48 protein-coding genes and 2 tRNA genes (2 of these 50 running past the window's edge) are annotated in these 57,671 nt (G+C 45.9%); 32 read left to right on the top strand and 18 right to left on the bottom strand.

All coding sequences use genetic code 11. The features are described from left to right. On the top strand, window positions 1-1,557 hold the 3' portion of the coding sequence (locus CLV42_RS15445) for a RagB/SusD family nutrient uptake outer membrane protein (RefSeq protein WP_106602815.1). Its footprint begins 159 nt before the window's first position; 1,557 of the gene's 1,716 nt are visible here — the last part of the coding sequence; the start codon falls outside the window, past its left edge; it ends in the stop codon at window positions 1,555-1,557. Window positions 1,558-1,751: 194 nt separating this feature from the next. Here CLV42_RS15445 and CLV42_RS15440 read toward each other — a convergent pair whose 3' ends face one another. After that, window positions 1,752-2,117, bottom strand: coding sequence for a SnoaL-like domain-containing protein (locus CLV42_RS15440; protein ID WP_106602814.1), 366 nt, complete (start codon window positions 2,115-2,117; stop codon window positions 1,752-1,754). A gap of 103 nt (window positions 2,118-2,220) precedes the next feature. After that, window positions 2,221-3,204 (bottom strand): hypothetical protein, encoded by a 984-nt coding sequence (locus tag CLV42_RS15435; protein ID WP_106602813.1) that lies wholly within the window; start codon window positions 3,202-3,204, stop codon window positions 2,221-2,223. A gap of 461 nt (window positions 3,205-3,665) precedes the next feature. Between CLV42_RS15435 and CLV42_RS15430 the strand changes: the two genes are divergently transcribed. Further along, window positions 3,666-5,075 (top strand): matrixin family metalloprotease, encoded by a 1,410-nt coding sequence (locus CLV42_RS15430; protein WP_106602812.1) that lies wholly within the window; start codon window positions 3,666-3,668, stop codon window positions 5,073-5,075. Window positions 5,076-5,149: 74 nt separating this feature from the next. On the opposite strand, the gene CLV42_RS15425 is transcribed toward CLV42_RS15430, so the two are convergent. From CLV42_RS15425 to CLV42_RS33935, 3 genes are all read right to left on the bottom strand, one after another. Continuing rightward, a complete protein-coding gene (locus tag CLV42_RS15425) occupies window positions 5,150-6,067 on the bottom strand; it encodes a bestrophin family protein (protein ID WP_106602811.1) in 918 nt (305 codons plus the stop codon). A gap of 15 nt (window positions 6,068-6,082) precedes the next feature. After that, window positions 6,083-6,874: a DUF72 domain-containing protein gene (locus CLV42_RS15420; protein WP_245901664.1), complete on the bottom strand. Its 792-nt coding sequence runs from the start codon at window positions 6,872-6,874 to the stop codon at window positions 6,083-6,085. 116 nt (window positions 6,875-6,990) lie between these two features. Beyond that, complete coding sequence (locus tag CLV42_RS33935; protein ID WP_170117527.1) at window positions 6,991-9,171, bottom strand: glycosyl hydrolase family 18 protein; 2,181 nt, start codon at window positions 9,169-9,171, stop codon at window positions 6,991-6,993. Window positions 9,172-9,437: 266 nt separating this feature from the next. On the opposite strand from CLV42_RS33935, the gene CLV42_RS15410 reads away from it, so the two are divergent. Further along, complete coding sequence (locus CLV42_RS15410; RefSeq protein ID WP_106602810.1) at window positions 9,438-10,610, top strand: helix-turn-helix domain-containing protein; 1,173 nt, start codon at window positions 9,438-9,440, stop codon at window positions 10,608-10,610. 22 nt (window positions 10,611-10,632) lie between these two features. Continuing rightward, window positions 10,633-12,036 carry a S41 family peptidase gene (locus CLV42_RS15405; RefSeq protein ID WP_106602809.1) on the top strand — a complete coding sequence of 468 codons (1,404 nt, stop codon included), beginning with the start codon at window positions 10,633-10,635 and terminating at the stop codon, window positions 12,034-12,036. 105 nt (window positions 12,037-12,141) lie between these two features. Here the strand turns inward: CLV42_RS15405 and CLV42_RS15400 are convergent, their stop codons facing one another. Continuing rightward, window positions 12,142-12,636 (bottom strand): helix-turn-helix domain-containing protein, encoded by a 495-nt coding sequence (locus tag CLV42_RS15400; RefSeq protein ID WP_106602808.1) that lies wholly within the window; start codon window positions 12,634-12,636, stop codon window positions 12,142-12,144. 199 nt (window positions 12,637-12,835) lie between these two features. Between CLV42_RS15400 and CLV42_RS15395 the strand changes: the two genes are divergently transcribed. Continuing rightward, the gene (locus CLV42_RS15395; protein ID WP_106602807.1) at window positions 12,836-13,483 is read left to right on the top strand and encodes an NAD(P)H-dependent oxidoreductase; all 648 of its coding nucleotides are present in this window, start codon (window positions 12,836-12,838) and stop codon (window positions 13,481-13,483) included. Window positions 13,484-13,726: 243 nt separating this feature from the next. Beyond that, a complete protein-coding gene (locus CLV42_RS15390) occupies window positions 13,727-14,725 on the top strand; it encodes a hypothetical protein (RefSeq protein ID WP_106602806.1) in 999 nt (332 codons plus the stop codon). Between the two features lie 71 nt (window positions 14,726-14,796). On the opposite strand, the gene CLV42_RS15385 is transcribed toward CLV42_RS15390, so the two are convergent. The 5 genes from CLV42_RS15385 to CLV42_RS15370 form a co-directional block, all read right to left on the bottom strand. Beyond that, window positions 14,797-15,549, bottom strand: coding sequence for a polysaccharide lyase family 7 protein (locus CLV42_RS15385; RefSeq protein ID WP_106602805.1), 753 nt, complete (start codon window positions 15,547-15,549; stop codon window positions 14,797-14,799). A 211-nt stretch (window positions 15,550-15,760) separates the two neighbouring features. Further along, entirely contained in the window at window positions 15,761-15,916 is a 156-nt protein-coding gene (locus CLV42_RS33930; protein WP_170117526.1) for a hypothetical protein, read from the bottom strand. Window positions 15,917-15,992: 76 nt separating this feature from the next. Further along, the gene (locus CLV42_RS15380) at window positions 15,993-16,337 is read right to left on the bottom strand and encodes a hypothetical protein (protein ID WP_106602804.1); all 345 of its coding nucleotides are present in this window, start codon (window positions 16,335-16,337) and stop codon (window positions 15,993-15,995) included. A gap of 222 nt (window positions 16,338-16,559) precedes the next feature. Beyond that, a complete protein-coding gene (locus tag CLV42_RS15375) occupies window positions 16,560-17,279 on the bottom strand; it encodes a hypothetical protein (protein WP_106602803.1) in 720 nt (239 codons plus the stop codon). A 299-nt stretch (window positions 17,280-17,578) separates the two neighbouring features. Continuing rightward, on the bottom strand, window positions 17,579-19,786 hold the full coding sequence (locus CLV42_RS15370; protein ID WP_106602802.1) for a hypothetical protein: 2,208 nt from the start codon (window positions 19,784-19,786) through the stop codon (window positions 17,579-17,581). Window positions 19,787-20,008: 222 nt separating this feature from the next. On the opposite strand from CLV42_RS15370, the gene CLV42_RS15365 reads away from it, so the two are divergent. From CLV42_RS15365 to CLV42_RS15300, 14 genes are all read left to right on the top strand, one after another. Continuing rightward, window positions 20,009-20,440: a CBS domain-containing protein gene (locus CLV42_RS15365; protein ID WP_106602801.1), complete on the top strand. Its 432-nt coding sequence runs from the start codon at window positions 20,009-20,011 to the stop codon at window positions 20,438-20,440. A gap of 146 nt (window positions 20,441-20,586) precedes the next feature. Further along, window positions 20,587-21,024, top strand: a complete 438-nt coding sequence (locus tag CLV42_RS15360; RefSeq protein WP_106602800.1) for an NADH-quinone oxidoreductase subunit A — start codon at window positions 20,587-20,589, stop codon at window positions 21,022-21,024. Beyond that, window positions 21,005-21,643 carry an NADH-quinone oxidoreductase subunit NuoB gene (gene nuoB, locus CLV42_RS15355; protein WP_106602799.1) on the top strand — a complete coding sequence of 213 codons (639 nt, stop codon included), beginning with the start codon at window positions 21,005-21,007 and terminating at the stop codon, window positions 21,641-21,643. Before CLV42_RS15360 ends, nuoB begins: the two co-directional genes overlap by 20 nt. Before the next feature lie 12 nt (window positions 21,644-21,655). Continuing rightward, on the top strand, window positions 21,656-23,398 hold the full coding sequence (gene nuoC / locus CLV42_RS15350; RefSeq protein WP_106602798.1) for an NADH-quinone oxidoreductase subunit C/D: 1,743 nt from the start codon (window positions 21,656-21,658) through the stop codon (window positions 23,396-23,398). A gap of 15 nt (window positions 23,399-23,413) precedes the next feature. Further along, window positions 23,414-23,878: an NADH-quinone oxidoreductase subunit NuoE gene (nuoE, locus tag CLV42_RS15345; RefSeq protein WP_106602797.1), complete on the top strand. Its 465-nt coding sequence runs from the start codon at window positions 23,414-23,416 to the stop codon at window positions 23,876-23,878. Continuing rightward, entirely contained in the window at window positions 23,871-25,160 is a 1,290-nt protein-coding gene (gene nuoF, locus CLV42_RS15340; protein WP_245901663.1) for an NADH-quinone oxidoreductase subunit NuoF, read from the top strand. Before nuoE ends, nuoF begins: the two co-directional genes overlap by 8 nt. 27 nt (window positions 25,161-25,187) lie before the next feature. Further along, a complete protein-coding gene (nuoG, locus tag CLV42_RS15335) occupies window positions 25,188-27,899 on the top strand; it encodes an NADH-quinone oxidoreductase subunit NuoG (RefSeq protein ID WP_106602796.1) in 2,712 nt (903 codons plus the stop codon). A gap of 5 nt (window positions 27,900-27,904) precedes the next feature. Continuing rightward, window positions 27,905-28,852: an NADH-quinone oxidoreductase subunit NuoH gene (gene nuoH, locus CLV42_RS15330; RefSeq protein WP_245901662.1), complete on the top strand. Its 948-nt coding sequence runs from the start codon at window positions 27,905-27,907 to the stop codon at window positions 28,850-28,852. A 26-nt stretch (window positions 28,853-28,878) separates the two neighbouring features. Beyond that, window positions 28,879-29,394, top strand: a complete 516-nt coding sequence (gene nuoI, locus CLV42_RS15325) for an NADH-quinone oxidoreductase subunit NuoI (RefSeq protein WP_106602794.1) — start codon at window positions 28,879-28,881, stop codon at window positions 29,392-29,394. A 13-nt stretch (window positions 29,395-29,407) separates the two neighbouring features. Continuing rightward, window positions 29,408-29,941, top strand: coding sequence for an NADH-quinone oxidoreductase subunit J (nuoJ, locus tag CLV42_RS15320; protein ID WP_106602793.1), 534 nt, complete (start codon window positions 29,408-29,410; stop codon window positions 29,939-29,941). Then, a complete protein-coding gene (gene nuoK, locus CLV42_RS15315) occupies window positions 29,941-30,249 on the top strand; it encodes an NADH-quinone oxidoreductase subunit NuoK (RefSeq protein WP_106602792.1) in 309 nt (102 codons plus the stop codon). The genes nuoJ and nuoK overlap by 1 nt, the downstream gene beginning before the upstream one ends. 6 nt (window positions 30,250-30,255) lie before the next feature. Beyond that, window positions 30,256-32,145 carry an NADH-quinone oxidoreductase subunit L gene (gene nuoL / locus CLV42_RS15310; RefSeq protein WP_106602791.1) on the top strand — a complete coding sequence of 630 codons (1,890 nt, stop codon included), beginning with the start codon at window positions 30,256-30,258 and terminating at the stop codon, window positions 32,143-32,145. Continuing rightward, window positions 32,142-33,611, top strand: a complete 1,470-nt coding sequence (locus tag CLV42_RS15305) for a complex I subunit 4 family protein (RefSeq protein WP_106602790.1) — start codon at window positions 32,142-32,144, stop codon at window positions 33,609-33,611. The genes nuoL and CLV42_RS15305 overlap by 4 nt, the downstream gene beginning before the upstream one ends. Continuing rightward, window positions 33,604-35,043, top strand: coding sequence for an NADH-quinone oxidoreductase subunit N (locus tag CLV42_RS15300; RefSeq protein WP_106602789.1), 1,440 nt, complete (start codon window positions 33,604-33,606; stop codon window positions 35,041-35,043). Before CLV42_RS15305 ends, CLV42_RS15300 begins: the two co-directional genes overlap by 8 nt. An 8-nt stretch (window positions 35,044-35,051) precedes the next feature. On the opposite strand, the gene CLV42_RS15295 is transcribed toward CLV42_RS15300, so the two are convergent. Next, window positions 35,052-35,684, bottom strand: a complete 633-nt coding sequence (locus tag CLV42_RS15295) for a MarR family winged helix-turn-helix transcriptional regulator (RefSeq protein ID WP_106602788.1) — start codon at window positions 35,682-35,684, stop codon at window positions 35,052-35,054. Window positions 35,685-35,815: 131 nt separating this feature from the next. Between CLV42_RS15295 and CLV42_RS15290 the strand changes: the two genes are divergently transcribed. The 4 genes from CLV42_RS15290 (at window position 35,816) to CLV42_RS15275 (ending at window position 39,378) form a co-directional block, all read left to right on the top strand. Further along, window positions 35,816-36,277 (top strand): hypothetical protein, encoded by a 462-nt coding sequence (locus CLV42_RS15290; RefSeq protein ID WP_106602787.1) that lies wholly within the window; start codon window positions 35,816-35,818, stop codon window positions 36,275-36,277. Window positions 36,278-36,296: 19 nt separating this feature from the next. Further along, window positions 36,297-36,683 (top strand): DoxX family protein, encoded by a 387-nt coding sequence (locus CLV42_RS15285; RefSeq protein WP_106602786.1) that lies wholly within the window; start codon window positions 36,297-36,299, stop codon window positions 36,681-36,683. Between the two features lie 83 nt (window positions 36,684-36,766). Continuing rightward, a complete protein-coding gene (locus tag CLV42_RS15280; protein ID WP_106602785.1) occupies window positions 36,767-38,224 on the top strand; it encodes an SDR family NAD(P)-dependent oxidoreductase in 1,458 nt (485 codons plus the stop codon). Between the two features lie 44 nt (window positions 38,225-38,268). Then, complete coding sequence (locus tag CLV42_RS15275) at window positions 38,269-39,378, top strand: leucine-rich repeat domain-containing protein (RefSeq protein ID WP_106602784.1); 1,110 nt, start codon at window positions 38,269-38,271, stop codon at window positions 39,376-39,378. Window positions 39,379-39,382: 4 nt separating this feature from the next. Here the strand turns inward: CLV42_RS15275 and CLV42_RS15270 are convergent. Both CLV42_RS15270 and CLV42_RS15265 read right to left on the bottom strand, forming a co-directional pair. Beyond that, window positions 39,383-39,455, bottom strand: a tRNA-Cys gene (locus CLV42_RS15270). An 11-nt stretch (window positions 39,456-39,466) separates the two neighbouring features. Continuing rightward, a tRNA-Asp gene (locus CLV42_RS15265) sits at window positions 39,467-39,538 on the bottom strand. A 286-nt stretch (window positions 39,539-39,824) separates the two neighbouring features. On the opposite strand from CLV42_RS15265, the gene CLV42_RS15260 reads away from it, so the two are divergent. Both CLV42_RS15260 and CLV42_RS15255 read left to right on the top strand, forming a co-directional pair. Next, complete coding sequence (locus CLV42_RS15260; RefSeq protein WP_106602783.1) at window positions 39,825-40,922, top strand: Gfo/Idh/MocA family protein; 1,098 nt, start codon at window positions 39,825-39,827, stop codon at window positions 40,920-40,922. Between the two features lie 294 nt (window positions 40,923-41,216). Continuing rightward, window positions 41,217-44,645 (top strand): PA14 domain-containing protein, encoded by a 3,429-nt coding sequence (locus CLV42_RS15255; RefSeq protein ID WP_106602782.1) that lies wholly within the window; start codon window positions 41,217-41,219, stop codon window positions 44,643-44,645. A gap of 147 nt (window positions 44,646-44,792) precedes the next feature. On the opposite strand, the gene CLV42_RS15250 is transcribed toward CLV42_RS15255, so the two are convergent. After that, a complete protein-coding gene (locus CLV42_RS15250; RefSeq protein WP_170117525.1) occupies window positions 44,793-45,398 on the bottom strand; it encodes a TetR/AcrR family transcriptional regulator in 606 nt (201 codons plus the stop codon). Window positions 45,399-45,479: 81 nt separating this feature from the next. Here CLV42_RS15250 and CLV42_RS33925 point away from each other — a divergent pair, with 81 nt between their 5' ends. The 6 genes from CLV42_RS33925 to CLV42_RS15225 all read left to right on the top strand — a co-directional run bounded on the left by CLV42_RS33925 (window position 45,480) and on the right by CLV42_RS15225 (window position 54,179). Further along, on the top strand, window positions 45,480-45,617 hold the full coding sequence (locus CLV42_RS33925) for a hypothetical protein (RefSeq protein WP_170117524.1): 138 nt from the start codon (window positions 45,480-45,482) through the stop codon (window positions 45,615-45,617). Window positions 45,618-45,662: 45 nt separating this feature from the next. After that, window positions 45,663-46,988 (top strand): APC family permease, encoded by a 1,326-nt coding sequence (locus CLV42_RS15245; protein WP_106602780.1) that lies wholly within the window; start codon window positions 45,663-45,665, stop codon window positions 46,986-46,988. Window positions 46,989-47,102: 114 nt separating this feature from the next. Beyond that, window positions 47,103-47,720, top strand: a complete 618-nt coding sequence (locus CLV42_RS15240; protein WP_106602779.1) for an RNA polymerase sigma factor — start codon at window positions 47,103-47,105, stop codon at window positions 47,718-47,720. A gap of 92 nt (window positions 47,721-47,812) precedes the next feature. Beyond that, complete coding sequence (locus CLV42_RS15235; protein WP_106602778.1) at window positions 47,813-48,859, top strand: FecR family protein; 1,047 nt, start codon at window positions 47,813-47,815, stop codon at window positions 48,857-48,859. Window positions 48,860-48,894: 35 nt separating this feature from the next. Next, window positions 48,895-52,413, top strand: a complete 3,519-nt coding sequence (locus CLV42_RS15230; RefSeq protein ID WP_106602777.1) for a SusC/RagA family TonB-linked outer membrane protein — start codon at window positions 48,895-48,897, stop codon at window positions 52,411-52,413. A gap of 17 nt (window positions 52,414-52,430) precedes the next feature. Continuing rightward, window positions 52,431-54,179, top strand: coding sequence for a RagB/SusD family nutrient uptake outer membrane protein (locus CLV42_RS15225; RefSeq protein WP_245901661.1), 1,749 nt, complete (start codon window positions 52,431-52,433; stop codon window positions 54,177-54,179). A 317-nt stretch (window positions 54,180-54,496) separates the two neighbouring features. On the opposite strand, the gene CLV42_RS15220 is transcribed toward CLV42_RS15225, so the two are convergent. From CLV42_RS15220 to CLV42_RS15210, 3 genes are all read right to left on the bottom strand, one after another. Next, on the bottom strand, window positions 54,497-54,694 hold the full coding sequence (locus tag CLV42_RS15220; RefSeq protein ID WP_106602775.1) for a hypothetical protein: 198 nt from the start codon (window positions 54,692-54,694) through the stop codon (window positions 54,497-54,499). A gap of 1 nt (window position 54,695) precedes the next feature. Then, window positions 54,696-56,222, bottom strand: coding sequence for a hypothetical protein (locus tag CLV42_RS15215; RefSeq protein WP_106602774.1), 1,527 nt, complete (start codon window positions 56,220-56,222; stop codon window positions 54,696-54,698). A gap of 229 nt (window positions 56,223-56,451) precedes the next feature. Beyond that, on the bottom strand, window positions 56,452-57,671 hold the 3' portion of the coding sequence (locus tag CLV42_RS15210; RefSeq protein WP_106602773.1) for a RagB/SusD family nutrient uptake outer membrane protein. Its footprint extends 292 nt past the window's final position; only the last 1,220 of its 1,512 coding nucleotides appear in the window; the start codon falls outside the window, past its right edge — the gene reads right to left on this strand; it ends in the stop codon at window positions 56,452-56,454.

Here is a 57,671-nt window from a genome sequence, read left to right as displayed (position 1 = left end):
CATTCCTACTGGAGCATACAGGGCGGCTCTACCTTCATGCTGCAGGAGAACAGTACTGACGAGCTGATGACGCTCAACAGGCAGGGCGACTGGTATGATGGCGCGCAATACCAGCGGGTGCACTACCACACCTGGACTCCCAACGACAATTACACCAGTGACGCATGGAATGCCCTCTATCAGGGTATTAACCTGGCCACTAACTCCCTGGAAGATCTGCAAGGCATTCAGGATCCTGGCAAATTCAACCTCACCCAGGCAGAACTGGATGATTACATTGCAGAACTGAAAACACTGCGGGCATGGCTTAATATCCGCGTGCTTGATCTTTACAGGAATATGGTGATTGTTACCAAGGTAAAAGGAGAAACACAATCCGGACCACAGGTAACACCGCAGGAAGCTTTTGATTTCATTGAAAAGGAACTGAAAGATGCTATTCCCGCCCTGCCTACCCGACAGGATCTGGGGACAAACGCTATAGGCCGATGGACAAAAGGTGGTGCAGCCGCACTGCTGGTACGTCTTTATCTGAATGCAAAAGTATATACAGGTAAGGATCGGTTCTCTGATTGTGCCACCGTATGCCAGGACATTATTGATGGTAAGTATGGTACTTATGCGCTGGAAAGCAGGTGGGACGCTCCATTTGATTATAACAACAGCCAATCTTCAGAAACCATTTTTGGCTTTCCCGGAAGTTTCGGACTCACGCACTGGCAGTATTCAAGTGATATGTACTTCTGGATGATGCCTTATCAGGCTACCCGCTATCTTGGTTTTACAGATTTTGGCGAAGCAAATCCGAAGTATGCGCTGCAGCCGGGCCGGGATGTAGATAGTGTAGAGTATTCTTTCACAATGGGGAAACCGTTTATAAAGTTCCAGCGTTATCCGGATGACTTCCGCCTCAAAAAATACAAGAACCTGGGCAACAGCAAGCGCGAAGGCATGTTCCTGTATGGTTACCTGCCTTATGTAAATGCAGATGGGCGTACCGATACCGTAAGAGGCAATAAGGGGCCCTATGCACTGTTCCTGCGCGATCAGGTAGGTATGTTCCTGAATACGCCACCGGGTACTAAGATCAGCGACAAAGAGTCAAATATGAACCATGGCGACCATAACTCAGGCGTGTTTCCTCTGAAATATCCTTATTATCCCAGTAACGACGACAACAAAATATCCTCCGCCTATGCAGAAATAAGGCTGGCAGAGATCTATTATGCCTATGCCGAATGCAAATACAGGGCGGAAGACAGACCAGGCGCAGCGTCCTTATTAAACGCAGTACGCACACGTAACTATCCTGCCGGCTCACCTAGTCTGTATAAGGCTGATGGTAGTCAGCTAACGGATCAGGAGATGCTGGATGAATGGGGTCGTGAATTCCTTGTCGAAGGCAGAAGGAGAACTGATATGGTACGCTGGGGTGTTTTTCATTCCGGTACCTGGTGGGACAAAAAACCAGACGCGGATGATCATACAACAATATTTCCTCTAGGTCAGAATGTGCTGAACGCATCGAGAATATTAAAACAGAATCCTGGTTATTAAATATCAGGTATCAGGTTCAATAACTTTTTTCAACAGATTTCATATCTGGCAGGTTTCAACCCACGTTACCAGGTACACTGGTGCAAGGTCGGAGTTCTCTCCGGCCTTTTTTATGTTCCATCCGAAATCGTCATTAAACGGGGAGCCGTCAAAAGTACTTTTGACGGCTCCCCTGTTTATAATCGAATATACGGTTAATAAAAGAACTGTTCCAATATGATCTTGCCTTCTTTAACCTGGAATATACCTATCTCTTCCAGCTGTACGCGGCCTTTATTCTTAAAAGTAATGTCTCTTTTTAGTATAACGCTGAAGAAATCTTCTGTGATCAGGGGCTCACTGCAGGATTGACTATGAAGCTCTTCCCGTAATTCACGAAAAGCTACTCCTTTGGCTACGACAGCTGGTTTCCCTTTTGTAACGATCTGCATTCCCTTCGCGGCTGCATGTTCCGGTTCTACGGATATCACATTCTCGTCATAGTAGTCATCCTGAATTTCCACGTATTTATTCTGACAAGCCAGCTCATAATATTTGTTTGCAATTTCCTGTGTAGTCATATCTGTCGGTTTTTATTATTTAGGACAAAATTGAATGACAGGAGTGACAACCCTATGTCAGTAGGACTGACGTCACAGGAAAAATTTATTTAAATATTCCGCATTATTCCCCATAAAGGTTGATTGTCGCCGTTTTTTGCAAATCAGCGATCCATTCCTCTGTATATTTCACTAAGTCCTCCTTTTTCGGACTTGCTTTCCGTTCTCCTTGCGCCCCAAATACAATGAGACCGAGCGCGATACAATGCGCCATGCTAAGCTGCAGGGCCAATCCGGTACTAAAGCCAACTATATAATTTAAACGTGCATCCGGAGCCGCCTCTATCTCATGATCCACTATTTTACGGGTGATCACAAACTGCTCCTTCGCTGTGAATACCAATGCATTGGAAGCTGAGTAAATCAGTACCCGGGCAATATCCATGGTTCGGAAAATGGAAAAATACTTTTTCCGGAGATCTACGTAGGTCTGCTCTCCTAATGAAACGTCCTTGCCAACACCATTCAGCATTTTCCATAGATTGATGGCCTCCCCTTCATCAAGGGCAAAGGTCACCTGTCCTTGTAGTGAAAAGTCGCTTACAATATCCAAGGCTTCGCCGACCTGGAAAGATAGTTTTTCTACCGGATCCCCCAGGTAGAACAGGAACTCGAGGTCGTTCCGTTCAAGGGGCTTAATTACATCGCTTAACAAACCGTCCCATACACTTGAAGCGCTTGAAATAGCAGACCAGTTATCAAAACCTACCATACGGCAATTCCTGAATACCGACTGCAATTCCCTGATTATTTCATCCTTTCTCAGGTGGGGCCATAAATATTCTTCTGTTGTATTTTCCGGGATGTCAACATGTAATGTCTTTAGTGGCGTGTAATCATAACTACTGTTCACCATCAGGCTCCGAATACCTAACAACTGTAATATCTTAGGCAATGTATCTTCCATTATGCCCAACGCATTTCTATGAAGTGCAGTAGCGGCTTGGTTCAGATAGATATATTCCGGAATCGCTTCCTTTTTTATTGTCGTAAGCAGGTCCTCCAGTACTGGGCCTACGTTCACTATATTCATGTTGTTCGTTTCCATCAGGTGAGTTTTGAATGGGAGTGTTTATATTCCATTTTATCCTAACTATTTCTTGCAACAGATATGCCACCGAATATAACACATGATTATCAATATATTAAGGGAGATATTCCTCGACTCAACACTCTAAATATCGTGTCATGGCGATGAGATTCACGAAATATAGTGAGCTGGCTATTACTCAATAAAACAACGGCGATTACTATTTTTTAGGGATATTACACAAGATAATTTTCAATTCTTAGATGATTTTTGCTATATTTAAATAGCCTGGATAGTTAACCATGAAGAAAGCGCCAAGTACTCAATTGCCCGGTTAGACCTTAGCCAAAATTCAGGGTAGATACCATTTTAGCAGAAGATACGTTCGCATACAGATTCCCGACCTGTTTTCCCGTTTGTGACACAGATCTTCCTACTACACTTAGCATTCTTTCTTTTTTAACATAAACCCTAATTACATGAAGAAAATTCTATTCTTTGCATTGTTGTTGTTATCCGGAAAAATGTACGCCCAGATCAGGTATGATAATGGCGGTATTTCTGTATCCAATCCCCAGTTAGGAGAATTTACCATCCAGGGAAATAGCTGGGATCACCGGATCATCACTTACTCTTTTCAGAACGGAACAGACGATATCCCGGGCGACCAGGAAAGACAGGCTATCCGGGATGCATTTGCCCTCTGGGCAGCACAGACAAATCTCGTTTTCGTAGAGAGTTGCGCTGCGAATGCTGACATCGTCATCAGCTGGCAGGTGGGAGATCATGGTGATGGTGCTCCTTTTGACGGAGCGGGTGGTGTATTGGCCCATACTTTCTATCCCCCTCCATCCGGCCCTAATGGTCTGCCGGGAGATATGCACATTGATGATGCGGAAACCTGGACACTTAACACCAGAGGTGATGGTACACAACCTATTGATCTCATGTCTGTAGCTGCGCATGAAATAGGTCACGCATTAGGACTAGCTCATTCAACAGTTAATGGAGCCTTAATGGCCCCCTTTTACACTGGAAGCCACAGGTATCTGGCACAGGATGACATCGACGGAATAAGAACAATTTACGGTGCACCAACCGGCAGTCTGTTGACGATCAATGGCAGCAACAATGTTTGTGGGCCTACCGTCTACTCTTTACCCAATGCTCACGCTGCCCTGGATATTACCTGGACGGCGTCATCAGGTATCGTTACATTAGCGCCTGCGGGTAACCAGGTGACTTTAACAAGGGATCCATCTCTGTTTAATGGCACAATCACCCTGAATGCATTCATTTGCAACGGCACCGTATTATTAGCCTCCAGGACTATCACTGTAGGCCCCGACAGACCTTCAGTAAGCGGGGATTATGATCCGTTACACAACCGTGTTATGGCTAGTGCAAATTCAGCAGGCCCGGGCGTTACTTCCTACGAATGGCATCTGGATGGCCACGAAGTTACGACAACGACTTTCGGCAGCGCAAGACTTAATATCACGAACAACGATATCTGTAGCCATGAAGTGGCAGTAAGGGTAAATACATCTGGTTGCGGAACTTCCGAATTCGGATATGCATTCTTCAATTCCTGCGTAGAGCTGGCAGCAGATAATTTCAGTGTTTATCCTAACCCTGCAAGAGGTAACATCGCTATTTCAACTGAGGCGTCACCAACGGCTAAAACAGCCAAACTGGCGGGTACCGGAAAAGATATACGGGAAGTGCAAATCATTGGACAGAAGGGAGACGTTATAAAAGTTCAGCGATTCGGAGCGGGCACCCGGAAAACAACTGTGAATCTGTCAGGAATTGTGCCGGGTACTTATATCATTCGGATTTTCGATGGCAAACAGTGGATAGCTAAACAGATCGTTATTGTGGAATAAATACTGCAAGCCAACATCTTATTAAATACAAAGGCAGGGACTGGTCTGGTCTCTGCCTTTGTCGATTATTTACATTAGTCAATTACCCTTCCTCTCATAACATCTCCGTCACTCCATACCTCCCCTGTCATCTCCAGCAAACTTCCTTCAATTACGCGGCACATCTCATTCAGGGCAAGATCATTCGCTTCTGTTCCAAACGGTTCTTCAATTTCGTCTGCTATTGCTTCCAGGGCAACAAACGTATATGCTATAAATGCCACAATAAAAGGTGTAAACCAACTAAGGCTATCCACCAGTCCAAATGGCAACAGGAAACAATATATATACACTGTCCGGTGCAGCAGCACGCGATAGCTATAAGGTATAGGCGTAGACGCTATTCGTTCACAACCACCCACTATATCAGATAGCTTATCCAGGTTTTGATCAATAGCCACCTGCTGAATAGTGTCTATCCGCCCCTGCAGTTTCAGGTGTTGCACCCATTCGGCCATCAACCGCATGATAATAACAGGTTTGAAATGTGCATTCGCAACAATTGCAAACTGCGATTCCGACAATCTTTTCTTCAGATCATCCTGTGCGTCTGTCCCTCTCAGTTGGTGCTTCAGTGCATAAGTAAGAGCTATTGACAGCTGCACAAAACTAAGCGCAGTCTTGTCGCCATCTGCGAAGTTGGTAAAAGACAATGCCTGTCTGGTAAGGGAACGTGTATCATTCAATAATGCCCCCCAAAGCTTACGACTCTCCCAAAACCGGTCATAGCTTGCATTATTGCGGAAACCCAGAAACAAGGCCAACGCTATCCCAAACAGTGTAAACGGCGCTGGGTTCAACGGGATTTTGTATGTCAGGAGCCTTCCGTGAAAATAGACTACGGCAACAGCAATGCTGAATAGCAGTATTAATCGTGGTAATAGCTTGGGTAGTACTGACCCATGCCATACAAATAACATTCTGAACCAATGTTCTCTTTTGCGGATGATCATACTACAAATGTGCGCTTATTTTACAATAGATCCGTTGAGCTTTATCAAGTTTTTAAGTGCATCGCCAATGGTATTATTGAAATAAACATACACCGTTTTCCCCTCTTTCAACCAGGCATTGATCCTGTCTGCATATTCCTGTAACACTTCGTCTGTATATCCGCCCTTATAATCACCCGCAGGCCCATGAAATCTCATGTATGCAAAGTCAAGCCGGGAGCTTACCTGCGGAGGAATAGATTTGGGCATATCGTGAATAACCATTGCCGCATAATACCTTTCTAACAGTTTATATGTCTCCGTTCGGTACCATGATACATGCCTGAACTCAATACTTAATTGCCATGTTTTCTTCGGATCGTATTCCCGAATGATAGTCAACAGGTGTTCTAACTGTGAGAAACTGTCAAAGTGTATACTGGCTGGGAACTGTACCAACAAGGCACCTTTCTTGTCACCTACCTGGTCTACTACATGCATGAACTTTTCTACAAGGGCTTCTTCAAAGACAAGCGCTTTATTATGGGTGATCCCTCTGAATAACTTAAATGTAAACTTAAACCCATCTGGCACTTCTGTGGTCCATCGGCGTGTGGTTGTCGCCATGGGAATTTTATAAAATGAGCTGTTTACTTCAAGACTGTTGAACATAGAGGCATAATATGAAAGCCTGCTTTTGTCCTTATAAGCCGGCGGGAAAGCCAGTTTATTGGCGACGGGCAGCACCAGTCCGCTTGTACCGGTGTAGAATTTACCTTCTGGGTTCATATCGATCTGGTCATATTTGGTCACCTGTAAGGGGTTCAAATATTACGCCAGGGGCATTGGGTGTTTGCCAGATGAGAACAGGCATCCCAAAAATTTACTCAAGAAAAAAAGGCCGCCTCACCCGAGACGGCCTTCATCATTTCACCTATTTAAAACTACATGCGAACTATTTTCGCACTTTCTTTACGCGTACCAGCTGCATTAACTGTCTTTATAATCCACGTACCCTGTGGTACATTGCTAATATCAACATTGATCAACTGCTGACCTTTACCACTACCCACATACTCCTTACGCAGCACAGGTTTTCCACCTTTAATTCCCCATATCTCTACATAGATCTTTTCAGCAGCCGCTGCATTCACCTGAATCTGTACTGTTGAACCAGTCACAGGGTTCGGATAAACCACCAGTGATTTAGCTACCGGTGCAGGGCTAACGGATTGCACATTAGCCACCGCCACTCTTGCACTGCTGGAGCAAGCACCCAATGGCTTCCACCAATAATCAGCAGTTCCTGGCGTAACATTATACAGCCCATTAGAGAGTGATTCATACAGATTGCCATTATACACAACCTTATCACCCATATTATACACCGCAGGATATGGCGCATAAGCAGGCACACCTGCACAGTTTCCTGTTCCTCCTCCTGATCCAACAGAGATGGCTACACCTGCACTGGTAGTAGTAGCGCCACCATTATCTGTAGCAATCGCAGTCAGTGTATAACTTCCTGCAGCTACATTAGTCCATGTATAAGAATAAGGCGCACTGCTCACTTCACCCAATTTAGTACTGCCACTATAGAATGCCACTTTTGCGATGCTACCATCTGCATCAGATGCTGAAGCAGTGATCGTAACTGAAGCAGGAGCTGTAAATGAAGCACCACCCGCAGGAGAAGTAATATTTACTACCGGAGAAGTGTTACCTGGATTGGTACCACCACCGCAATCTCTTTCATATTTCCATACCTGTCCATCGCCGGTATGTGTGTCAGGCTGTTCATTCTGTGTCCACCATTTCGCTGTATATATTTTGCTGTTGTAAACAACCTGCATGTTTGCTGTATACACCGCACTAGCTGACCATGCAGCGATGCCGTCACAGGAATTACCACCGGTGCCATTTACCACAATAGCCACTGTTGCAGAAGTAGTAACCGCTCCGGCGTTGTCAGTAGCTTTAGCACTCAGCGTATAATTGCCAGCGCCTACATTTGTCCATGTATAACTATAAGGGCTGGATGTAGCTTCTCCCAGCTTAACACCGCCATTATAAAATTCTACTTTAGTAACTGAACCATCAGGATCAGAAGCTGAAGCAGTAATAGTAACAGAAGCAGGTGCATTAAATGAAGCACCTCCTGCAGGAGAAGTGATATTCACTACTGGTGCTTTGTTACCTCCATTGCCACCACCTTTTACCACCACTTCATCGTGGATAGCAGAAAGCAGTGAATAAGTACCAACAGCATCCTGAGAAAGCTCCCACATCATAATACCACCACCCTGATCCCAGGCCAGGTCAGTTTTACTCTTGATGGTAGTGATACCGTTATAGCCAACACCGCTGTAAGTGTCTGCATACGGACTGGCACCTCTTGCTATCAATGCTGCATAACTCTCCCAGCTCGGACGACCATAAAAAGGAACACCCAGTACTGTTTTGTTAGCAGGTAAGCCCCTACCCTTCCAGTAAGAAATAGATTGAGAGGCATATGCATAGGTAGAGTGATCATAGTTGTTATAGTCATAAGCCATCAGGTTCAGGAAATCCACCTGAGAAAATACTGAGCTGGATACACCTTCACCACCAGTACCTACTACAGCGGCAGTCAAGAGTTTGCCCTGTGCATGCAAAGCACTGGCCAGCTGCGTCATTAATGCGAGATAGTTGTTGGCAGAAGCTCCCGGATCCGGATACTCCCAGTCAATATCAGCACCATCCAGGTTATACTGATTTACAAAATTCATCACGCTCGTGGTGAAATTGGTGCGATAGCTACTGTTTCCAGCCAATGATTCAAACCCACTGTCATCACCATTATTCCAGCCACCAATAGAGATCAGCACTTTAACACCATTGGCATGCGCCAATGAAACGAGGCTTTGCAGTTTGGATGGGTTATCAACACCCTGTAGTCCACCTGTAGCTGTAGGTAATACAAACGCATAGTTAATGTGAGTAAGTTTACTGTATTGCACAGCATTTACATCCCCAGACCAGGAAGGCATGTAACCGATCACTTTAAACTGTGCAAAGGACAATAAAGACATCATCAGAAGAGCACAGGACATCACGCCTGCTCTGATCCATTGTTGTGTTCTCATTGATTTGATTTTAAGAATTGAGGCTCAATAGGCTACGCAAGGGTAGCTTAAGCAATTTTCAAGGATAGCTAATGGTTATTAATAGGATATCTATAAGAAGTCGTACAGGCAAGGGGATAGTACTATTTATATATAAAATAACTACTATCCCGGATAATGATCTTGTTGCACCCCTCTCGCCAAACCGGAAAAGCCTCAACCAGACAAAAGCAACGCTTCAATGATAATCACGTCTTTAGAACAACTATTGACCAATTGATATAAAAATGACAGTTACCTCTCTCTTTCGCTACTTTGTAACCGCCGGCCTGATTAACGCTGCACTCTTTGCATTCCTGCTGTTTACCCGTAAAAGAAACAATGCGACCAGCATCCTGCTGATCTGCTTCATGCTGTTAGTTTCTTTCCAGGCCCTGTTAAATGCTTTTGATACCCGGGAGTTTTTCCTGACCTTCCCCCATCTGAGCCGTATATCCTGGTTGCAGCTTAGCCTGTTTGGCCCGCTCATTTACCTGTTTACAAAAAAGGTCACCGACGGAGGCCAGCGCCTGACGTGGAAGGATACCCTGCATATCCTCCCTTTCCTCTTTTATCTGCTTATCCTGTCGCCCTGGTTACTGCAAAGTGCAGCTGCGAAAAGGAAGCTACTGATGGACTTTGACGGATTAAGCCGTCTGGATTTCGGTTGGCTGAACCAGTTAAGCCTTTGTATGATCACAGGATACCTTTTGCTGTCGCTGTCCCTGTTAAGAAAATTCAGGAAGACGGTAGAAAATGCACTGTCAGACACCAGTAATTACCGGCTGGTATGGCTGCGGCAGTTCATATATGGCCTGCTGGGCATACTCATAGTATCCGGATTAGGATTCTACGGAAGGAAATGGCAGATACCAGTCATCACTCATTTTTATCACTATAATTATTGCCTGGTGGTGGGAATGGTGTATTGGCTGGCAGGTAAATATCTCCTACAGCCTGAAATATTCGGCACCGACAAAATAGCACCGGCAACCAGTAAAAAATATCAGAAGTCGGGCCTCCAGGCATCAGCAGAAAAGACGATATATGAAAAGCTACTTGATCACATGACATCAGAACGCCCCTTCCTGGATCCCGATCTGACCATTTTCACATTGGCAGAGCAACTAAAGGTATCCCGTCACCATCTTTCCCAGGTTATCAACGAACAGGCGGGAAAAAGTTTCCATGATTTCGTGAATACCTACCGGGTAGAAGCTGTCAAACTTCGTCTTGAAGAACCCGCCTCGGCAGATTACAGTATACTGGGCATCGCCATGGATTGTGGGTTCAATTCCAAGGCAACCTTCAATACCACCTTCAAAAAACTGACAGGTACGACCCCGTCGGCATACCAGAAAGCCAGTAAAAAGACGTTCAATCCTGTCGGCCCGGTCGACACAACCCTAAGCCCCATCTAGCTTTACAGAAAAACTGAACTGTATGAAAAAAATGGCCATTGGGTTGTTGCTATTGCTGACGGGCATGTTGGGAAGGGCACAACGGGTATTCACACCCCAGGAATTACGAACTGATTTTACCATTATCCGCCAGGCACTGGAAGAAGCGCATCCGGGATTATATCGCTTCCAGACAAAGGCGCAGGCAGACCAAGAATTTGCCACTATTGAGAAGCTACTCAAAAAAGGAATGACAGAGTATGAGTTTTACCGACTGGTGAATCCCTTGATCGCTGCTATCGGCGACGGACATGTAAAATTCCATCGTGCCGGAAGGCCGGACGACCTCCACGCCTTCTTTGAAAATGGCTATCTGCCTCTCCGCCTCTATTTTAAAGAGGGTAATGCCTTTGTGCTGGGAAGCTACGGCGGAGAAGAGAAACTATCTCCCGGCACCCGGATATTGAGTATCAATGGCGAGGACATGGCGCATATTGTCGCCCGGCTTTTCAGGAACATTTATGCTGACGGGACGATACAAAGTGCCAGGTATGCTGCTCTTAACAGCGATTTTGCAAGCTATTATGGCCTCTTTACCGGCCCTTCAGCACAGTTCTCTATAGCGTATAAAGAAGCGGCAGGAAAAAAAGGAAAGATTGTACTGAAAGCAATAAGTGCAAAAGATATACAGCTGGCAGCACCTCCTGAACCGCCATACAGTGTATCTTTCCCCACAAAAGATGTAGCCCTGCTACGCATCGCAGTATTCATGGAGAATGAGGGTATGCCACCGTTCAGGGATTTCCTGGACAGCATCTTCCGCCAGATCCGGGAAAAGCAGATCCATTCCCTGATCATAGACCTCCGTAATAATGAAGGTGGAACAGACCGACTGGGGATGCAGCTGAATGCCTTTATTGCCCGCGCACCATTCCGGTATTACGACAAACTCACTGTCACAGGCGTAGGCCCTTATTCCTTTGCTGCGTATGCTACTTTCCCTCCCGAGATGGAATATCTCAAACAGTTTGTGGAGAAAGTCGGGGATGAATATCACTTCACTTATTCGGAAGGACTAAAGATGATGAACCCCGAAGCAAATGCCTTTACGGGTAATGTATACATCCTGCAAAATGGTCGTAGTTTCTCGGTAACAGCAGAATTTACAGCCATTGTAAAAGACAATCGCAATGCAGTCTTTATTGGAGAGGAAAGCGGAGGCACGATGCAGGGTAATTCCAGCGGAGGCTTTGCCATGGTAACGCTGCCCAATACACATCTCGGACTGGATGTTCCATTACTAGGATATTATATGCACCTGCAAAATCCTTACGCGATAGATAAAGGCGTTCCGACAGATCATATTGTTATCCCTTCAGTCACCGATATATTACAACAGCGCGATCCTGTGCTGGAGCTGGCCCTTCATCTTGCCGGCGGTAAATAGGCCGTCTGTCATTGTTCGATTCCCCAAAAATCTACCCCAAATAAGTTTAACAGCCGGAATACTAGTAAGATTGGTGTTCCGGCTGATCCGTTTAACAGTGTGCCCCTATCCCTTCTTTATCAGATCTTCCACATCCTGCGCACCCGGCTTTGTCTTATTATCAGCATACTCTTTTGGCGTTACCTTAAACTGTTGTAAAAAACACTTCGAAAAATAAGAGGGCGAACTAAAACCCGTCATATAAGCCACTTCTGTTACCGTATGCCCACCTGCCTGCAGCAACCTTGCCGCGTGCTTTAGTCGCACCAGCTTTATCAACTCATTGGGTACATACCCTGACAATGACTTCAGCTTTTTATGCAGATTGGAACGGCTCATCGCCATGTCCCGGCTCAACTCTTCCACCGAAAGTTGCGGGTCAATGATCCGTTCCTCTATAATACTCACTACTTTTTCCATGAAAGCCTTATCCCTGCTGTTTGTAGCCAGTACACTGACATCACTGTTAGGCTGCTCGGAGAATTTCAGGCGCAGCTTCTCCCTGGAGGCGATCAGGTTCTTTACTACCGCCGCAATATGTTTCCATTTGAACGGCTTCATGATATAGGCATCAGCGACAGAAAGAGAGCCACAAATACAACTAATTGATTTACAAATCAATTCACCCAAAACAATAATTCCCCGGATATCGCATCTTACTTTCCATCCTTGTTATATCTTTGAGCGCCTTCCTGGCGATATAACTTAAAACCAGCAGAAAGAGCACTGACAAAAATTGCTCAATTGAGTGCCGGATCATATGACACATACAGTAAAAAAAATACTAATCATCAATGGCTCCCTCCGGGGAACAACTGGTAATTCAGGAGCAGTAGCGAAGCAGGCGGTACAGGTACTGGTGAATGAACTGCAGCAAGAAACGTCTCTACTGACGCTTACTGGTCCCCTGCCTGACATCCGGGAGGTGTATGACCTGCTGGCAGGTTGCGATGGTTTCCTGGTGATAACTGGTGTATATTGGAATAACTGGAGTTCTCCTCTCCAGCAGTTTATCGAAGTCACTACCGCTTTTGAAAATACCCCTGCCTTCTTCGGCAAGCCGGTCGCCTGTGCGGTGACCATGGATTCCGTAGGAGGCATTGAAGTAGCAGCGAGACTGCAGGCTGTATTTGGAGGTCTGGGCTGTTGGAGCCCACCTTGTTCTGTAATTGTACTGTCCCGCACAGGCCAGGAAGCTATAGCTGCCTCCGCCGGTCAGGAGGATGATCCCAACGAAGATGTATGGCGAATGTCAGATCTTTCTGTCGTGCTGCAAAACCTGGTTACGGCTGCCGGTATGCCCCGTCATAACTGGAAGGCCTGGCCTCATAGTGAACTAACTACTCCCGATGGTCCCTGGCCAGGTAAGGGGCCACTTGATATGGGCTCTCCAAAATTCCTGCTATAATCAGGCGGCAGCCTGGTTCAGGATTCAGTGACATGGTACTCCTTCACTGCAGTAACCACAGACTTTTCCGTGCAATTAAACGTTAATTGCACAATTCATCAAAATAGAAAAAAGTATAAACATTCGTCAGGAACTAACTACTATTTTCAAAAAATTTCTGCTGTAAACGATGTCGCTTACATTACTAAGAAATATTATCTATTTTGCAACCTGACGTCCCAACCTGAAATTAAAAACCAAAGAATGTTCAATACCCTTAAAGATCTCGTCGGACTGCGGATTGACGATGAAAAGATCATATCCTTTATTGAGAACAATGGATTCAAATACCCTAAGAAACCTTTTATTTCGAATCGCGGGACCGACACCTCCTATTGGGTCGAGAATAAAAAGCTGGGGGTTGATCTACTATTTGAGGCACGGATCTACCTTGATAATTTTTCCCTGATCCAGGGAGACAAAAAGGGAATTTTCGTACCTGCTCTGAGCATTGTGAGGTGGTACAATAATAAATCGAAAACCGAATTCCCCCTGGGCCTGGATTTCAACGCTGATTTTGAATCTCTCAAAATGAAACTGGGTGAGCCTACTTTAAAGAGCAGCGAGATCTCTCCTATATGGTTGAACGATGATGGAAGTGAAAGCTTTTACAGGTGGAAAAAACCTTTAGACGATAAAAAAGATATTGTCTGGGGACTCGAGTTTAATGACAGTCAAATCATCAAGTATTTTTCTCTCGAACTTGATACCGCAAAACCACTCTTCCATTTTTATTACGAATGGCTGTACGAGAGTTTTGAAACATTCCTGTCGTCAAAGAATTTTTATAGAACGGCTGATTTGATGTTCCTTCAGTGGGCTATCGAAAAAGATTTCGTAAAAACCAACGAGCAGCAATCAGCCATATCAAAAGATATTAAAGAAGGGAAACTGCCTGCTACGGAATGGGTACGCATTCTTAAAAGAGGTTATGTAACGGAAGAGGACTTTTCTGCTGAAGTACCGTTCATACATGCTTATATCATGAATCTAAGTGGACACGATATACTTTTTACCCGGGATGTTGCATATTCATTTTTAGAAAACGCTGAGCTAAAAGACAACTATTTCGGGAAGGCTGCAGAGGAGCAATTAAATAAGATTGTTTATAATGAAGGTAATTACGCAAAAGTAAAATCGATTATCGACAAACGGCTGGCTGAATATAAAGAGCACAAGTTCAGTAAGAGTAAACAAATGTAGCGAAGCCGATATAACTGCAAAACCCGGGGTAGTTCCCGGGTTTTGTTCTTTTGTAATAGAACGTTTCCTAGTCACTGTCCCACAGGACCATTCTTCCAGTACTTTACATTTTTCCACCGGGTTTCAGACCTGGACCCGGATATATTATATACACCACATTTGAAATAATGTGTGGCATCTCCACGATCTGCATAGGTACCTTTAAGTACTCCATTCAGGTAAACGTATATTTTTCCGTTGTCAGCATCATGCTGTACGTTGACATGGATCCATTTGTCATAAGCGTCCGTCATCAATGTTTCGTTGTCATAACGTTTGATAGTACCGTTACTGCCTGCATGAATTTTGAGCATAATAGCAGTTGCATTTGTTGCTCCGCCAAACACCTGCATGATATCCGTTCCTTCAGAACCGGAAACAATGTATACGTCTCCTTCAAACTGATGTTTTCCAGAAGTATAATTATTATTCATACGCAGTTCTGAACGTGGGCCGGTGGTACAGCCTTCAAACTGACAGGCATCCCCGGTATAGATCCAGAAGTGGTGTTCTCCTCCTGAATAGCTATAACGACTACTCTGAGAAAGGTTCCATGGGGTCTGTATGCTGTAGGTATAGGAAGTCTGCGTCCAACCTCCTGTGGGATCGGCAGCGGCAATGCTTATCTGCGCTGTCCTGCTGTCAGAAACAGTCGGTCTCTCCGCTCGTATTTCTATTGCCACCTTCCTGCATGCAATTAATAAGAATGTGGAGAGGATAAAAGTGCATAAGATTCCTTGGGTGCGGAAAGGGATTAATCCGCCCCCGGGCTTTAATAGGTTCATCTGGGCATGTTTTTAATGATTAACAATGATTACCCTAAATGCCGGAACAACTAACGTGGAGGGAACAATTAAACCATGCGATGCGACTATATATTCAGGCATCTGAGGTGTGTATAACGGTGTCAAAATTTAGGAACTTCAGCGCAGATGACTTCGCAGTTTGGCGATTTCTTTTGTCCTGATTATCCGGTACAGGATTTTTCTTTTGCCCTTATTCCTTCATAAACGCGGCTATGGCACCCGCCACTTTCCGGGTCTGTTCTTCCAGTGCAAAATGCCCCTGCCTGTTTCCCGCTTCGACCACATGCACGGAGGTGCCGTTTACTTTTACCAATTGATGGCTGAAGTCTACCCTTTTCATATCCATAACGATACATTTTGCTACCAGGAAACAGCATACAAGAAAGGGGCCAGAAGCATAACCTCAGTGATCTAAAGGGGGACTAAAAAGCAAATGTGGTAACTGTGGGATAAGAAGGTCCCAGCCACACGGGAATCGTAATAGTTTCTGAACCACCCAGCCGGGTCAACGTTCTCACAACACCGGGTTCAACACCTGTTGTATAAACAGCATAAGTATCCGGAATACCTACATTCGTTACGTAGAAGAAAGGATGCGGGGCCACAAATGGTACAGGATGGTAGTATATAGTAGAGTGTGTTGAATAATAATATGTCAGGGTATAAAAAGGATTACCGGTAAAACGTTTACTCACGAAAGCACTTAATACCATTCCCATCACTGCCAGCAACACAATAGTGGATAAAATGATCTTTGCCTTTTTCATAAAAGTGTCTTTTAATGTCAGGTAAATAGTAACCTCATGCAATATGACATTGCAAAATTATCGCTGTGATCAAAAATAATCCCGTACCGGCATGCCTACTTGGTACATCGGTAAATTATATAGGAGATAGGGAAAACCACCGGCAGCTATGCTGCCGGTGAAGGATGGTTTAGATAAAAGCAGGTACAATCAGCATAGCGATAGCCCGCTATAAGTCAGTACTTATTTCGAACTCAGATTGGGATTAAAGAAAATCAACTCAGTCCAGCGAACCTTCACTGCATCAGCATAATCTTTCAGCCATGCATCAAATGAGCCTGTACCATTTACCTCATCGAACCGTGCTGCCAATGGTTTGCGGTAATCGGCAGACAATTCCTTGAGTCCATCTTTCAATCGTGTTACAATAATATAACCAGGCTCTCCGGAAGAGTTAAGCATATACACTGCGACAGATTCTTTACCAGCTTCCCATACTTTCTTCATTTTTTTGATGAGTTCCTGTACATTGGCAATCTTACCTGGATTTGCTGTTATATGGTTGATAGTAGCCTTTGCAGCATAGTCCGTAAGTTGAACAGTGCTCAAATCGGGCTGGTAAACATAATAACCACCTTCACCACGCCCTTCAATAAGCGGCATTACATTATTGTTCCAATCTGCCGTATGCGCAGTGCTGATATCGCCACGGCCATCCAGGGCATCCCAGGTATTGGGGCCTTCAACAAGCAGATAGCCGCCGAAGTTGGGACCCGATTCTATAGTCCATACCCGCCAGCTCAGATCTCCGGTATGATACTTCTGCACATGGCTGGCAAGTGCTTTCTCAAACAGAGCCGCCTTGTCATTTTTTGCAAATACCAGGTTAGTTGTAAGTACTGTTTTCGTTTGTGCTGTTCCCAGTAAAGGAATGAGTAAGAGAACGAGGAAAACCTTTTTCATGGTGTATGAATTTTGGTGATAAAAGATGGGAATACTATCAGTAGTAGACAAAAGTTGAGTTACCCCGCTACAGTTCGGAGCATAATAGTTCACTGCCATGCTTTGCATCACTGCGCATCGCATTGCTGATACGTGGATTTGCTCAATAGTAACAAATTGGTTATTTAATTCAAGTGTTCGTTTGACAATGCCTGTGTACTATCCCTTGTTTCTCAAATAGAAGCCTACCGCTGTTTTGGAGTTGTTTATTAAGGAGAATCTTATATGCAAGATAAGTTATTTTTCGTTTAGCTTCGTTATTAAAGGTTAGCATCCGGATAGTATTGCGCCACTTCCTGCGAAATAATCGTTTTTAGTTCATCCTCTCCAAGACTCAGTTCCTTATCAGCATCAAGTTCACTGGTAATGAACTGCTGTAAGTCCAAATTTGTCAGCAGAGCATCTTCAACGAATTTTTGCGGATATTCCTCCTGCCAGTTAGCTGTCATTATACTTAAGATAACTCCCTTGATTCTATGAATAAGCGCGTTTTTTCTAATGATAAGTGGCGGTCGAACCTTCCTCCGTTTATTCAACTCTTCTTCCTTTTCTATAGTCCCTTCCAATTCTTCATTATCGCTCTTTGGTTTTTCATCTCTTTCTCCTACCGTCCTTTTTAACTTTGACTTTCCAAGGTCTGATGTAACGGACCTTGTTATCTGAAAGGTTGTCTGTCTCGTTTTCAATTCCTCCAGCCGTTGCTCAACATCGTTTCCAAATAAATCAAATTCCTCCGGATGTTGTTTACGGTCTTCTCTCCTGTTCAATATGTCCTGCGTAACTTGCTCTTCATATCTATTATAATTATATGTGGGTGAACTTGGCGCAGTTGGATACTGCTGAAAACTTTGTCCAAATCGCTCATAAGTATTTTTATGCGTTTGATAAAGTGAGTTTGTAAAAGGGAGTTCTTCCTCCTTCCTTCCACTACCAAACTCAAAAAGGCCTTTCGCCAGATTACCTCCTTCAGGTAATAAAAATGGAGAAGTAAACCGGCCACCTTCGTTGGAAGGTCTAATAATGCTAAACACCGATGAAAGGATATTGTTGCTCTCCCGCTTTATTTCACGGTTTGGCGTGGATGGGCTGGTAATTTCCCCACCTACACCAAAATGTACCAGTATATGATTGATCACACCATCGATCGCAGCCTCTTTGTCATCTTTTACTTCAGCTATTAAAAGCTGCTCCGGATGAGAAGCCAGATATACCGCCAACATCTGCTCAAACCTGCTCAATGTAACATTCCAATAATAATTGCTCTTGTTATCCGAATTACCTCTTAACGCTAATTCACCTGTTTCAGCTTCAGTTTCCAGGTCATTCAAAGGTTTTTTACTTCCGGAATACGCAGGTGGATAGAGCCCTCCGGAATCAATATCATCTTTATAAGCAGGTGCGACGGAAACTATTCCCTCCAGCCCTGGCTCCTCATCGTTGACTTCATCATCTTCTACTACCTCCTCTACCTCAACCACTTTCTTTGCTTTTGTTTTTTTCTTACCACCGCCTTCTTCCTCCATCTTTTTCTTTAGTGCTGCCTTGATTTTCTTGTTCTCAGCACGTATTTTCTTCCTTTCTTTGATGACCTTATCCATTCCCTCTGCCGGTCTGAATGCCTGCTTAGCAGTCGCCATCCCATTCTTTATATTCTCAAGCATAATAAGTCCGAACGGAAATGTACCTACACTCCTTACTGACTCCGGTACTGTCATCAATGTAACCAGATAACCAAAGTTCCTGCGCTGGCCCTTTTCTTCAATTAAATCCGGAATTTGTCCGTCCTGGTAGAACTGTAAAATGCGCGCCGCAATTGTTGCATCATTCCATTCTGTGGCATTAGATATCTCTTCAAATTTAATGGCAGCCAGCTCATAAGACACTCCCTTATCCGAACCTGCTTTTTCTTCTTTTTCACCTATTTCCGGATGTTTGTAGACCATCACATCTGTATTGCCTACATTCATATTGGTTTTGCCATATTGGTTATAGATAGCAGATGAAAATCCACTTCCATCATCGGACTTGATATTTACTGCTCCCAAATCACGGTTCTTCTTAAAGTCCATTACCAGGTTCCAGAAATTATTTAATGGCGTAGCGCCAAGTACAAGCTCAGCTCCCAATGCATTCTCTTCACTCCAGTTGATCCTCGATTCATTCGATTCAGCTTCTATCCGGGGAGTAGTAGGATAGTCCTGCTTAGAAAACGTCAGGAATTTTTTATACAACGCATTCACCATCTCCATTTCCGGCACATCATAATTATTGACACCATCAGGATTAGTATCCGTTCCTGTTTTGATCTCCACCCGCTGCACCACATCATAACCGGTCTGGGGCACATTACGCGCCCTCCGCATCTGAAACGGATGAACTGCAGGATGACTTCTCAAAGGAAAGGAGGTAACAGCGGCAACAGACTTATCCATATTAGTCGCCATAGGTACTTTACTGTCAAATGCCATAAAACAATGTTGTGAGGGATTGGAAATAATACTCGCAAGATAATCATTCTCACTGAAGATATATTAAACTTAATATCCCTATAACTCTTTCCCACAAAGGGCTCCCACTCCCCATCCTGATACCGTTCATCCTTCTGACAAATTTAAAATCCACATTTAAAGTTGTTTTTATTCAAAAAAAGCCTAACTTAATAGTAAAGTCACTTCCTTAAATTCTTTGTTATGGATACTGTTAGAAATATCCTGCAAGTAAAAGGAAACATGGTCTACACGATCTGCACAACCTGCTCCGTGTACGAGGCACTGGAAGTACTCGAAGAAAAAAATTTAGGCGCACTAGTAGTAGTGGACGAAAGTGGACAACTGATAGGCATATTCACAGAACGGGATTACGCACGCAAAGTCATCCTGAAAGGACGCTCCTCCAAAGAAACACTAGTCAGGGACATTATGACCGATAGCCCGGTATTTGTTACACCTGATACAGAAGTTGAATACTGCATGCAATTGATGACGAATAAGTTCATCCGCCATCTCCCCGTTATCGAAAACAATCAACTGACCGGCCTTATCTCCATCGGTGACATTCTCAAATATGTCATCAGCAACAAAGACTTCATTATTCAGAATCTTGAACATTACATCATTAGCTAAGTACCAGGTACGTTAGACTGTCCTTACCACTTCTACGCTTTCGTTAGTCAGGTATATGGTATGTCAAATCGGATCAAGGACCATCTTTCTTTTCTATTAAAAGAAGAGCATACCCCTGTATTCCTCTTCCGGAAAAATTTTACGTTATGGGAAACGAAACACATGGTGTTCCCTTATGGCCTCTATTGCTCTATGCTGGCCTGGTAGTGATACTACTTGTTGCTATCCTTACATTGTCCTATATATTAGGACAACGTCATAACGACCGCGCCACCAACAAGCCCTATGAAGGTGGTATAGAGCAAACCGGCTCTGCCCGCATTCGTTTCTCCGTACAATTCTATCTGGTCGCCATGTTGTTCGTCATCTTCGACGTGGAGGCCGTATTCATCATGCTCTGGGCCCTTGGCTTCTATGACCTCGGATGGCCCGGTTATGTCGGCGTCGCACTCTTTATTGCGCAGCTAGTAGTCGTACTGATATACGAGTGGGGCATTGGTGCCCTGAACATCGGAGCAGATGCCGGCAAAATATTAAAAGCCCACAAACAAAAACAGAAACAAAATGAAATGGTGGCTAAGTAAAACAGGCGATCAGTCGGGCCATATCTCGGGAAACGGCAGCATGGAAGAAGCTGTCAGCAGAAGTATTATGCTGACTACCGTGCAGGACCTCCTCGCATGGGGACGCAAAAATTCCATGTGGCCATTCCACTTCGGTTTAAGTTGCTGTTTCGTTGAAATGGCTACCAGTATCACCAGTAAATATGACGTTGCAAGATTTGGTGCTGAGGTGATCCGTGGTACGCCACGCGAAGCAGACGTGATGGTCATCGCAGGCACCGTCTTTATTAAAATGGTCCCTATTATCAAACGGCTCCACGAACAAATGATGGAACCCCGCTGGGTAATTTCCATGGGAAGCTGTGCCAACAGCGGAGGTATGTATGATATATACAGCGTCGTACAGGGCGTAGATAAATTCCTGCCCGTAGACGTATACGTACCTGGTTGCCCACCCAGACCCGACGCTTTTATGCAGGGACTGACCCTACTAGCCGATGCAGTAGGTAAGGAAGCCCGTCCGCTCAGCTGGACCATCGGCGAGCAGGGAGTAATAAAACCACACATGCTTTCGATGAAAGAAAGCAGGCGTGACATACGTACTAACATGACCTCCTTCAGAGGAATCGACGAAATATAAAACCGGATAAATATGCTGGAGACGGAACATAAAATATATGGACAACTGACACAACGATTCGGCCCGGATATATTTCAGGAACAGATTACAGCCGACGGAATATTGACGCTATGGACCAGTAAGAGAGATATTCTGGCCGTTATCGGATACCTGAAATCAAATCACTTTCTGCTCCTGTACGATCTATGTGCAATAGACGAACGGGACAGGGCCGGCAAAGAGCAACTGCCTGTTGCTGATTTCACCGTTGTTTACCACCTGTTCTCGTTCAAATACAATGAGTTCATCCGCATCAAGGTAGCACTGGCTGGCGAATACCCTACCATCCCTTCCATCACTACCCTCTTTCAAAATGCCAACTGGTATGAACGGGAAGTATACGACATGTTTGGTATCCGCTTTGAAGGCCATCCTCATCTGACACGCCTCCTGATGCCGCTTACCTGGGAAGGTCATCCCCTCCGCAAAGAATATCCTGCCAGAGCAACAGAAATGGGGCCATTCCATCTCTGGGATGAAAAACAGGACCGGGAACAGGAAGCCCTGCGATTCAAACCCGAAGAATGGGGCCTGCAGGAGCACAGTGAGGACTCCGATTTTATGTTCCTGAACATCGGTCCGCAGCACCCCGGTACCCACGGTGTACTGCGCATCATCCTACAACTCGATGGAGAAGAGATCGTAAACGCTATCCCCGAAATCGGCTTCCATCATCGCGGAGCAGAAAAAATGGGCGAACGCCAGAGCTGGCACACCTACATCCCTTATACAGACCGTGTAGATTACCTCGGTGGTGTGATGAATAACCTCGCCTATCTGCTCGCAGTAGAAGAAATGGCAGGTATCAAAGTGCCCGAAAGAGTGAAAGTGATCAGGGTGATGCTCTGCGAACTATTCCGCATCAATAGCCACCTGGTATGGTTCGGAACGTTTGCGCAGGACCTCGGACAACTCTCTCCCGTTTTCTACATGTTCACCCAAAGGGAAAAGATCTTCGACATTATCGAAGCTATCTGCGGCGATCGCATGCATCCTAACTGGTTCCGCATCGGCGGTGTAGCGCAGGACCTGCCCATAGGATGGGATAAACTTGTACGTGAGTTTATCGTCAACTTCCCGAAAGAACTGAAACAATATAACGACATGGTGCTACGGAATAGCCTCATAAAAGCCCGTACTAAAGGCATCGGTGTCTATACATTGGAAGAGGCTATCGAATGGGGGGTGACAGGGCCTGGATTGAGGGCCTGCGGGTTCGAATGGGACTTCCGCAAAAAAAGGCCCTACTCAGGTTACGAAATGTTTGATTTCGATATTCCCATAGCCCAGAATGGCGACTGTTATGACCGTTCCATCGTTAGGGTGGAAGAAATGAGACAAAGCCTCCGCATCGTCGAACAATGCCTTAACAATATGCCCGAAGGAAACTATAAGGCAGATCACCCGCTCACCACTCCTCCCATTAAGAAACATACCATGCAGGATATAGAAACCCTCATCAATCACTTCCTGAACGTGAGCTGGGGCCCCGTGATACCTGCAGGAGAAGCAATGAGCTGTGTGGAAGCAACAAAAGGAGCCAACAGCTATTACCTGGTGAGTGATGGTAATACCTCCTCCTATCGTACACGTATACGCACTCCGTCATTTGCACATATGCAGATGGTGCCCTACATCAGCAGAGGTTATACAGTGGCAGACCTGCTTTCCATCCTGGGAAGCGTGGATTATGTACTGGCAGATATAGATAGATAGTGAAATAAACATTTTATGCTTACAGCAACAGAAAAACAGGAAATAGACCACGAAATAAGCCTGGTGCCCTACAAAAAGGCATCCGTGATCGAGGCATTGAAAATTGTACAGCAGCACCGCGGATGGGTTAGCGACGAAAGTGTTGAGGCGATTGCAGACTATCTGGAAATAAGTCCTGCGGAAGTAGACAGTGTCGCTACTTTCTATAATCTCATCTTCCGCAGGCCAGTAGGCAGACACGTAATCCTGCTCTGCGACAGTATCTCCTGTTATGTAATGGGATACCGCGCCCTGCATAAAGCCCTCGAAGAAAAGCTGCATATCCGCATGGGAGAAACAAGCACTGACGAACGCTTTACGTTGTTGCCCAACGTTTGCCTCGGCTGCTGCGACCATGCGCCTGCACTGATGATCGATAAAGACCTGTACAGTGATGTGGAGCCTGCAATGCTGGATGATATCTTAAATAAATATGCTTAATACAATGGAACGCCCGCTTACCAGGAACATTCATCCGGATCGCCCACCGCTTAACCTGAAAGAATATGAAATGACGGGCGGATACGCTGCCGTGCGCAAGGTATGTGGTGGTGGAATGTCCCCAGCTGCACTACAGAAGCTGGTACAGGACAGTAACCTGAAAGGACGTGGTGGCGCCGGCTTTAACACCGGTATTAAATGGAGCCTTATCCCTATGGATGATAAGGCGACTCATCCCAAATACCTTATTGCCAATGCAGACGAAATGGAGCCCGGTACTTTTAAAGACAGACTCCTGCTGGAAGGCAATCCTCATCAGCTGATAGAAGGTATGATCCTGGCGGCTTACGCCATCCAGGCAGAAGTATCTTACGTGTTCCTGCGCTGGGCATATCACAAGGCTGCAGACCTCATCCGTAAAAGCATCCAGGAGGCATATGATGCCGGTTACCTTGGCAAAGATATTCTGGGTAGTGGTTTCCACCTCGACATGCACCTGCACACTGGTGTAGGCCGCTATATGTGCGGAGAAGAAACTGCCCTGCTGAATGCACTGGAAGGGAAACGCGCCACACCAAGGGCTAAACCGCCGTTCCCACAGATCAGCGGCTTGTTTGGAAAGCCCACTATTGTCAATAACGTAGAAACATTATGCTGTGTTCCCCATATCGTCAACAACGGCGCTGATTGGTTCAAGGGCCTCAGCTACAGCGAAGACGGCGGCACCAAACTATATGGCGTAAGTGGAAAAGTAAAAAGACCCGGTACCTGGGAACTACCCATGGGTGTTACTATGCGCGAGCTGATAGAAGAGCATGCCGGCGGCATGAAAAATGGATTTGAGCTGAAAGGTGTATTACCCGGTGGCGCCTCTACCGACTTTCTCACTACACAGCATCTTGATATCAAAATGGATTATAAATCTGTTACAGCAGCAGGCAGCCGTCTAGGTACAGGTACCATGATCGTCATGGATAGTGGCACCTGCCCTGTCGGGTTTGTACACAACCTGCAGCATTTCTTCGCACAGGAAAGCTGCGGCTGGTGCACTCCCTGCCGGGAAGGCCTGCCCTGGGTAGAAAAGATCCTGCTCTCTTTTGAAAAAGGAGAAGGTACACCGGAAGATCTCGAACTGCTGCATATGCATACGCAATTCCTTGGCCCCGGCAATACCTTCTGCGCACTGGCACCCGGTGCCATGGAACCATTGCAGAGTGCATTGAAATATTTCCGTGATGACTTCGAAAAACATATTGAACATAAAAAATGTCCGTATGACTGACGAAGAATAGTATAAATACATCTTCACATGCCTACAATTTATATTGATAACAAACCCTTCGATGTAAAAGCAGGTAAGAACCTGCTGGAAGCCTGTCTGAGCCTCGGAATTGATCTGCCCTACTTCTGCTGGCATCCTGCCATGGGAAGCGTCGGCGCATGCCGTCAGTGCGCCATAAAGGTCTATAAAGATGAAGAAGACACCCGTGGTCGTCTGGTCATGAGTTGCATGGAAGGTGTAAAAGACGGGATGCGCATTTCTGTCAATGATGAAACAGCCAAAGCTTTCCGCTCCCAGGTAGTAGCATGGCTCATGACCAATCATCCGCATGATTGCCCCGTATGCGATGAAGGTGGCTGCTGCCACCTTCAGGATATGACTGTTATGTCAGGACATAACTATCGCAATTATCATTTCAAAAAACGCACCTATCCCAATCAATACCTGGGTCCCCTCATCAATCATGAAATGAACCGCTGCATTCAGTGTTACCGCTGTGTGCGTTTTTACCATGATTATGCAGGAGGGAAAGACCTCAACGTTTTTGCCGCACATAATCATGTTTATTTCGGCAGGGAAAAAGATGGTGTACTGGAAAGCCCCTTCAGTGGCAACCTGGTGGAAGTATGTCCTACAGGTGTATTTACAGATAAGACCTTAAAAGAACATTATACCCGCAAATGGGACCTCACCAATGCACCTTCCGTTTGCCAGCATTGCAGTCTTGGTTGTAATACCATTGCCGGCGAACGTTATGGGCAATTGCGCAATGTTGTAAACCGCTACAACCATGAAGTGAATGGCTATTTCCTGTGCGACAAAGGACGCTTCGGATATGAATTTGTAAACAGCGAAAACCGCATCACACAACCGCTCATCCGCAATCAGCCTATAGAAGCTGCAGGACATACTACTGTACTGCAACACATACGTACATTGCTGACCGGACACGCCCTGATCGGCATCGGCTCTCCAAGAGCGTCCCTTGAAAGCAACTATGCGCTCATGGAACTGGTAGGTAAAGAGAATTTCTACCAGGGTGTACCGGATGATCTGGTATATGTTGAACAGAAAATAGTAGACATCCTGCAATCGGGTTGTATCCATACTCCTTCTCTGAAAGAGATTGAACAGGCAGATGCCGTGCTGGTACTAGGCGAAGATATCTGGAATACAGCCCCTGTTATGGCGCTGGCCGTGCGCCAGTCAGTCATGAAGACAGCTGCCACCCATACCACCGAGCAACTGCCTATTCCTACCTGGCATGACGCAGCCATCAAAGAACTGGTACAGGAAGATAAAGGCTTCCTGGCAAACGTGACCATGCTACCCTCACCACTTGACGAGATAGCCTCCGCTACCATGAAGTCAGCGCCGGATGATATGGCAAGACTGGGTTTCGCCATTGCACATATACTCAATCCTTCACTGCCCGAAGTACGCAATGCAGGAGAAGAGCTCCTCGCCAGCGCTGCTACCATCAGTAAGGCTCTGCAAGCCGCTAAGCACCCCGTGATCATTGCCGGCACTTCCTGCTGGAACAATGCGCTGATCAGGGCTGCATTTGATATTGCTGCAGCACTGGACATGCATGAAAAGAAGGCAGGGCTGGCATTTGTGATGCAGGACTGTAACAGTATGGGCCTTGCCATGACGCGTGCGTCCTCTTTCGACAGAGCGGTCGCTCACATACAACGCGCTACCAACAGCGTTACTGCTATCATCCTGGAAAACGATCTTTACCGTTGTATTCCCGCGGCTAAGGCAGATGCCTTCTTCAGCAAGTGTAAACATATTGTTGTTCTCGATACATTACACAATCGCACAACCGAGAAGGCGCATGTACTACTCCCGGCCGCTACATTTGCCGAGGCTGACGGCACCTTCGTGAACAATGAAGCCCGTGCACAACGTGCAAGCCAGGTATTCATGCCGGCCAACAGTGAGATCAGGGAAAGCTTCAAATGGCTCTCTGACCTGAAAGTACTAATCAATACCACCTCCAACGGTCACGAAAAATATATAGAAGATCTGTTAATAGCATTGGAAAACAGGTTCCCCCAATTTGCAGGTGTATCCAGGGTAGCGCCACCACACGACTTCCGCATTCATGGTGCCCGTATTCCACGCGAATCACACCGTTACAGCGGCCGTACAGCTATGCTGGCCAACCTGAATGTAAGCGAGCCTAAACCACTGCAGGACGACGATTCATCTCTGTCATATACTATGGAAGGATACAGGGGCTTGCCGCCGTCTCCCCTTATTCCTTTCTTCTGGGCGCCCGGCTGGAACTCTGGTCAGTCCGTCACCAAGTACCAGGAAGAAGCCGGCGGCGCACTGAAAGGAGGTGATCCTGGTATCCGCTTGTTTGAGCAGACCACCACACCACCGGTATTCTCAAAAGATATTCCCGATGCATTTACTGCCCGGGCAGGCAAATGGATGCTGCTACCGCAGTATCACCTCTTCGGTTCCGGCGAACTAAGTGTATACACAAAAGGGATCGCTTCACAATGTCCTGAACCTTATGTCTCATTATCCAGACGTGATGCGGAACAGGCACAGTTAAAGAATGGGGATACTGTTAGCGTAAAGACTGATGGAAAAACATACGCATTCCCGCTCACCATCAATGAATCATTACCTGATGGCATCATGCTGGTGCCTGCAGGGCTGACCGGTATGGAAGCGCTTAGCTGGGGCGCATGGGTAAACCTCTCAACTGTAATCGTATGACTGTAATGCAACACATATGGATCGTTCTAGGTGTACTCTTCGTATTCCTGAATATCGCTGCAGGGCTCATCTGGGTAGAACGCAGGCTGTTAGCCCTCTGGCAGGACAGACTAGGCCCTAACCGCGCCGGTCCGCTGGGACTTTTCATCGTACTGGCCGATACGCTGAAGCTCTTCTTTAAAGAAGACTGGATCCCTCCCTTTGCAGATAAGTGGGTATTCATCCTTGCTCCTGCTATTGTTGTAGCCAGCGTGTTGATGGGCATTGCCATCATACCTTTTGCGCCGGGCATCGTGGTTGCCGATCTGAATGTTGGCCTGATGTTCTTCCTGGCGATGTCGTCGTTGGGTGTATACAGCATCGTGTTGGGAGGATGGGCTTCCAACAACAAATATTCCCTGCTGGGTGCATTACGTGGAGCCTCGCAGATGATCGCCTATGAAGTATTCATGGGACTTTCCCTGATGGGAGTCGTGATGCTGAGTAAATCTTTCAACCTGACAAACATTGTAGCTGCGCAACAGCACCTGTGGTTTGTTGTTACACAGCCCGTCGGGTTCGTTGTCTTCTTTATCGCCGGACTTGCAGAAACACATCGTCTGCCCTTTGACATACCGGAAGCGGAAAGTGAACTGATAGCAGGGTTCCACTCGGAATACTCCGGGATGAAGTTCGGGATGTTCTTCATCGGGGAATACCTCGGCATTTCACTGATTTCTGCCATGACGGTCACACTGTTTTTTGGTGGATGGCTGGGGCCAGCTTTCCTGCCTCCGGTGGTATGGTTCTTCCTGAAGACATTTTTCTTTATCGGCGTCTTCATCCTGATGCGTGCCTCTTTGCCACGCCCCAGGTATGATCAGCTGATGGCATATGGATGGAAACTACTGCTACCACTGGTATTACTCAATTTACTGGTTACCGGTGCTATTGCACTCTGGCTGAAATCTTAAATGACGATAACATAAAACTTATAATAATGATTAGTCACCTGCGTACAATGTGGTTGGTCTTCCGGCATCTCTTCCAGAAAAAGGTCACAGTACAATATCCGGAAGAGAAAGTGCCTTTATATCCACGATGGAGAGGACGTATCGTGCTCACAAAAGATCCTGATGGCGGTGAACGCTGTGTAGGTTGTTATCTGTGTGCTGCCGCATGTCCGGTGGATTGTATCGCACTGCAGGCTACAGAAAATGAAGAAGGCCGCAGATACCCGGAATTCTTCCGTATTAATTTTTCCCGTTGCATCTTCTGCGGATACTGTGAAGAAGCTTGTCCGACATATGCCATCCAGCTAATCCCTGATTTTGAAATGGCGGAATACAAACGCCAGGACCTGGTATATGAAAAGGAAGACCTGCTGATAAACAGTGAAGGAAAATACCCCGGTTATAACTTCTATAACGTGGCGGGGCTCGATGCAGGTGTGAAAGAAAAAGGTAAGGGGAAAGATGAAGAAACCCCTGTAGATATCAAAAGCTTATTACCCTGAAAATATAAAGGATATGTCACTGATCTTCTATATATCGTCATTCATTGCGATCCTGTCTACTATTATGGTGATCACACGTTATCAGCCTATCCACGCGCTGTTGTACCTGGTAGTGTCTTTCCTGGCGCTTTCAGTTACGTTCCTTTCGCTGGGTGCACCCTTCGCAGCAGCGTTGCAGATAATTGTTTACGCAGGCGCCATTGTCGTGCTTTTCATCTTTGTGGTGATGATGCTTAACCTGGGTAAACAGACTGCCCAACAGGAGAAAGAATGGCTGCAACTACGCGCATGGCTTGGCCCATCTATCCTCTCGCTGGTGTTACTTGCAGAGATGGCTGTATTGCTGTTACAGGATAATCCTACCGGTATGCCTGCTGCAGTGGTTACGCCGAAACAGGTATCCTTATCGCTCTACGGGGAATATGTTATTGCCGTGGAGCTGGTAGGATTCCTGCTGATGACGGGCATCGTAGGAGCAGCACATATCGGTAAACACAAGAAAAAGAACCTGCACAGGTTCCTTCAAACATATCCAAACCTGAACTGATGTCAACGTTACATGCACATACGGTTTTAATAGTCGCCGCTATCCTGTTTGTATTGGGCCTGGCAGGCGTGCTCACAAGGAAGAATATCATCTTCATGCTGCTCTCTATCGAGATCATGCTTAATGCCGCAGGATTGGCCTTTGTAGCCGCCGGTTCCAGATGGCAGCAGCCGGACGGGCAGGTGATGTACCTGTTTATACTGGCGATGGCAGCAGCAGAAGTGTCTGTTGCACTGGCGTTGGTATTACAGATCCAGCATCAGCATAAGACATTGGATGTTGAAGAACTCAGAGAACTAAAAGATTAAGTTTTTATGCAACAGTACCTGTATCTGATACCTGCCCTGCCCCTATTGGGTTTCCTGGTGTTGTCAATGGCGGGGAAACACCTGTCCCGCAACCTCATTGCAGGTGTCGGGGCCGGCAGTATTTGTGCTTCTGCACTTATTGCGCTTCTTATCAGTGCCGGTTTCCTGCAATCGCCACCTGAAACAGGTGCATATACCCAGGTGTTATGGCATTGGTTTGCCACTAGTAATTTATCTGCAAACATCAGCCTCCGTATGGATGCGCTGTCGCTTGTCTTCATCTGCATTATTACATTCATAGGAGCCCTGATCCATATTTACTCCGTTGCCTTCATGCGTGAGGACAGAGACTACGCCCGCTTCTTCGCCAGCATGAACCTCTTTGTTTGCGCGATGCTGACATTGGTGATGGCAGACAACCTGGTATTGATGTACCTGGGATGGGAGGGTGTCGGACTGTGTAGTTACCTGCTCATCGGCTTCTGGTATGAAACACCCAACAACTACCGGGCGGCGAATAAAGCATTTGTGATCACCCGTATCGGCGATACCGCTATGATCATTGGCCTCTTTCTGCTTTTCAAAGAACTGGGTACGTTATACATCCCTGATATACTGGCAAAAGCCTCTCAGCAATTCGGCAGCGGTTCCGACACCATTACACTGATCGCGTTATTGCTGCTTTCAGGCGGGATCGGTAAATCTGCACAGCTCCCACTTCAGACATGGTTGCCCGATGCAATGGCAGGTCCTTCGCCCGTGAGTGCATTGATCCATGCAGCCACCATGGTAACAGCGGGCGTTTACCTTATAGCAAGAATGCATACACTGTTTGAACTCTCCCCCATTGCGATGCAGGTCACTGCCATCATAGGAGCGGCAACACTGTTTATTGCAGGCTGCAGTGCAATGGTGCAAACGGATATCAAGAGAATACTCGCCTACTCCACCATCAGCCAGATCGGGTATATGTTCCTTGCACTGGGAGTTGGAGCCTGGAGTGCTGCGATCTTTCACTTTTTCACACATGCCTTCTTCAAAGCCCTGTTATTCCTTGCTGCAGGTGCGGTGATTGAAACATTGCACCATGAACACGACATTTTTAAAATGGGCGGACTTAGAAAGAAAATGCCTGTCATCTTTTATACGTTCACGATAGGTGCAGCAGCATTGGCCGCCTTGCCACTGGTTACTGCAGGGTTCTTTAGTAAAGATCAGATCCTCTGGTATGCATGGAGCGCCAATGGCGGTCATCCAGTGCTCTGGACCCTCGCATTGATGGGCGCTTTCATCACCGCATTTTATTCCACCAGGCTGATATTGGTAGTTTTCTGGGGAGAGATGAAAACAACGCCGGGCCATCTTCCGGGCAAGGCAATGACCATTCCACTGGTCATCCTGGCATTCTTCTCAGTAGCTGTCGGATGGATAGAATGGCCGCACAATATCCTGCACGTTTCCCTTTTCTCAGAACTGGTACAACAGGCTTTACCCGCTACAACACTGAAGAGTGGCCTGCCACCTGAAATCGTGTTCCAGTTCATCGCTGTAGTGGTATCCCTGCTCGGCATTTATACAGGTTATGTGTTGTACTACGGACAAAGCGAATTGCTCATGCGTTGGAAGCAATCTGAAGGTCTGATGAACGTGCGGCATTTCCTGTACAAAGGATGGAAATTTGACCAGCTCTATGATATGTTGCTGGTAAGGCCCTTCCTGTTCATTACCGGCATTAATAAATCTGATGTATCTGATAAACTATATACTGCCATCGCTAATGCCAACCTTTATCTCAACAGGATCTTCTCCGTCTCCCAGAATGGCTCTCTGCGATGGTATGTAACTGGTGTGCTGATAGGTATCCTGTTTATCATCACCTTACAATTACTGTTATGATACTGATATGGATGATATGCATACTACTGGCAGGAGGCATACTAAGCTGGATAGCGGCGCGAAGATCGCCCCTGCTGGCAAAATGGATTGCCCTGCTTACTGTCACTGCTGATCTGCTGATCACCTGTTGGCTCTTCAGCTTCTACCAGGCTTTCCCTGACAAGACCTCCTGGTATATCAATCACCAGGCAAACTGGATACCAGCATTAGGCATCAGCTTCCATGTAGCCATGGATGGATTCAGCCATGTATTACTGCTCCTTACTTTTTTTCTGGGCATCCTTGCAGTGCTCTGTTCATGGAAAGAGATCAAGGAAAAAACAGGCTTTTACTTCTTTAACCTGTTATGGACATTGGCAGGTATCAGTGGTGTGTTTATTGCTATGGACATGATACTGTTTTACTTCTGCTGGGAGATTATGCTGATACCGATGTATTTTCTCATCATCTTGTGGGGGGATGCCCGTCGCCGGTATGCAGGTTACAAATTCTTCATCTTTACACAGGTAGGTAGCCTGCTGATGCTCTTGTCTATACTGGCTTTATATTTCGTTCACGGCGACCAGACAGGCAAGTATACTTTCGATTATTTTAGTCTGCTGCATACCGCCATGGATGCAACCGTAGCGAAATGGATCATGCTGGGGTTTCTCATTGCATTTGCCATTAAACTACCGGTAGTGCCTTTCCATAACTGGCTGCCGGATGCACATGGAGAAGCGCCTACAGCAGGTAGTCTTGTGCTGGCAGGTTTATTATTGAAAACAGGCGCTTATGGTATCATTCGTTTCGTACTACCACTCTTCCCGGAAAGTGCTGTCGCCATTGCACCCGTGATGATCCTGTTCGGTGTAGCAGGTATTATCTACGGCGCCCTGCTGGCCTTTTCACAAACCGATCTGAAACGCCTGATCGCATATACCTCTGTGAGCCATATGGGTTTTGTGCTGGTGGGCATCTTCTCTTTCAATAACATCGCCATGCAGGGGGTAGTGATGCAGATCCTGACACATGGTCTCAGTACAGGCGCGCTCTTCGTAATGGCAGGCATGCTGAAAGAAAGACTGCATACAAGAGATATCGACCGTATGGGAGGCATGTGGACTTCCATGCCCGCCATGGGAGGTATCGCGATACTGTTTACCATGGCATCTGCCGGTCTGCCGGTGCTAGGCAATTTTATAGCTGAATTCTTTGTGCTGCTGGGAGCATTTGCCAATTATCCAACATTCAGCATCATCGCCACACTTGGATTGATCCTCTCAGCGATATATTCGCTGCGCATGCTACAGAAAGTATTTATGGGCCAACAACACTTTACAGAACCTGTAAAAGACATCAGTGCCCGGGAACTGGTTATTATGGCCGCGCTGAGCATCAGCATAGTGATACTGGGATTATTCCCGCAACCTGTTATAGATACCGTGCAACATTTATCTACTATTCATCCGTTACTCCATGAATGAGCTACAATTATCAGCCCTGCTTCCTTTTATGGTGCTGGCAATGGCATCTGTCGTTGTAATTTTGCTGATTGCTTTCCGCTTAAGCCATACTGTTATCCAGGTGGTAGGCTTTCTGATGATGTGCCTCGTTGTTTTCGCTACCTGGTATGTCAGGGGTGCATTGCCACAGGAAATACCACCACTTTTTATTGTAGATGGACAGGCCGCTGTATTTACGGGCCTGATCATTTTCTCGGTACTGGTAATAGGACTGTTCTCATATATCTATTTTGAAGAACGGGAAGAGAACCCCAAAGAATATTACATACTGCTCTTCCTTGCCACGCTGGGTGCGGCCATACTGACTATCAGCCAGCATTTCATCTCGCTGTTCATCGGACTGGAATTGCTGAGCGTAAGCCTGTATGCATTGATCGCCTACCTGCGCAACAGGAACAATGCCGTGGAAGCCGGTATGAAATACCTTGTGCTGGCAGCGATGTCTTCTGCCTTCCTGCTGTTTGGCATGGCGCTCATTTACATGGAAACAGGTAGTATGAAGTTTTCCGGTATTGCAGAACAATTGGCAAAGGTAGGATCAACGCCTTTATTCCTGATGGGGTTGGGCACTATTATTGTCGCTATAGGCTTTAAACTGGCCCTGGTGCCCTTCCATCTCTGGGCGGCAGATGTCTACCAGGGATCCCCCTCTCCTGTCACCGCATTCATTGCCACCATTTCCAAGATAGGTACATTTGCGATGTTGCTCCGCTTTGCCCAGAGCATCCATCTGCAACAATATCCGTTAGCTGTCACTATCTTTTCTGTTATTGCCATTGCCTCTATGATAACAGGCAATATACTGGCGCTGCAGCAGCGTAACCTGAAACGCCTGCTTGCCTATTCATCTATTGCACATTTCGGCTATCTGCTGGTCGCATTCCTTCCCGGTAATGATGCCGGCACAGAAGCTGCCATTTTTTATCTGGCTGCTTATTCCGTTACATTATTATCCGCCTTCGGCGTGATCATTTTGATGTCTTCCAGGCAACATGAAGCGGAAGAACTACATACATACGATGGACTAATGTGGAAAAGACCTATTATAGCCACCGTACTGGCTATCTCGCTCCTGTCCCTGGCAGGCATTCCACTGACTGCCGGTTTTCTGGCGAAATTCTTTATACTGTCTGCCGGTGTACACCAGGCCGTCTGGCTGCCATTGATAGTGTTGGTACTAAGTAGCGTGATTGGCCTGTATTATTATCTGCGTGTCATCAATGCCCTGTTCTCCACAACAGTTTCTGCTGAAGCGATTCCCAAACCGGTACATCCGTTCTTCCATATATCTACTTATATCACGTTGGTGATTATGGCAGGACTGATATGCTGGCTAGGCATATTCCCCAGTCTTACACTGGAGGGCATACGCACCTTTCTTTTACTGCATTAAGGTTATTGCTATGTAATTATCTCATCATAGATGTCGTCAAACGCCTTGCCTTTATGTGACTGCCAGATACCAGCAAACTTGGTTTCCACTCCTTTCAGTAACTGAAAACACAGCATTTTATCATCTTCATTCAGATCATGGAACATAAGCGCTGCCAGTTGGCTCATCCTCTTTCGGCAGGTTATTAACACTTTTTCACCCTTCGGCGTAACCTTCAGCCGTTTGGATCTTTTATCCTCTTTATCAGCATACTCAGTCAGGTAACCCAATTTCTGCAACCTGGCCAGCATGTCCGTGCCGGTAGATAGCTCCTGCAGTGATGCATAGATCGCCTCTGTCTTTCTTGGCTCATCCAGTTGTTGTACAGTATTGAGCAGGGAATATTCATCTACTGTGTTGATACCAGTCCCCTCCATAGCAGCAGTTGTATAGATAGCATGCAGTTTAAAGATCCTTCCAATCAGACGCATTAGTATTCCATCCGTGCTGACAGGCAGGAATTTACCCTTGGGTAAGGGCTTCCTGTCGTCTTTCTCTTTTTGACTGGCAAGGTAATACCGGCAAAATTCCTCAATACTACCGTCCGGATATTGGGTATCAAAAGCCCCCCATTCATTAATGAGTTTCACTGCTTTATTCATTCAATTACTATGTTTTCGAAGCAAACATAAAATAAATACTCCGTAATTGGTATATTTACTACGAAAACGATATATATTTGTACAACAAACAACGAAATCGAAACATATTATATCAGTTAAATCACTATCCAATGATCTTTCAAAGCTTTCTGTTACTTCACCTGGTAGGGCTGGTACTGTTTGCAGGGACTACCACCGCCGACTTTGTCTCCTTCCGCCAATTCTGGAAACAATACGCACTGGATGCTATTACGGCAAAACCCATGTTACAGACCATGATAAAATTCCCTTTGCTGATGGGGCTGGGAATGGCCGCTATCATCCTCAGTGGTGTAGGTATGATGGCCATGACCCATGGTGTATTTGGTGAGCAATTATGGTTCAGGATAAAATTCGCTATCGTGCTACTCATTATTCTGAATAACATCATCATTGGCCGACGCCTGGTAGTCAGCCTGAAGAAAAAAATAGCGGACAACGCCAATGACGCCGGAGAAATATCACGGATAAAGAATAATCTCCGCCTGTTCCATTACGCGCAGCTGGTGATGTTCTTTGCCATCATTCTGCTGAGTGTTTTCAAGTTCAATTAACTTATTAAAAACAAAGACGATGAAGAAAGATAAAATCATTTACTGGATAGCGACAGGCATTATAGTCGCTGTCATGTTATGGAGCGCTATCAATTTTTCCTTTAATGAAGAAATGAAAGGAGCTTTTGCTCATCTGGGATTGCCAGGCTGGTTCAGGATAGAACTGACAGTGGCGAAGTTCCTGGGGGTATTGGCGCTGGTAATCCCAATGATACCACATAGAATTAAGGAGTTCGCCTATTTCGGCTTTGCTATCACGCTTATCTCAGCTACCATCGCTCACTTGTCCAGCGGAGACAGTGTCCTGCTTGAAATAGGACATACCTTTTTCTTTGTCAGCCTGGTCATCTCCTATCTTTATTATTATAAAATAAATGGCCTGGGGCTATCAAAGCCCTCCAGTTAATAACTGGTTTTCAAAACATTTCAGCACAGATTCTTTAGATAGATATATATTTTATATTTTTATCCATCTAAAGATCCCTTCCTATGAAAAATGATTTCACAAAAGAAGAGTGGGATACGTGTATCAAGGTATTGCAGGTGCTATCCCGGGATCCTGATAAATCACTGGACACCCTTAGCCTGAAAGGGCTGGTCACTAAACTTTATAAGCGGGCCAAGAAAGATAATAAGCAGCAGGCTGCTGAAGCACTACTTAACAAGCCTGTCGTATCAACACATCTCCTGTCTATAAACAAGGTACAGAAGTTGTCCCGGCGGCAAAGCTTACTGAAACAATACGATAAAAAGGTAGTGCTCGCACAGACTGCGATGCATCGCAAATACGAACTACCTGATACGGAAGAAGTATTGGCCACAAAGGAACCACTGGAACTGGCCAGATATCAAAGATGCTATAGCTGCAAAACATCCTACAAGCAGGTACATTTCTTCTATCATATGCTCTGCCCTTCCTGTGCTGACATCAATTATACCCGCAGGCATCAGCAGGCCAACCTGGAAGGAAGGATAGCGCTGATCACAGGAGGAAGGATAAAAATAGGCTATCTCACCGCCCTGCGTATGTTACGCGATGGCGCCAAAGTATGGGTCACTACCCGCTTTGCGAAAGATTGTGCCATGCGCTTCAGCCAGGAAGCAGATTTTTCTGTATGGAGTGACCGGTTGAAGATAGTAACACTCGATCTACGCAACCTGACACAGGTAAACAGCTTTATACAATACCTGCAAACGCAGGAAACACACCTGGACATCCTCATTAATAACGCTGCTCAAACCATCAAACGACCGGTAGCCTTTTACCGGCACCTGTTTGAATTTGAAGAGAGTGGTCCCGATAAGCTGCCGGAAGCAGTGAGGCAATGTCTTGCTTCCTCTACACCCTTCCAGTTCCTTGCCGGTAACCATGAACAACAGCTGCTGCCATATGAAACAGCTACTGCTTTTCCGGAAAACCGCTATGATAAAGACCGACAGCAGGTAGACCTGAGAACAAGCAATAGCTGGACCATGCGACTCGAAGACGTACCTCCGGGGGAAATGCTGGAAACACAGCTGGTAAATGTAACGGCACCTTTCATGCTGAATAGCCAGCTGAAAGAGATGATGAAACGATCTCCTTTTGAGAGAAGATTTATCGTCAATGTTTCCGCTATGGAAGGACAATTCAATCGTACCTCCAAAACGCCATTCCACCCTCATACTAACATGGCCAAAGCGGCCCTGAATATGATGACCAGAACATCCGCACAGGAATATGCACAGGAACAGATATTCATGAACAGTGTGGATACCGGCTGGATCACCCAGGAGAATCCTTATCCTAAAAAAGAACGCCTGTATGAGGAAGAAGGTTTCGTACCTCCGCTGGATGAAACAGACGGTATGGCAAGGATCTACGATCCCATAGCGAGAGGCATCTCTTTACCGGAACTGCCATTGTTCGGTCATTTCCTCAAAGATTATCTGCCACACGCGTGGTAAGCAACATTAATAAGTATCGTATAAAAACAATAAACCCATTTCAGATGCAAACAGCACAGGTAATTTGTCCGGTTGATAACGTAGTTACTAGCTTTCCCTTTTCAAAACAGGAGCTCCAACCGGTTATTGACTTTCTGTTAAGCAATGAGCCCCTGCCAGCCGTAGATAAAGCGTTCCCTGTTGGCACCGTGACAGCAGATGGACGCCTGGATATGTGTAAACAGAAACTGGGAGTAGCAGGCATTGAACTGGTAGCAGCTGCATTAAAGCACAATACAGTTATAAAACATATCCTGTTAGGGACTAATGCCTTCGGCAATCCCGGCGCCATGGCGGTAGCCGATCTCCTGAAGACAAACAACACTATTCAAACCGTTTACCTGGGTTGCAATTATATTGAACATACAGGCTGCAAAGCCATCTGCGAAGCATTGGAAGAAAACCAAAGTGTAAAAAGCATCTGGTTCAAAAGAAACCCGATCGGCGCAGAAAGTGTAGCATCACTCATAAAGCTGCTGTCAAAGAATAAACATATCCGCACACTCGATCTTGTCAATACCTGTGTAGGTGAGGAATTACATACACTGTTACAATATCTCGCAGAGAATAAGACCATAGAACGGTTTTATCTCAGCGGGAACTATCTGACTGCCGATACCATGCAGCACATAAATGACATGCTGCTCCGCAATAGTCATATGAAGTCCTTATTCCTAAGTGTGAATAACATTGGCGATGAAGGAGTAGCTGCACTGGCGCCGGCATTAAGCACCAACACCACACTACAGGACCTGAGTCTGGCCAGCTGTGGCATAGCAGATAAAGGCATGCAGCTGCTGTTTACCGCACTGAAAACAAATAAAAGTGTCAGGAGCCTCGATCTCGGCTACGCGGCTTCTACACGGGTATTAGGGGCTAAAGCCAATCTACTGTCTCCTGCATCCGCACAGCTGCTGACGGAATACTTTATGGAACAGGCGCAGATAGAAAACATCAATCTTACCAGAACTAATCTTCCGGAAGAAAATAAAGTGATACTGAAGAAAGAAATGGAAAAAAGGGGGGTAAATACGATCACGATGGATGGCTTCCCTGAAAAGCCTGCTTATCACATCCATCCTGACAGTAAAGCTATAAAAAGCGTTTACAGATAAGTTGAGGAGGAGCGGGACTCGAACCGACGACATTTTCAGATTTGCAATCTGATATTTTTCCAGTTAAATTATCCTCCATGAAGTGTAAAGGCGACGATAAGACTCGAACTTATATCTCCTACCTGATGGGCAGGCATTCTTCCAATTAAACTACCCCGCCATTGCGGGGGCAAATATATAATAATTTAACTATTTAAATTATTTCTTACTGCGCGTTAAAATATTCAATCGCACCGTGATTGTTAGTTACCAGGTGCTCAAAGCTTCGCTGACAGATCCGATCGCATTCTCTTCCATTTTATATCTTCATTATGGAACTACGATTCCAATTATCATAAAATTGTCAAATAACGCCCTTTCCCCCTTATTCTGGAATCTGTATTCCAAAAACTATCTAATTTTGGAACCATAATTCCATAATGCTTTATAACACTAAATGATAAAAAATGAAAAAGAAGATCCGTGTAGGTATCATAGGCGTGAATGTTGGTAGTTGGGCAACAATAGCACATATCCCCGCTTTAAAGGCACTTCCTGATTACGAAATAACAGCCATCAGCAACAGGAATCATGACAAGGCTGTTAATGTGAGCAAGCTATATGATATACCTTTTATCTATGCGAGTAACCATGACCTGATCAACAGTCCGGAGGTGGATGTTGTGGTCATCGCCGTAAAAGTGGCTGAGCACCGTGCCCTGGTAACAGATGCGATTAACGCGGGAAAGATCGTTTTCAGTGAGTGGCCGTTGGGCTTAAACCTGGAAGAAACAAAGGAGCTGGCTGAACTGGCAAAGAACAAAGGTATACGCACGGCCATCGGATTGCAATCACGGGCCATTCCGGCAGTGCAGTACGTGAAAGACCTGATAAAAGAAGGATATGTAGGCGAAGTATTGTCCACTACGCTGGTCGGATCAGGGCTTATTTATACCGACCAGATGGAACAGAAGTTTGCGTATACAGTAGATCGCAAAAGCGGCGCAGGTATGATCCATAGTTCATTCAGCCATGCTATGGACTTCATTCTTGATACATTGGGAGAGTTTTCTGAACTGAATGCAGTAACTGCCAACAGACGTAAAACAACAACCATCATCGAGACAGGAGAGGTACTTCCTATGACTGCGTTCGACCAGATAGCAGTAGCGGGCACCTTGAAATCTGGTGCTGTAATGTCTGCACACTACAGGGCAGGTATGCTGAAAGGAACGAACTTTAAGTGGGAGATCACTGGTACCGCCGGTGAATTACTGATCACTGCCCCAGGAGGTCATCCGTCTGTGTTCCCTTTAACAGTGCATGGAAGCCATGGAGATGATGATATGATGAAGGCATTGGAGGTACCACAGAAATATTATGCCCTGCCACAAGGTGACCTGAGCACAGTTGCCTTTAACCAGGCGCAATATTATGCATGGCTGGCAAAAGACATTAATGAGGGCACCAGACTGGCTTCCACATTTGAAGATGCCGTGATTCGTTATGAGATGGTGAACGCGATTGAAGTAGCCGGAGAAACGGGCGTGAGGCAGCATTATTAAGAAGACTTTTATTCTAAAAAGCCTATAAAAAGAGAAGGTGCCTCAAGTACTTATGGGACACCTCCTTTCTCTTTACCCTCTCCATAATAATTGCGCATTCAGTACAACTTCTTGCTGATAACTGCTGATAAAGATTATTTAACACTATGAAATACCCATCGCAGTTATTATATTTAATACCTGTGAACCCGCTCTGTAGCTCGCAATAGCTGAAAACTATCCGAACCCTCCACTTACATACAATTCCATTTCACGTACAAGTACTCATGTAACCAAACCCAAATCAATTCCATCATGAAAAAGAGAATCCTTTACACACTTCTTGCTGTATGGATGCCCATACTGTTTACCCAGGCGCAGACACCCGTTCCAAGGGTGTCGGGAAGCCCGTTTCCGCTTTCTGCCGTACCCGACACCTTGTTCCTTACCTCTGAGAATTATGCCGCTTCCGAAAAGATTGCCCTGCAAACCCTGATGGGAGTGCTGGCACAAACGAAACCCGCTATCCTCAGAGACATTTCCGGTCATCGTACATTGGTAGAAAACGCCGGCGTAAAGATCAATGACACGTACTACACTAATTTCTCCGGACTGCTCAACCGCTTTGCCAACAGGTTGTCAGGTTACATCCTGTGCAACCAGAAAGACAAATCCACCAATGTAGCCATCTCACTGGCAGGTGTGATGAATGCCGTAGCTATTCCTGCCGATATCGAACAGACTGCCATCAATGCAGGCCTGACGCTACTGCTCGATGTACGCGCCAGGGATGAAGCCTGGGCTTTGGCCAACTACGGTAACCTTTTCAGTCAGAAGATCGCCTCTTATCAACAGAGCTCCGACGACCGCGTATTCTCCCTGGGAGACTACAGCACTTACACAAAGGCATTTCAGTTCTGGGATAGTTCTCCCTCCGGCACACTGGCTACCAGTGTATATAACCGCATGAACAAAGGCGCCACTTTCTTCGGCTGGGGACCAGCAGAATATGAAACAGTAGAACAGCTCTCACTGAGATCCATGAGCATCCTCCCGTCTGACTGGGCGCCCAATATGTCTGCACTGAGCAACATTCCTGCAAAGTCGAAGACCTTCAGACAGAAAGATCCTATCAAACCTTTTGAAGTAAAGACCGGTGTACACACTGTCTGTTTTGTGATTACTGACGGAGATAATGTGCAATGGCTCTTAGGCTCTCATGACAATATTAACAACTGGAATAACCCCACCCGCGCACATGTCAATCTGGGCTGGACCATCTCTCCTTCCCTTTCTGAACTGGCGCCGGTGGTATATGAAAAATATGTTGAGAACTGCCTGACCACACCTGACGGCAGGAACGTATTGATAGCCGGGCCTTCGGGAAGAAGCTACTACTTTCCAGGACGTTATCCCAATGCTGATCTGGAAACCGAAACTACCCTGCTGAATAAGTATATGAAGCAGGCCGACCTGCGTATTGTGAACATCATTGATGCCGACGACAGCGATAACGATCCCAGTGCTTACCTGAAACAGGATAACATTGACGCCCTGTTTTATTACAGCTATGGCGCTAACTATACCGGTCGTCATGGACAGATTGACTGGTACAAAGACAAGCCATCTATCGGTGGCAGATATACATTATGGGGAACGCTTTCTTCGCCCGAATCTCTCGCCAATCAATTAAACCAGGCATCTACCAATATCAATTCAGCAGATGGTTACAGCCTCGTTTCCGTACACATCTGGTCAAGGGATGTAGATGATGTACAGGATTGTATCAACCGTCTCGGACCCAATGTACGTGTAGTCGCACCCGATGAATTTGTATGGCTGATCCGTAAGAACTTAAAAGGCTTACCTGTTGGCACCGGTAATGGTCTGAAAGGGGAATACTACAGTGGCTATCATCTCGACAACTTAAAATATCAGCAAACGGATGGTACCATTGACTTTGACTGGGGCACAGGTTCTCCGGATCAGACCCAGCTAGGCAATAATCAGTACTCGGTAAAATGGTCCGGTCAGGTGCAACCCTTATATTCCGAACAATATACTTTCTACGTATACTCCGATGATGGTGTAAAGCTCACAGTTAATGGCCAGCCTATCATCAACGACTTTGAAACACAAGGTGCTTACACCCGCAGCGGCACTATTACATTAACAGCCGGTCAGAAATATGATATCGAGCTGCGCTATGCTGAAGGTAACGGTGATGCGTTCTGTCATCTTCAATGGGAAAGCGCTTCCCAGTCGCGGCAGATCATTCCAAGGGCACAGCTCTACAGCAGACCTGATACAAGTAGCGGCCCTGTGACCGTTTATGAGCACGCACAATATGGCGGCTTCCATGCCGGCCTTCCTATCGGCGCTTATAAGCTGGCAGGACTTGAACTGAAGGGGGTGAAGAATGACGAGGTCTCTTCTCTGAAGGTGGCGGAAGGTTATAAAGTGATCCTGTTTGAGCATGAGAACTTCGCCGGTGACTCTATTATACTGACATCCTCCAGCGCCAATTTGGGAAGCGCTTGGAATGATAAAGCCAGCTCTATTAAAGTACTGGCTAACGGCAATCCTGGCCTGGCAGGTTCTTACACTATTAAGAACGTAAATAGTGGTCTGTTTCTCGATGTACGCGGTGGCCTGGGTGGTACAGGCGATGGCACGCCCATACAGCTATGGCATGGTACAGGTGCAGCCAACCAGACTTTCACGCTCAAACATCTCGGAGATGGCCGTTATACCATTACGGCTTACCACAGCGCCAAATGCCTGGATATTCCACAATCCAGCCTGAATGAAGATGTGAATCTCTGGCAATGGACCAACCAGGAAGCTGCCAATCAGCAGTTCATTGCTGTACAGGCAGATAGCGGTTATTACAGATTCATTTCCGTACTCAGTGGGAAAGTGCTCTCTACCCTGAATGAAAGTACAACACCAGAAGCAAAGGTAGTACAACATACCGGCACCGGTCAGCTCTCCGCCAGATGGCAACTGCTCTCTGTTCCTCCTGTGGGTAATGGTAATGGTCTTACAGGGAACTACTACAATGGTATGAACTTCGAGACCTTCGTTTTTTCCCGTCTTGATCCAACCATCAACTTTGACTGGGGCGAAGGTGCCCCGGGCACAGGCGTTAACACAAACGGGTATACGGTACGCTGGACAGGAAAAGTAGAACCAAGATATGCTGGTCAGTACACCTTCTATATCACCAGCGATAATGGCAGACGCTTATGGGTCAACAATCAGCTGATCATTGACAAATGGCTGGATGACTGGGATATTGAATACTCCGGTACCATTACATTAACAGCAGGTCAGCAGTATGATATCAAACTGGAATACTTTGAAAACAACGGCGGAGCCAACTGTAAACTATCCTGGTCAAGTGCTTCACAGGGGAAGGAGATCATCCCAAAGAACCAGCTATACGCAACACCATTATCCCTTGCCAACAGCACTGTAGCCACTGCGTATGAGAAAACAGCAACTGGCAAAGACATTGTGCTTTATCCTAATCCTGCGGCCACTCATGTTAAGTTGAAGTTTAGTGCCCCAAAAGCCAGAATGATCATTTATGACGCATTGGGCAGACAGGTCACACCATCCAGGATCATTTATTCCGGACAGGAAATCAATACTGCTAACCTGCGACCAGGTATGTATCTTATTCAGCTCGACATAAACGGTGTGAAGACAACCAAACACCTCGTGAAGAGCGCAGAGTAAGACACTATCTTAAACCGATCTACCTGCAACACATGGGAGATGATGTGGTATGGATGAAATACAAAATCCTCAAATAAGCACAACTATAAAAGAAAAGAAGCCGCCTCAGATCTGGGGCGGCTTTGTACTATCCGGTGAATATTTAGTTTATGCTGGTATCGGAGATTTCTGCGGTTGCAGGATAGCCAGGGAGTTCTTAACGATTGCCTCACAGGCATTTTTGTCTGCACCCGCTTTGGATGATACGCTGATGCCCGACAGGCAATTCACCAGGTAGTCGGCCAAAGCAGCCGGTTTGGCTATATTGGAGATCGATCCTTCTTTCTGTCCTTTTTTAACGAGACGTAACAGCGTGTTCCTGTTCGTTTCCATACTTTCTTTTACAACTGCTACTGTTTCAGTGTCTTCCGACCCGAATTCAACGATTGAATTCACCAGGAAACATCCTTTGGGCATATCATCCTGCAGACAGTTATCCACGGTAAATTCGAATATGTTACGGATAGCAGTCATGGCATCTGTACCACTGTCTGCCAGATCATTCAGCGCTTTGGATGTCTGCTCCTGGTAGCGTTGCAGGGACCTTATAAACAGAGAACGTTTGTCCCCATAGGTATTATATAAACTAGACCTGCTGAGGCCAAGATGTGTTACCAGCTCTTCCGGTGTAGTAGTCTTAAATCCCTGCCGGCGGAAAATGTCAATCGCTTTATCCAGCACCTCATCCTCATCAAAATTTCTTGCTCTGGCCATGTTACCTGAAAGTTTATCTACAAATATACACATTATGGAATTACAATTCCAATTATCACGGAAATGTCAAATCAATTAAATATGGACACTAAATCAATCGCTGTACTGGCAGACATAGAAGCCAATCAAAAGCATGAAAGGCAGATACTGTCGGGGGACTGGAAGATCAAAAGCATCCGCCTGGAAAGGATCCTCATAAACATTGATAATTTTCAATAAATATTTCCCTTGCTGCGGCGCAAAATATTTATTTTTACGCCACAAATGAAGCAACCAGAACTATCCCGGCGCATTAGCCTGTTACAGGCTACTGCTATTAATATGACAGATATGGTGGGCATAGGCCCATTTATAGTATTGAGCGTAGTGGCTGAAACCATGCACGGTCCGGGCTTCCTCTATGCCTGGATTGCAGGGGCCGTGCTGTCGTTCATTGATGCTATGGTATGGAGTGAGCTGGGGGCTACCTTTCCAAAAGCAGGCGGCAGTTATAACTTCCTGAAAGAAGGCTTCGGCCCAAAAACGGGAAAACTGATGAGTTTTCTCTTTGTATGGCAGACCATGATCCAGGCGCCGCTTGTCATCGCTTCGGCAGCTATTGGTTTTGCACAATATGCCGGTTATATCTTTCCTTTAGGTTTCTGGGGTACAAAGGCAGTCAGTGGCGGTATGGTGCTGTTAATCGTTTTCCTGCTGTATCGCAATATCGAGACCATTGGCAGGATCAGTGTACTGCTGTGGATGGGCGTACTCGTTACCATGGTCTGGATCATCAGCGGAGGTATAACACATGGCCACTTCCTGGAACCTATTAAACATATCAATGACGGCCTGGAACTCAACTCCGCGTTTGCAGCAGCGCTGGGCTTTGCCAGCGTTAAAACCATCTACAGTTATCTTGGCTATTATAATGTTTGTCACCTGGGTGGAGAGATCAAACGGCCGGAAATAAATATCCCCCGCAGTATGCTCATCTCTATTGCTGGTATAACCGTGTTATACCTCTGCATGAATATCAGTGTGGCCTCCGTATTACCGTTTGACAGAGTAGCACACAGTCCCTTTGTAGTAAGTGAGTTCATCGAAGTACTGGGAGGAGCCATGGCAGCCAAAGTGGCCACTATCCTGATCCTCTGGGTGGCCTTCGCCTCTGTATTTTCGGCAACGCTGGGGTATAGCCGTATTCCTTATGCTGCTGCACAGGATGGCGCTTTCTTTAAAGTATTTGCACGCCTTCACCCTACCAAGAACTTCCCCTATATATCACTGCTTTTCTTAGGAGCTGTGGCCTTTATATTCAGCCTCCTATTCAAAATCAAAGAGGTGATCAGCGCTATCCTTGCCATGCGTATCATGATCCAGTTCATTGCCCAGGCAGTGGGTTTGATATTACTCAGCAGAAGACAGGGAAGGAATTTCTTCAAATGGCATATGCCTTTATATCCCCTGCCCGTGATCCTCGCTATCATTATCTGGATTGGCATTTTCATTTCTACCGGCCTGCATATGATGCTGGCTGGGGCTACTGTGACAATGGCAGGCATCGTTGTCTATATCATTAAATCAAGGCTTGAGAAAAAGATGTTGTAACTATTATACACCCGGTCGACCAGTCAGGTTACTTTCACAGGAAAGCAGGCTGTAAATCTTCTAAAATGATTACTTTTATCAGACTAGAGGATTACGTCAACCAAAAAGACCAGCATGAAAGCAGTACAAACAGCCATCACTGCTTCCCATACAGTATCTCCCCAGGAAGAACTTTGGAATAGCTTCCGGCAAGGTAGCCGGGATGCCTTTGCCCGGATCTACCAGGAGCAGGTGGATAATCTCTACCATTATGGCGTTCACCTGTGCGGTGACGGAGAACTGGTCCGGGATTGCCTCCAGGAACTTTTTCATGACCTCTGGCAAAGCAGGGAGCATCTGGCCGCCCAGCTACTCAATATCCGTTATTACCTCCTCAGCAGCCTGCGCCGCCGCCTTTTACGTACCCTGGAAAGGGACCGCCGTTTCAGGGCAGAAACAACAGAGATTCCCTTCGACTTTGAGCTGATTCCCAGCCGGGAACACGCCATCATACAGGATGAAAAAGTACAGGAACAGGTAAAACAATTGCATGCTGCCCTCAATGCCCTGCCCCGCCGACAGCGGGAAGCCATTTACCTCCGTTTTTTTCATGAGCTCTCCTACCAGGAAGTAGCAGATATGATGTCTATGAAGGTCGACTCCGTCTACAACATCATTTCTAAAGCCATTAGCGTGCTCAAAAAGACGCTGCCGCCTGCTGTCTTACTTCTTTTACTGCAACCAGGAAAATAAGCCCTTCTACCCCTCTGAAAATAATTTTAAAAAAGTTCCAAAAAAGTGATGAGATTCCTCTCATCCCGGTCTCTCTATTTAAAAGCGATCATTTGCAGCAGTATCATTTATATACCGCCCGTGACTTTGCCCTGGATGAATATTTCCAGGAGTGGGTGTTGCGGCCGGATGTAAAGAATACCTACTACTGGGATACCTGGCTGAAACTGCATCCCGAAAAAAAGAACGCCGTGGATACTGCTATTCAGCTGGTAAGGTCCATTCATTTCCGCGACTACCAGATGACTGCTGCACAGAAAGAACAGCTATGGGACAATATATGGGAAAATATTGCTGCGGATGATATGACGGGCTTATCCCCCGCTCCTGCTCCTGTTGCCAGCCGCCTGCGGATCTTTACCTGGAAATATGCTGCTGCTGTTTTACTGTTCGTCTTCCTGGGCACACTCTGGCTGTTCATGAGAACACAGCCGTTCCGCACTGTTACCGCCAGCGTAGCCACACAACCCGGACAAACCAAAAGACTGTTATTACCAGATAGCTCCGAAGTATTACTCAATGCCGGTTCGCGCCTGCTCTACACCCAAAAGGAGCCGCTTGTCAGGGAAGTATGGCTGGATGGTGAAGCCTGGTTTCACGTAAAGCATACAAAAGACAACAGGAGTTTTATAGTACATACTTATGATCATCTATCGGTAGAAGTACTGGGCACGCGATTCAACGTAAATAACTTTGGGAATAAGATAGCAGTCGTATTACAGGAAGGAAGTATTAAACTAAATATTACGGAGCAACAGGACCAACATGTTACACAACTATACCTCAGACCGGGAGAAATGCTCCGTTACGACAAAACAGATGGCGAATATTCCAAAAGCAGAACTGATGCTGAAAAAGTAACTGCCTGGACACATGGACAATTAGTAATGGATGAATATACTGTTGCTGACGCTATACAATTTATGCAGCAGGTATTTGACAGGCATGTTACCGTAAAAGATCCCAGGGTGCTGCGGTACAGTGTTTCCGGCTCTATGCCGATCATTTACAATGCAGATACCATGTTAATGCAGTTTGAAAAGGCTTTTAATGTACGCTTTAACAAACGCGATGAAACAAACCACGTAGGGGAAAACTGATACCCTGATTTTTATTAACCAAAATTAAATCGCACATGAAAAAACATTTACGTGTGCTGCTGATGCATGTCTTTGTGTCAGGCGCCCTATGCTCACCTGCGCTGGCTCACAGCCCAGACGCTACGTCCGCCACACATTTGCTGGAACAGCAGGATAATGTATCCATCAGGCAGTTATTCCGGCAAACGGAAATAAAATTCGGTGTTTCCATTGCTTATAAAAGTGAACTGGTCACAGATCAGAAAAACAGCGTGGATATTGCTGCCTGCAAATCGCCTGAAGAGGCGCTCGAAAAAACACTGGCCCCTTTCAATCTCTCTTTTGAAAAAGTACGCGACAAGTTCTATCTCATAAAAACAAAGGAGACAGCGCCGGTCACCAACACCGTGACCGCCCAACGCCCGGTACGCGGAAAGGTCACTGATGCAAAAGGCGCAGCATTGCCCGGCGTGACCATTCGTGTAAAAGGAGCAAACACCGGTGCTGTAACAGCAGCTGATGGTACGTATACAGTCAACGTTCCCGGTACCGCTAGTGATATACTCGAAGTAACCTTTGTTGGCTATCAGTCGCAGGAAATCCCTGTCGGCACACAATCCGAGATCAATATCACCCTGACTGAAAATACCAGTACCCTCAACGAGGTGATCGTAACCGGTTATACGGCTCAACGTAAAAAAGATCTCACCGGCGCTGTTGCTGTAATTGATATCGGTGAAATGGTGAAACAGCCTTCCGGCCAGGTGACCAGTCAACTGCAGGGACAGGCTTCCGGTGTGACCGTCATCGGCTCCGGACAACCAGGTCAGGAGCCTGTTGTACGCATCCGTGGTGTGAACACATTCGATAACAACACGCCATTGTATGTAGTAGATGGTGTGCCTACACAAAGTATCAATGACCTCAACCCAAATGATGTAGGATCCATGCAGGTACTGAAAGATGCAGGTGCTGCCTCTATTTATGGTTCACGTGCTTCCAATGGTGTTATCATTATCACCACTAAAAAAGGCAGTGGCAAGGTGAAGATCAAATACGACGCCTACTACGGTCGTCAGTATCCTAAAGGAGGAAATGTATGGCATACGCTCAACTCACAGGAAATGGCCGACCTGCGCTGGCTGCGCTATAAGAACACCGGTATACCACTGAGCGATACATTGTATGGCAACGGTGCGAGTCCGGTATTACCGGATTATATCCAGCCTGTAGGATTAAAGGAAGGCGATCCACGTGTGAATCCCGACCTCTATTATGTCAATCCCAATTACACAGACCAGGACGATTATAATAGTTTCTATTATATCACAAAGGCGAATAAAGCAGGTACTGACTGGTTCCATGAGGTATTCAACCCTGCTTCCATGACCAGTCATAACCTGTCAGTGAGTGGTGGTACAGACAAAGGCAGTTACCTGTTCTCGCTGAACTATTTCAATCAGCAGGGTACACTGATGAACACTTATCTGAAAAGATATATCATCCGTTCCAACAGCCAGTTCAGCATCAGTAAGAATATCCGTGTAGGAGAAAACCTCTCCTTCTCCATTACTGACAATCCGACTGTAGACCTGCTCACTGCCAGCAGTGCTGTGGGCATGGCTTTGCGCGAGCAGCCCATTATTCCCGTATATGATATCAAAGGAAATTTCGGCGGCTCCAACGGATTGGGACTGGGAGATGCCATGAACCCTGTAGCCATGCAATACCGCACCAGGAATGACCGGGGACAGGTGAACAGGGTATTCGGAAATATCTATGCTGATATCGACTTCCTGCATCATTTCACCTTCCACACCAGCTTCGGTGGCGAAGTGAATTCCGGATGGCGGCATAACTTTACATATCCGCAATATGAGAATAAAGAGAACGCAGGTGTGAACGCCTATACAGAGTCCAGCAATTTCGACCATAACTGGACATGGACCAACACACTGAACTATCACAACACATTTAACACGGTACATACCCTGAATGTACTGGTAGGCGCGGAAGCATATGACGAGCGTTCCCGTCAGCAGGTAGGAACTACACAGGACTTCTTCATCTTTGACCCTGACTATGTAGATAATGGTACGGGCGCCGGCGGACAGGTTATCACAGCCAGTCGTTATTCCGCAGGCCTGTTATCACTAATCGGCAGAATAGATTATAGCTTCAGGGACAAATATTTATTGAGCGGTACCTTACGTCGCGATGGTTCTTCCAAATTCGGCGTTAACAACCGTTATGGTCTGTTTCCCGCTGCCAGTGCAGGATGGCGTATTTCGCAGGAGCCTTTTATGAAAGACATTCACTGGCTCACAGACCTGAAGATCCGCGGAGGATGGGGTATCATGGGTAATCAGCTAAGTCTTACGCCTGGTAATGCTTTTACACTGTACGGGGGTAACAAGAATACCTCCTACTATGATCTCTTAGGAACAAATAACAGCATTGTACTGGGCTTCCAGCATGTACAGATCGGCAATCCGGATGCAAAGTGGGAAAGTGATATCAACACCAATATTGGTTTTGACGCTACGCTCTTTGGCGGCAAACTGGAGGTCTCTGCAGATTATTACCAGAAAAACATCAAGGACCTGCTCTATAATACTGAGCTACCAGGTACTTATGGTACTGCTCCTTCTCCCTATTCCAATGTGGCTAACATGAAGAACAAAGGGGTGGACCTCACCATTGCCAGTCATACGGATATTACCAAAGACCTGAAGTTTGACGCTACTGTCACCTTTACCACCTTTACAAACAGGATCGTGAAAATAGCGCAGGGCGTCAATTACTTCGACAGGGATCCCCGCAACTTCTCAGAGGGCATTATCCGTAATGCAGTGGGACAGCCTATTTCCAGCTTCTATGGTTATAAGATCAATGGCTTCTGGAATAGTCAGAGCGATATTGATAAAGCCGATCAATCCGCACAAACTGCTACAGGAGATCCTTCCGCAAGCTTCCAGGAAGCTGCTGCTCCCGGCCGTTTCAGATACGCTGATCTCAATCATGATGGCGTGATCAATGCGGATGACCGCACCTTCCTCGGCAATCCCAATCCCAAAGTATCGTATGGTATCAACCTGGGATTGACCTACAAACAATTTGACTTCAGTGTATTCCTGTTTGGCGTACAGGGCAACAAGATCTGGAACCAGGTGAGATGGTGGACAGATTTCTCTTCCTCCTTTGATGGCGCCAAGAGCAAAACTGCTTTATATGATTCCTGGCTGCCCGACCGTATGAACGCCAAAGCGCCTATCCAGGAAGGCGAAGGTTCTTTCAGTACCAATGCTGTTCCCAACTCTTATTATGTGGAAAATGGCGCCTACCTGCGCTGTAAGAACATGCAGCTGGGATATACCTTCCCGCAGCAGCTGGGTGGCAGACTGCACATAGACAGACTGCGTATCTATATTCAGGCGGCTAACCTGTTCACCATTACAAAGTACACAGGTATTGATCCGGAAATAGGTGGTAGCGATGTAAGGAACTTCGGTATAGATGAAGGCACTTATCCAAGTCAGCGGCAATTCCTGGCAGGTCTCAATCTTACATTCTGATGTTAAACTTGAAAACCATGAAACTGAATAAACATATAGCGATACTCTTCATAACAGGCATAGGCATATGTACGCCTTCCTGTAACAAATTCCTGGACAGGGTACCACCTTCCTCTTTAAAGGAAGAGCTGATAGCCAATAAAAAAGGCGTCAATGCTTTATTGGTAGGTGCTTATGGCGCCTTGGACGGACAGGACTTCACCGATGGTGATATGACCAACCTCTCCGGCGGCGCGGGTTATGCAGTATCTCCTGATAACTGGATCTATGGCAGTGTATGTGGTGGTGATGCCCACAAAGGCAGCGACCATTTTGATTCCCCTCCTACCCTCGACCTTGCCCGTTTCAGCGCCGGTGCCACCAACAGCTTCCTGAATGACAAGTGGCGGGTGGACTATGAAGGTGTGACCCGTTGTAACTCTGTGCTGAGACTCTTACCGAAAGTCACAGACATGACAGAAGATGAAAAGAAAGAAGTAGCGGCGGAAGCACATTTCCTACGGGGCCATTACTACTCCGATCTGAAAAAAATGTTCAACATGGTGCCCTGGATAGATGAAACCACTACTGATATGAAGTCGCCCAACGACAAGGACATCTGGCCCCAGATAGAAGCCGATTTCAAATTTGCGATGGACAACCTGGCCCTTACGCAGAACGAAGTGGGAAGGCCGAATAAATGGGCTGCCGCGGCTTATCTCGCCAAGACATATATGTTCGAGCATAAGTATACAGATGCCAAACCACTATTTGACCAGATCACCACAGAGGGGATTACTTCCAAAGGCGATCGTTATGCATTAAGAGACCGTTTTGAAGACAACTTCGATGCTGCTACAGAAAACACATCTGAGTCTGTTTTTGCCATACAATATGACGCTAACGACAACTCAGGCACTTCTGCCAATGCGAACCAGGGCGAGATGCTGAACTATCCGTATAACGGTCCTTTCAGCTGCTGCGGATTCTTCCAGCCTACACAAGACCTGGTGAACTCTTATATCACCGATCCCCAGGGACTGCCCTTCCTCGACAACTACAATACCCACAATGTAAATACTGAAACAGTAGATCCCCGCCTGGACTGGACAGTCGGTCGTCAGGGTATTCCCTATCTCGACTGGGGTGTACATCCCGGCGATACCTGGATCAGGGAAGCGTCTACCGCAGGCCATTACTCTCCTAAAAAGAACGTCTACTGGCAGGCTACACAGGATAAATATTACGATCCCCGCGGATGGGCGCCCGGCAATGCCATCAACTATAACCTGATCCGTTATGCTGATGTATTACTCCTCGCAGCCGAGTGTGAAGCGCAACTGCAAAACTTCGATGCAGCAGAAGCCTATGTGAACATTGTGCGGGAACGGGCTGCTAAGCCGGCAAGCGCTGTTTACAAGTACAAGAGCAACAGCGCCCCTATGGATGGCTTTTCTAACGTGCCTGCGGCCAATTATAAAGTCGCTCTCTACCCGACAGGCTCCTTTGCTTCGAAAGGTCAGCAATACGCCTTAAAAGCCATCTATTTTGAACGCAAACTGGAACTGGCCATGGAAGGTCACCGCTTCTTCGACCTCGTACGCTGGGGAATAGCTGACCAGGCACTGAATGCATTCTTCGCCTTTGAAGGTGCGCGGACATTGGATGTACAGGGGGCCGATTTTGTGAAAGGAACGAATGAATATTTTGCAATTCCTCAGCGGCAGATAGATCTTTCTACCAATGGAAGTACGCCTACGCTGAAACAAAATAACGGATACCATTGATAGGATATGGCTGGTAAGTACTCTCTCTTTACAATTTGAGAAAGGCTTTCAGGCGAGTGCCTGGAAGCCTTTTAGTTTTAGGATATTTAACAAAAATCTATCTAACTGCCACAAAAAAATTAATCAATTAATAACTAATACATTATTCATCTTTTAAAAAATTTCATCCTTGTAATTCGAGCGCTGAGCACTCGAATTACAAGGATGAAAGAATACAAAGCAGGTCATCTGATTGCTATTCCCCTCGTTAAAAATTGCCGAAAATTGAAAAGGCGACCATTAACCGGCCGCCTTTTTAATAAGATGCAAATATTAGCTTATGAAGTTATTATAAATCGGGATGCTTCTATTTGTGAGGCATGAGCCTTTCTCAGATATTCTCTTCGTGCTTCCTCCATGTACTCGTCAAGTGATTCCCTCTGTGCAATTGCTTCAGGAGAATCCATTATTTCTGCTTTTCCTTCTGCAAATAGCCTGGCTATAATCTCTTCTCTTCTATTAATTTTAGTTGCCATATCAGAAGCCTTTTAGATTGTTTGTGTATATGTTAAATTCCCCTAAAGATAATGAATTCCTGATTAATTCCTTGCTAATATCGTCACGATAGAAAAAGTATTGGTCATACCCACTAACTATTAACGATTCATATTTAGTCAGTTTAGGCTCCGTAGCATCGATTATTATTACCCCTATTGCCTTTTTTTGTTTGATTAACTTTCTCGATGAAATTTCTCCGACCCAAATGAACTTGGGCATTGGCGCATCAAGGATAAAGTCCCTAAAATCAGGATGAAAACTCCGGTCTTGCGATAAGTAATTTTTATACGAACGACTGGAAGTTAAAAAAATCCTAATAAAGATCTCTGTTCCTATAGGAATATTAAATTGATCCTCTAACAGAAGAGTTTTAATATATTTTTTAGCTACAGATGCTTCCAAATAGATTTTCGGATACAATGGAACCAGGAAATGAACTATCTCACAGTTGGTCCAGGCGGGATTTTGATAATGCCGTACTGGCTGATCTAATGGGACAAGCTGATAAACCGGGCGATTATCATCTACTATGACAAAATCCCTTTCAATATCATCATTATCAATTATATTAATTTCCTTTTTTTGTAAAATCGCGCTCAGACTAGCATCTTGCTCCTTCCTTGTTTGCAACTGATCAATATTAATATCACTAGTACAACTATGGCCTACCACTAATACTGCGTGTCCTACGTCTCCCCCATTATGGGTATTTGAAATAACCACTATCAGCGGCAAGCCGCTTTCCACATAGGTAGAAAGCACATTTTTCAGTCCCTCTTTAAACTTATCCTTAGAATAAATCTTGGTTCCAAATCCAAATTCGCGCAAGGCGTATCCCATCTGATCTACATTAAGGCCTTCTGACGGTATCTGCCGAAAATTGGAACGGCTTTTTAATGCATTAATAATGACGGATGGGAGAGCGGGTTTGTATTCCGGATATTTCGATGCGAAATACTCCATGATAGCCCAAATAGATGTTTCCGCACATGTAATGGTTTCTGTATCCTGAGAGGAATGAGGGAAACCGGTTACTTCAAACTTAACCGAACATACTGTTGACTGAAATTTACTCATTACACATAAAAAATCGTGTTCCAATAATGCTGAAGGCGAAATCACGCTTCTGCCGATAACATTAGGTATTGTGGGCCTTAATATCATAAACCCCAAATAGCTGTTCCTTAAATCTAAAATTTGAGTTTCATCCCTGAACTGATCCGCTCTTACTTCTTCACTAAAAAAAGACAGCCTGATGCAATCCTTTTTATACCCATTCATTTTTGTGGAAAAGTATGAATAATAACTATCCCGGTAAACCCTGTCTACATACGGATATTCAATTACAAAATGGATATCAGGTTGGAACCGCTGGAAATGCTGACCTAGTCTTCGGTCATATACCTTTTCGGCAATCTGTTGAGAAACTGAAAACTCATCCCTAATAAGCTGAATTAACTGATAGCGGATTTCAGGTAAGGTACAAATAATGGTTGTGATGCTCATAAAAGCGATGCTTGTTTTGGATGTTAACGTAAAAAAGATATAGTTAAATGAAGGGCGCAATTTAGTACCTTTTTCAGTTAAAATTCAGACTACTTTTTTTAATGCAGAGATTTGAAAAACAATTGATCCATTTAACCTTGGATGTGGCGATCTGAAAAAGCAACAGTTATAAATAACAACAAAAAAGGGGTGCCTTTCGACACCCCTTTTTACTTATATTCTTGGCCCCCTACTTATTAAGATTTGGATTATTCTGCTCCTCCGCCTGCGGTACAACAAAAATATAATACGGACTATTCGCCACAAAGTTGCTCTGATCTGAAAAGCTCAGCGCCGTATGATACTTCGCATTCACTTGTTTGGTAACACCTCCTGGCGTCACAACGGTCACCTTTATATCATTACTGCTGCCATCCACATAAGGCTTTCTCACCACAGCCAATTGATTACGGATAATATCCGACAGGCCAAATCCTTCGCCCCATAGCTCCTTCCTTCTTTCTATCAGGACCTCTTTTATCAGGCTCTCCTGTGTAGCTCCTTCCGACGCAAATGTTTTAGCGCCTCTTGCGGTACGGAGCTGATTCAACGCATTGATGCCTTCATTCAGGTTGCCTGCACGGGCATAACCTTCTGCTTTGATCAATATCACTTCTGCGCTCCTCATGAGCACAAGATCTGCCGTCTGATCTGCTCTGAATTTAAACTTCTTGTATTGCAGATACCCTTCTCTGGCTGCAGTAGAACCATCCCATGAGAAAAGCGTTTTACGTATATCACCGGCATCAAACAGCTCTGCGAAAAAAGGATCTGCCATAAAGCTGTAATAATAGGAAGATGCAGAAGATACATCGAGGAAATGAAAGCTATAACTACCATCACTCTGGCTCGGGATTTCAGGATGCCCCCAGATCCACTCGGAGTTGCCAACATCATTAAACCCTTTACTGTACTCTGCCGGCACCATTAACGGATAATTCCGTTGTGCTTCGTCTGCAGCAGCGGCTGCCAGTTCCCAACGACCTGTATTTAGGTACGCGCGTGCCAGCAGACCGTTCACTACGTCTGCATTGATCTTGTATTTAGCAGGACGCTCGTAGTTGGCCAGCAATGCCTTTGCTTGCAGGAGATCAGAAAAGATCAGTTCATAGATCTCTTTCAGCGAGGCTTTCGGATTACCCTGTGTAGCTGCTGTTGTTGGCGTAGTATAAATGGGCGCCGTTTTAGCCAGGGAATCTTTCAGGAAGGAGAACTGGTAAAAGGAGGCAATTGTCAGGTAAGTATGTGCCCGCAGTGCCAGCGCCTGTCCTTTAAGTACCTGCTTTGCAGTAGCGTCGCCTTCTACCTTGTCAGCGTTGGCGATGATAATATTGCTGTTATTAATGATCTTGTAGAGCTGTCCCCATATAGCACTTACACGCGCCTGTGTTTTATCGTTCATCTGCGTAA

This window comes from Chitinophaga ginsengisoli, from assembly GCF_003014595.1.
Classification (GTDB): Bacteria; Bacteroidota; Bacteroidia; order Chitinophagales; family Chitinophagaceae; genus Chitinophaga; species Chitinophaga ginsengisoli.
Note: the sequence above shows the minus strand (reverse complement) of the source record. Positions and strands in the feature narration are given on the sequence as shown.

Bases quoted from the DNA above. Each gene is read 5' to 3' on its own strand.
- CLV42_RS15440 (WP_106602814.1), bottom strand. From the start codon at position 2,117: ATGACTACACAGGAAATTGCAAACAAATATTATGAGCTGGCTTGTCAG.
- CLV42_RS15435 (WP_106602813.1), bottom strand. From the start codon at position 3,204: ATGGAAACGAACAACATGAATATAGTGAACGTAGGCCCAGTACTGGAG.
- CLV42_RS15430 (WP_106602812.1), top strand. From the start codon at position 3,666: ATGAAGAAAATTCTATTCTTTGCATTGTTGTTGTTATCCGGAAAAATG.
- CLV42_RS15425 (WP_106602811.1), bottom strand. From the start codon at position 6,067: ATGATCATCCGCAAAAGAGAACATTGGTTCAGAATGTTATTTGTATGG.
- CLV42_RS33935 (WP_170117527.1), bottom strand. From the start codon at position 9,171: ATGAGAACACAACAATGGATCAGAGCAGGCGTGATGTCCTGTGCTCTT.
- CLV42_RS15410 (WP_106602810.1), top strand. From the start codon at position 9,438: ATGACAGTTACCTCTCTCTTTCGCTACTTTGTAACCGCCGGCCTGATT.
- CLV42_RS15405 (WP_106602809.1), top strand. From the start codon at position 10,633: ATGAAAAAAATGGCCATTGGGTTGTTGCTATTGCTGACGGGCATGTTG.
- CLV42_RS15400 (WP_106602808.1), bottom strand. From the start codon at position 12,636: ATGAAGCCGTTCAAATGGAAACATATTGCGGCGGTAGTAAAGAACCTG.
- CLV42_RS15395 (WP_106602807.1), top strand. From the start codon at position 12,836: ATGACACATACAGTAAAAAAAATACTAATCATCAATGGCTCCCTCCGG.
- CLV42_RS15390 (WP_106602806.1), top strand. From the start codon at position 13,727: ATGTTCAATACCCTTAAAGATCTCGTCGGACTGCGGATTGACGATGAA.
- CLV42_RS15385 (WP_106602805.1), bottom strand. From the start codon at position 15,549: ATGAACCTATTAAAGCCCGGGGGCGGATTAATCCCTTTCCGCACCCAA.
- CLV42_RS33930 (WP_170117526.1), bottom strand. From the start codon at position 15,916: ATGGATATGAAAAGGGTAGACTTCAGCCATCAATTGGTAAAAGTAAAC.
- CLV42_RS15380 (WP_106602804.1), bottom strand. From the start codon at position 16,337: ATGAAAAAGGCAAAGATCATTTTATCCACTATTGTGTTGCTGGCAGTG.
- CLV42_RS15375 (WP_106602803.1), bottom strand. From the start codon at position 17,279: ATGAAAAAGGTTTTCCTCGTTCTCTTACTCATTCCTTTACTGGGAACA.
- CLV42_RS15370 (WP_106602802.1), bottom strand. From the start codon at position 19,786: ATGGCATTTGACAGTAAAGTACCTATGGCGACTAATATGGATAAGTCT.
- CLV42_RS15365 (WP_106602801.1), top strand. From the start codon at position 20,009: ATGGATACTGTTAGAAATATCCTGCAAGTAAAAGGAAACATGGTCTAC.
- CLV42_RS15360 (WP_106602800.1), top strand. From the start codon at position 20,587: ATGGGAAACGAAACACATGGTGTTCCCTTATGGCCTCTATTGCTCTAT.
- nuoB (WP_106602799.1), top strand. From the start codon at position 21,005: ATGAAATGGTGGCTAAGTAAAACAGGCGATCAGTCGGGCCATATCTCG.
- nuoC (WP_106602798.1), top strand. From the start codon at position 21,656: ATGCTGGAGACGGAACATAAAATATATGGACAACTGACACAACGATTC.
- nuoE (WP_106602797.1), top strand. From the start codon at position 23,414: ATGCTTACAGCAACAGAAAAACAGGAAATAGACCACGAAATAAGCCTG.
- nuoF (WP_245901663.1), top strand. From the start codon at position 23,871: ATGCTTAATACAATGGAACGCCCGCTTACCAGGAACATTCATCCGGAT.
- nuoG (WP_106602796.1), top strand. From the start codon at position 25,188: ATGCCTACAATTTATATTGATAACAAACCCTTCGATGTAAAAGCAGGT.
- nuoH (WP_245901662.1), top strand. From the start codon at position 27,905: ATGCAACACATATGGATCGTTCTAGGTGTACTCTTCGTATTCCTGAAT.
- nuoI (WP_106602794.1), top strand. From the start codon at position 28,879: ATGATTAGTCACCTGCGTACAATGTGGTTGGTCTTCCGGCATCTCTTC.
- nuoJ (WP_106602793.1), top strand. From the start codon at position 29,408: ATGTCACTGATCTTCTATATATCGTCATTCATTGCGATCCTGTCTACT.
- nuoK (WP_106602792.1), top strand. From the start codon at position 29,941: ATGTCAACGTTACATGCACATACGGTTTTAATAGTCGCCGCTATCCTG.
- nuoL (WP_106602791.1), top strand. From the start codon at position 30,256: ATGCAACAGTACCTGTATCTGATACCTGCCCTGCCCCTATTGGGTTTC.
- CLV42_RS15305 (WP_106602790.1), top strand. From the start codon at position 32,142: ATGATACTGATATGGATGATATGCATACTACTGGCAGGAGGCATACTA.
- CLV42_RS15300 (WP_106602789.1), top strand. From the start codon at position 33,604: ATGAATGAGCTACAATTATCAGCCCTGCTTCCTTTTATGGTGCTGGCA.
- CLV42_RS15295 (WP_106602788.1), bottom strand. From the start codon at position 35,684: ATGAATAAAGCAGTGAAACTCATTAATGAATGGGGGGCTTTTGATACC.
- CLV42_RS15290 (WP_106602787.1), top strand. From the start codon at position 35,816: ATGATCTTTCAAAGCTTTCTGTTACTTCACCTGGTAGGGCTGGTACTG.
- CLV42_RS15285 (WP_106602786.1), top strand. From the start codon at position 36,297: ATGAAGAAAGATAAAATCATTTACTGGATAGCGACAGGCATTATAGTC.
- CLV42_RS15280 (WP_106602785.1), top strand. From the start codon at position 36,767: ATGAAAAATGATTTCACAAAAGAAGAGTGGGATACGTGTATCAAGGTA.
- CLV42_RS15275 (WP_106602784.1), top strand. From the start codon at position 38,269: ATGCAAACAGCACAGGTAATTTGTCCGGTTGATAACGTAGTTACTAGC.
- CLV42_RS15260 (WP_106602783.1), top strand. From the start codon at position 39,825: ATGAAAAAGAAGATCCGTGTAGGTATCATAGGCGTGAATGTTGGTAGT.
- CLV42_RS15255 (WP_106602782.1), top strand. From the start codon at position 41,217: ATGAAAAAGAGAATCCTTTACACACTTCTTGCTGTATGGATGCCCATA.
- CLV42_RS15250 (WP_170117525.1), bottom strand. From the start codon at position 45,398: ATGGCCAGAGCAAGAAATTTTGATGAGGATGAGGTGCTGGATAAAGCG.
- CLV42_RS33925 (WP_170117524.1), top strand. From the start codon at position 45,480: ATGGACACTAAATCAATCGCTGTACTGGCAGACATAGAAGCCAATCAA.
- CLV42_RS15245 (WP_106602780.1), top strand. From the start codon at position 45,663: ATGAAGCAACCAGAACTATCCCGGCGCATTAGCCTGTTACAGGCTACT.
- CLV42_RS15240 (WP_106602779.1), top strand. From the start codon at position 47,103: ATGAAAGCAGTACAAACAGCCATCACTGCTTCCCATACAGTATCTCCC.
- CLV42_RS15230 (WP_106602777.1), top strand. From the start codon at position 48,895: ATGAAAAAACATTTACGTGTGCTGCTGATGCATGTCTTTGTGTCAGGC.
- CLV42_RS15225 (WP_245901661.1), top strand. From the start codon at position 52,431: ATGAAACTGAATAAACATATAGCGATACTCTTCATAACAGGCATAGGC.
- CLV42_RS15220 (WP_106602775.1), bottom strand. From the start codon at position 54,694: ATGGCAACTAAAATTAATAGAAGAGAAGAGATTATAGCCAGGCTATTT.
- CLV42_RS15215 (WP_106602774.1), bottom strand. From the start codon at position 56,222: ATGAGCATCACAACCATTATTTGTACCTTACCTGAAATCCGCTATCAG.